The sequence below is a fragment of the Sinorhizobium glycinis genome (assembly GCF_001651865.1).
In the GTDB taxonomy this organism is placed as follows: domain Bacteria; phylum Pseudomonadota; class Alphaproteobacteria; order Rhizobiales; family Rhizobiaceae; genus Sinorhizobium; species Sinorhizobium glycinis.
In genome coordinates, this window is the sequence record NZ_LPUX01000064.1 from 56,084 (window position 1) to 111,473 (window position 55,390).

At 63.7% G+C, this 55,390-nt stretch carries 53 protein-coding genes and 1 pseudogene (2 of these 54 cut by a window edge); 34 read left to right on the forward strand and 20 right to left on the reverse strand.

The features are described 5' to 3' along the window. The 12 genes from AU381_RS20215 to paaZ form a co-directional block, all read left to right on the forward strand. Window positions 1-710 carry the 3' portion of a LacI family DNA-binding transcriptional regulator gene (locus AU381_RS20215; protein WP_064243528.1) on the forward strand. Its footprint begins 367 nt before the window's first position, so 710 of the gene's 1,077 nt are visible here — the last part of the coding sequence; the start codon falls outside the window, past its left edge; its stop codon occupies window positions 708-710. A 42-nt stretch (window positions 711-752) separates the two neighbouring features. Further along, entirely contained in the window at window positions 753-1,226 is a 474-nt protein-coding gene (locus AU381_RS20220; protein WP_064243529.1) for an Lrp/AsnC family transcriptional regulator, read from the forward strand. After that, a complete protein-coding gene (locus AU381_RS20225) occupies window positions 1,223-1,849 on the forward strand; it encodes a LysE family translocator (RefSeq protein ID WP_064243530.1) in 627 nt (208 codons plus the stop codon). Before AU381_RS20220 ends, AU381_RS20225 begins: the two co-directional genes overlap by 4 nt. Window positions 1,850-2,003: 154 nt before the next feature. Beyond that, window positions 2,004-2,456 (forward strand): helix-turn-helix domain-containing protein, encoded by a 453-nt coding sequence (locus AU381_RS20230; protein ID WP_064243531.1) that lies wholly within the window; start codon window positions 2,004-2,006, stop codon window positions 2,454-2,456. A 259-nt stretch (window positions 2,457-2,715) separates the two neighbouring features. Further along, on the forward strand, window positions 2,716-3,603 hold the full coding sequence (gene paaX, locus AU381_RS20235; RefSeq protein ID WP_064244153.1) for a phenylacetic acid degradation operon negative regulatory protein PaaX: 888 nt from the start codon (window positions 2,716-2,718) through the stop codon (window positions 3,601-3,603). Between the two features lie 198 nt (window positions 3,604-3,801). After that, window positions 3,802-4,803, forward strand: a complete 1,002-nt coding sequence (paaA, locus tag AU381_RS20240; RefSeq protein WP_064243532.1) for a 1,2-phenylacetyl-CoA epoxidase subunit PaaA — start codon at window positions 3,802-3,804, stop codon at window positions 4,801-4,803. 28 nt (window positions 4,804-4,831) lie between these two features. Then, complete coding sequence (paaB, locus tag AU381_RS20245; RefSeq protein ID WP_064243533.1) at window positions 4,832-5,116, forward strand: 1,2-phenylacetyl-CoA epoxidase subunit PaaB; 285 nt, start codon at window positions 4,832-4,834, stop codon at window positions 5,114-5,116. Next, window positions 5,116-5,895, forward strand: a complete 780-nt coding sequence (gene paaC, locus AU381_RS20250) for a 1,2-phenylacetyl-CoA epoxidase subunit PaaC (protein WP_064243534.1) — start codon at window positions 5,116-5,118, stop codon at window positions 5,893-5,895. The genes paaB and paaC overlap by 1 nt, the downstream gene beginning before the upstream one ends. 15 nt (window positions 5,896-5,910) lie before the next feature. Further along, the gene (gene paaD / locus AU381_RS20255; RefSeq protein ID WP_064243535.1) at window positions 5,911-6,435 is read left to right on the forward strand and encodes a 1,2-phenylacetyl-CoA epoxidase subunit PaaD; all 525 of its coding nucleotides are present in this window, start codon (window positions 5,911-5,913) and stop codon (window positions 6,433-6,435) included. Between the two features lie 25 nt (window positions 6,436-6,460). Continuing rightward, on the forward strand, window positions 6,461-7,537 hold the full coding sequence (gene paaE / locus AU381_RS20260) for a 1,2-phenylacetyl-CoA epoxidase subunit PaaE (protein ID WP_064243536.1): 1,077 nt from the start codon (window positions 6,461-6,463) through the stop codon (window positions 7,535-7,537). Window positions 7,538-7,563: 26 nt separating this feature from the next. Further along, on the forward strand, window positions 7,564-8,319 hold the full coding sequence (locus AU381_RS20265) for a Phenylacetic acid catabolic protein (protein ID WP_064244154.1): 756 nt from the start codon (window positions 7,564-7,566) through the stop codon (window positions 8,317-8,319). Between the two features lie 18 nt (window positions 8,320-8,337). Beyond that, the gene (paaZ, locus tag AU381_RS20270; protein ID WP_064244155.1) at window positions 8,338-10,395 is read left to right on the forward strand and encodes a phenylacetic acid degradation bifunctional protein PaaZ; all 2,058 of its coding nucleotides are present in this window, start codon (window positions 8,338-8,340) and stop codon (window positions 10,393-10,395) included. A 30-nt stretch (window positions 10,396-10,425) separates the two neighbouring features. Here paaZ and AU381_RS20275 read toward each other — a convergent pair whose 3' ends face one another. From AU381_RS20275 to paaG, 4 genes are all read right to left on the reverse strand, one after another. Next, window positions 10,426-11,022 (reverse strand): TetR/AcrR family transcriptional regulator, encoded by a 597-nt coding sequence (locus AU381_RS20275; RefSeq protein WP_064243537.1) that lies wholly within the window; start codon window positions 11,020-11,022, stop codon window positions 10,426-10,428. A gap of 70 nt (window positions 11,023-11,092) precedes the next feature. Beyond that, complete coding sequence (gene paaK / locus AU381_RS20280) at window positions 11,093-12,403, reverse strand: phenylacetate--CoA ligase PaaK (protein WP_064243538.1); 1,311 nt, start codon at window positions 12,401-12,403, stop codon at window positions 11,093-11,095. 32 nt (window positions 12,404-12,435) lie between these two features. Then, a complete protein-coding gene (paaI, locus tag AU381_RS20285; RefSeq protein ID WP_425288627.1) occupies window positions 12,436-12,867 on the reverse strand; it encodes a hydroxyphenylacetyl-CoA thioesterase PaaI in 432 nt (143 codons plus the stop codon). 14 nt (window positions 12,868-12,881) lie between these two features. After that, the gene (paaG, locus tag AU381_RS20290) at window positions 12,882-13,676 is read right to left on the reverse strand and encodes a 2-(1,2-epoxy-1,2-dihydrophenyl)acetyl-CoA isomerase PaaG (RefSeq protein WP_064243540.1); all 795 of its coding nucleotides are present in this window, start codon (window positions 13,674-13,676) and stop codon (window positions 12,882-12,884) included. 112 nt (window positions 13,677-13,788) lie between these two features. Between paaG and AU381_RS20295 the strand changes: the two genes are divergently transcribed. Next, a complete protein-coding gene (locus tag AU381_RS20295) occupies window positions 13,789-15,834 on the forward strand; it encodes a 3-hydroxyacyl-CoA dehydrogenase NAD-binding domain-containing protein (RefSeq protein ID WP_064243541.1) in 2,046 nt (681 codons plus the stop codon). A gap of 113 nt (window positions 15,835-15,947) precedes the next feature. On the opposite strand, the gene AU381_RS20300 is transcribed toward AU381_RS20295, so the two are convergent. After that, on the reverse strand, window positions 15,948-16,415 hold the full coding sequence (locus AU381_RS20300; protein WP_064243542.1) for an Lrp/AsnC family transcriptional regulator: 468 nt from the start codon (window positions 16,413-16,415) through the stop codon (window positions 15,948-15,950). 123 nt (window positions 16,416-16,538) lie between these two features. Between AU381_RS20300 and AU381_RS20305 the strand changes: the two genes are divergently transcribed. The 9 genes and pseudogenes from AU381_RS20305 to AU381_RS20345 all read left to right on the forward strand — a co-directional run bounded on the left by AU381_RS20305 (window position 16,539) and on the right by AU381_RS20345 (window position 29,502). Continuing rightward, window positions 16,539-18,617, forward strand: coding sequence for an alpha-ketoacid dehydrogenase subunit alpha/beta (locus tag AU381_RS20305; protein WP_064243543.1), 2,079 nt, complete (start codon window positions 16,539-16,541; stop codon window positions 18,615-18,617). Between the two features lie 2 nt (window positions 18,618-18,619). Then, window positions 18,620-19,819 (forward strand): dihydrolipoamide acetyltransferase family protein, encoded by a 1,200-nt coding sequence (locus AU381_RS20310; RefSeq protein WP_064243544.1) that lies wholly within the window; start codon window positions 18,620-18,622, stop codon window positions 19,817-19,819. A gap of 608 nt (window positions 19,820-20,427) precedes the next feature. After that, the gene (locus AU381_RS20315) at window positions 20,428-21,018 is read left to right on the forward strand and encodes an ANTAR domain-containing response regulator (protein ID WP_064243545.1); all 591 of its coding nucleotides are present in this window, start codon (window positions 20,428-20,430) and stop codon (window positions 21,016-21,018) included. 46 nt (window positions 21,019-21,064) lie between these two features. Further along, the gene (locus AU381_RS20320) at window positions 21,065-22,369 is read left to right on the forward strand and encodes a CmpA/NrtA family ABC transporter substrate-binding protein (RefSeq protein ID WP_064244156.1); all 1,305 of its coding nucleotides are present in this window, start codon (window positions 21,065-21,067) and stop codon (window positions 22,367-22,369) included. A gap of 348 nt (window positions 22,370-22,717) precedes the next feature. Next, a pseudogene (locus tag AU381_RS20325) lies at window positions 22,718-22,885 on the forward strand (ABC transporter ATP-binding protein); the annotation flags it as partial. 7 nt (window positions 22,886-22,892) lie between these two features. Beyond that, complete coding sequence (nirB, locus tag AU381_RS20330) at window positions 22,893-25,355, forward strand: nitrite reductase large subunit NirB (protein ID WP_064243547.1); 2,463 nt, start codon at window positions 22,893-22,895, stop codon at window positions 25,353-25,355. 4 nt (window positions 25,356-25,359) lie between these two features. Beyond that, complete coding sequence (nirD, locus tag AU381_RS20335) at window positions 25,360-25,698, forward strand: nitrite reductase small subunit NirD (RefSeq protein ID WP_156528641.1); 339 nt, start codon at window positions 25,360-25,362, stop codon at window positions 25,696-25,698. Window positions 25,699-25,700: 2 nt separating this feature from the next. Then, window positions 25,701-28,358: a nitrate reductase gene (locus tag AU381_RS20340; RefSeq protein WP_064243549.1), complete on the forward strand. Its 2,658-nt coding sequence runs from the start codon at window positions 25,701-25,703 to the stop codon at window positions 28,356-28,358. Beyond that, on the forward strand, window positions 28,330-29,502 hold the full coding sequence (locus AU381_RS20345) for a siroheme synthase family protein (protein ID WP_064243550.1): 1,173 nt from the start codon (window positions 28,330-28,332) through the stop codon (window positions 29,500-29,502). Before AU381_RS20340 ends, AU381_RS20345 begins: the two co-directional genes overlap by 29 nt. A gap of 81 nt (window positions 29,503-29,583) precedes the next feature. On the opposite strand, the gene AU381_RS20350 is transcribed toward AU381_RS20345, so the two are convergent. After that, entirely contained in the window at window positions 29,584-30,048 is a 465-nt protein-coding gene (locus AU381_RS20350; protein WP_064243551.1) for an NUDIX hydrolase, read from the reverse strand. 123 nt (window positions 30,049-30,171) lie between these two features. Between AU381_RS20350 and AU381_RS20355 the strand changes: the two genes are divergently transcribed. Together AU381_RS20355 and AU381_RS20360 are read left to right on the forward strand one after the other, a co-directional pair. Further along, window positions 30,172-31,155: a zinc-dependent alcohol dehydrogenase family protein gene (locus AU381_RS20355; RefSeq protein WP_064243552.1), complete on the forward strand. Its 984-nt coding sequence runs from the start codon at window positions 30,172-30,174 to the stop codon at window positions 31,153-31,155. Window positions 31,156-31,484: 329 nt separating this feature from the next. Continuing rightward, on the forward strand, window positions 31,485-31,874 hold the full coding sequence (locus AU381_RS20360) for a hypothetical protein (RefSeq protein ID WP_064243553.1): 390 nt from the start codon (window positions 31,485-31,487) through the stop codon (window positions 31,872-31,874). Between the two features lie 33 nt (window positions 31,875-31,907). Here AU381_RS20360 and AU381_RS20365 read toward each other — a convergent pair whose 3' ends face one another. Both AU381_RS20365 and AU381_RS20370 read right to left on the reverse strand, forming a co-directional pair. Further along, entirely contained in the window at window positions 31,908-32,687 is a 780-nt protein-coding gene (locus AU381_RS20365) for a slipin family protein (protein WP_064244157.1), read from the reverse strand. A 14-nt stretch (window positions 32,688-32,701) separates the two neighbouring features. Next, window positions 32,702-34,069, reverse strand: a complete 1,368-nt coding sequence (locus AU381_RS20370) for an NfeD family protein (RefSeq protein WP_064243554.1) — start codon at window positions 34,067-34,069, stop codon at window positions 32,702-32,704. 306 nt (window positions 34,070-34,375) lie between these two features. Here AU381_RS20370 and AU381_RS20375 point away from each other — a divergent pair, with 306 nt between their 5' ends. The 6 genes from AU381_RS20375 to AU381_RS20400 all read left to right on the forward strand — a co-directional run bounded on the left by AU381_RS20375 (window position 34,376) and on the right by AU381_RS20400 (window position 41,412). Further along, complete coding sequence (locus tag AU381_RS20375; protein ID WP_064243555.1) at window positions 34,376-35,380, forward strand: LacI family DNA-binding transcriptional regulator; 1,005 nt, start codon at window positions 34,376-34,378, stop codon at window positions 35,378-35,380. A 41-nt stretch (window positions 35,381-35,421) separates the two neighbouring features. Further along, on the forward strand, window positions 35,422-36,705 hold the full coding sequence (locus AU381_RS20380; protein WP_064243556.1) for an ABC transporter substrate-binding protein: 1,284 nt from the start codon (window positions 35,422-35,424) through the stop codon (window positions 36,703-36,705). Between the two features lie 83 nt (window positions 36,706-36,788). Further along, a complete protein-coding gene (locus AU381_RS20385) occupies window positions 36,789-37,730 on the forward strand; it encodes a carbohydrate ABC transporter permease (protein ID WP_064243557.1) in 942 nt (313 codons plus the stop codon). Further along, window positions 37,723-38,616, forward strand: coding sequence for a carbohydrate ABC transporter permease (locus AU381_RS20390; RefSeq protein WP_064243558.1), 894 nt, complete (start codon window positions 37,723-37,725; stop codon window positions 38,614-38,616). The genes AU381_RS20385 and AU381_RS20390 overlap by 8 nt, the downstream gene beginning before the upstream one ends. Window positions 38,617-38,619: 3 nt before the next feature. Further along, window positions 38,620-40,341: a beta-fructofuranosidase gene (locus tag AU381_RS20395; protein ID WP_064243559.1), complete on the forward strand. Its 1,722-nt coding sequence runs from the start codon at window positions 38,620-38,622 to the stop codon at window positions 40,339-40,341. A gap of 24 nt (window positions 40,342-40,365) precedes the next feature. Then, complete coding sequence (locus AU381_RS20400) at window positions 40,366-41,412, forward strand: ABC transporter ATP-binding protein (RefSeq protein WP_064243560.1); 1,047 nt, start codon at window positions 40,366-40,368, stop codon at window positions 41,410-41,412. Window positions 41,413-41,451: 39 nt separating this feature from the next. Here AU381_RS20400 and AU381_RS20405 read toward each other — a convergent pair whose 3' ends face one another. Genes AU381_RS20405 through AU381_RS20420 form a run of 4 tightly spaced genes read right to left on the reverse strand, consistent with a single transcriptional unit; the run spans window position 41,452 to window position 45,595 of the window. Continuing rightward, window positions 41,452-42,213, reverse strand: a complete 762-nt coding sequence (locus AU381_RS20405; protein WP_064243561.1) for an ABC transporter ATP-binding protein — start codon at window positions 42,211-42,213, stop codon at window positions 41,452-41,454. Further along, complete coding sequence (locus tag AU381_RS20410; protein WP_064243562.1) at window positions 42,207-43,277, reverse strand: FecCD family ABC transporter permease; 1,071 nt, start codon at window positions 43,275-43,277, stop codon at window positions 42,207-42,209. Before AU381_RS20410 ends, AU381_RS20405 begins: the two co-directional genes overlap by 7 nt. After that, on the reverse strand, window positions 43,274-44,410 hold the full coding sequence (locus AU381_RS20415) for an ABC transporter substrate-binding protein (protein ID WP_064243563.1): 1,137 nt from the start codon (window positions 44,408-44,410) through the stop codon (window positions 43,274-43,276). The genes AU381_RS20410 and AU381_RS20415 overlap by 4 nt, the downstream gene beginning before the upstream one ends. A gap of 51 nt (window positions 44,411-44,461) precedes the next feature. After that, complete coding sequence (locus AU381_RS20420) at window positions 44,462-45,595, reverse strand: ABC transporter substrate-binding protein (RefSeq protein ID WP_064243564.1); 1,134 nt, start codon at window positions 45,593-45,595, stop codon at window positions 44,462-44,464. 103 nt (window positions 45,596-45,698) lie between these two features. Between AU381_RS20420 and AU381_RS20425 the strand changes: the two genes are divergently transcribed. Both AU381_RS20425 and AU381_RS20430 read left to right on the forward strand, forming a co-directional pair. Then, the gene (locus AU381_RS20425) at window positions 45,699-46,508 is read left to right on the forward strand and encodes a class I SAM-dependent methyltransferase (protein ID WP_064243565.1); all 810 of its coding nucleotides are present in this window, start codon (window positions 45,699-45,701) and stop codon (window positions 46,506-46,508) included. 231 nt (window positions 46,509-46,739) lie between these two features. Then, entirely contained in the window at window positions 46,740-47,183 is a 444-nt protein-coding gene (locus tag AU381_RS20430) for a DUF4168 domain-containing protein (protein WP_064244158.1), read from the forward strand. A 66-nt stretch (window positions 47,184-47,249) separates the two neighbouring features. Here the strand turns inward: AU381_RS20430 and AU381_RS20435 are convergent, their stop codons facing one another. The 6 genes from AU381_RS20435 to glgX form a co-directional block, all read right to left on the reverse strand. Then, complete coding sequence (locus AU381_RS20435; protein WP_064243566.1) at window positions 47,250-47,912, reverse strand: DUF6766 family protein; 663 nt, start codon at window positions 47,910-47,912, stop codon at window positions 47,250-47,252. A gap of 44 nt (window positions 47,913-47,956) precedes the next feature. Then, entirely contained in the window at window positions 47,957-48,445 is a 489-nt protein-coding gene (locus AU381_RS20440; protein ID WP_244520100.1) for a hypothetical protein, read from the reverse strand. Between the two features lie 33 nt (window positions 48,446-48,478). After that, on the reverse strand, window positions 48,479-48,916 hold the full coding sequence (locus tag AU381_RS20445) for a CBS domain-containing protein (protein ID WP_064243567.1): 438 nt from the start codon (window positions 48,914-48,916) through the stop codon (window positions 48,479-48,481). A gap of 87 nt (window positions 48,917-49,003) precedes the next feature. Further along, window positions 49,004-49,249 carry a DUF2934 domain-containing protein gene (locus AU381_RS31100; protein ID WP_064244160.1) on the reverse strand — a complete coding sequence of 82 codons (246 nt, stop codon included), beginning with the start codon at window positions 49,247-49,249 and terminating at the stop codon, window positions 49,004-49,006. Window positions 49,250-49,320: 71 nt separating this feature from the next. Further along, window positions 49,321-49,506, reverse strand: coding sequence for a hypothetical protein (locus AU381_RS31105; protein WP_064244161.1), 186 nt, complete (start codon window positions 49,504-49,506; stop codon window positions 49,321-49,323). Window positions 49,507-49,599: 93 nt separating this feature from the next. Beyond that, complete coding sequence (gene glgX, locus AU381_RS20460; protein WP_064243568.1) at window positions 49,600-51,690, reverse strand: glycogen debranching protein GlgX; 2,091 nt, start codon at window positions 51,688-51,690, stop codon at window positions 49,600-49,602. 163 nt (window positions 51,691-51,853) lie between these two features. Here glgX and treZ point away from each other — a divergent pair, with 163 nt between their 5' ends. Beyond that, window positions 51,854-53,632 (forward strand): malto-oligosyltrehalose trehalohydrolase, encoded by a 1,779-nt coding sequence (treZ, locus tag AU381_RS20465; protein WP_064243569.1) that lies wholly within the window; start codon window positions 51,854-51,856, stop codon window positions 53,630-53,632. Between the two features lie 82 nt (window positions 53,633-53,714). Continuing rightward, window positions 53,715-54,356, forward strand: coding sequence for a UdgX family uracil-DNA binding protein (locus tag AU381_RS20470; protein WP_064243570.1), 642 nt, complete (start codon window positions 53,715-53,717; stop codon window positions 54,354-54,356). 2 nt (window positions 54,357-54,358) lie between these two features. On the opposite strand, the gene AU381_RS20475 is transcribed toward AU381_RS20470, so the two are convergent. Together AU381_RS20475 and AU381_RS20480 are read right to left on the reverse strand one after the other, a co-directional pair. Next, the gene (locus AU381_RS20475) at window positions 54,359-55,081 is read right to left on the reverse strand and encodes a glutathione S-transferase (protein ID WP_064243571.1); all 723 of its coding nucleotides are present in this window, start codon (window positions 55,079-55,081) and stop codon (window positions 54,359-54,361) included. Window positions 55,082-55,100: 19 nt separating this feature from the next. Continuing rightward, window positions 55,101-55,390, reverse strand: partial view of a DUF3175 domain-containing protein gene (locus AU381_RS20480; protein ID WP_064243572.1) — the 3' portion only. Its footprint extends 10 nt past the window's final position; 290 of the gene's 300 nt are visible here — the last part of the coding sequence; the start codon falls outside the window, past its right edge — the gene reads right to left on this strand; the stop codon is at window positions 55,101-55,103.

A 55,390-nucleotide genomic window follows, 5' to 3' on the forward strand; every position in this document is an offset into this window, starting at 1 on the left:
CCTATTCCATCGACGAGTTGTTCATCTGCGGCGCAACGGACCCGGACGGGGTGCATGAAGTTTGCGAAGCGGCCGGGCTGAAGCACATCAATATCGACCTGCCCGGCACCAAGGTTCCGTCCGTCATCAGCGACAATTTCGAGGGCGGGCGGATCCTGACCGAGGCGATCATCCGCCATTTTCCAACCGACCGCCCGCTCGGGCCGAACGATCTCTATCTGTTCGGCGGCCGCAACGATCATGCGAGCCACGAGCGCATCCGCGGCTTCCGGGCCGTCAAAAAGGAATTGCTCGGGGGTGATCCGGACGAATGCATTCAGCCGACCGGCTACGCCGCGAACAACGCGCGAAAAGCATTCGAGGCCTTTTACGCCCGTTGCGGCAAGCTCCCCCGCGGGCTCTTCGTGAACTCGTCGATCAACTTCGAGGGCCTGTTGCGCTTCATGGCCGAGCATCCGCACGACAACTTCACAGACCTCGTCGTCGGCTGTTACGACTACGATCCCTTCGCCTCCTTCCTCCCCTTCCCCGTCATCATGATCCGGCAGGATGTCGAAGGGATGATCGCCAAGGCCTTCGAAGTGATCGAGCAACCTCGGGCGGCACCGCGAATACATCTCGTCGAGCCGGAACTCGTGCCACCGAGGACGGCACTGACGGGGCCGCTCGACGCCCTGAAGGACATCGATCTGCCGCGGGGAAAGCCTTAATTATCCCTGTACATCGCCATTGATACGCTGTATTTTTCTGTGATGGACATCACAGACAGAAAAATCGTTGGAATACTCGCCGACGACGCCCGCGCTTCGCTGACCGATATTGGCGCGGCGGTGGACCTCTCACCGTCGGCGGTCAACGAACGCATCCGCCGTCTGACGGCGAGCGGCGTCATCCGCCGCTTCACGCTTGACGTCGACCACCGGATCCTCGGCTTCGACGTGCTCGCCTTCGTCTGGATCGCCCTGGCAAACGATGCCGACGAGGGCGAGTTCCGCAGCTTCATCGCCTCCCACCCTGCGGTTGCGGAATGCCATCACGTGACCGGCGCCTGGTCCTATTGCGCCAAGGTGCGCATGCCGACGCTCGGCGATATCGAGCCCTTTCTGTCGGAACTGAAGGCGCGCCGCTATCTCGCCCGGAGCGAGACCGTCATCGCGCTTTCCACCGCCGCGGAGCGCTCCGTCACCTTGCCCGCGCCGGACGGAGGAAAGCGAGACAGAGGATGACCGCGTTGCTCTTCGCAAAAGGACTGCTCCTCGGGCTTGCCATTGCGGCACCGCTCGGTCCGATCGGCGCGCTTTGCATCAGCCGTACGCTGGAACGCGGTTTCTGGGCCGGCGTCGCAGGCGGTCTCGGGACGGCGCTTGCCGATGCAACCTACGCGATGATGGCGGCGGCCGGCTTTGCGGCGTTTGCGACGTTTCTGTCGACGCTTTCGATTCCGCTCGGCCTCGTCGGCGGTGCCTTCATGCTTTGGCTCGGCTGGCGCGGATTGAGCCCCCAGCCGGTCGCGGCGCCAGCCGAGATCGGCGCGCGTGACCTGCTGCACACGACGACCGCGACCTTCCTGCTGACGATGGCGAACCCTACGACCATCCTGACTTTCGCCGCGATCTTCGCGGGCCTCGGCCTTGCGGCCGTCGGCGATGGGGCGAGCGCGGCGATCGTCGTCGCCGGCGTCTTCCTCGGGTCGCTCGGCTGGTGGTTTCTCCTGAGCGGCGGCGTCACGCTCGCGAAGACCAGGCTGCCTGACGGTTTCGCCGCCTGGACGTCGCGGCTTTCCGGCCTGCTGCTGATCGCTTTCGGCCTCGCCGCCCTTGCCTCGGCGGCTGCCGGTCTGGCCGAGTAGTTGCCTCATTTGTCAGCTTGCTGACGCTGCCCCCGAACCCTGCCGCAAAAGCGCCATTTCAACCAGAGAATTTAGCGCGCAGTGATTGCATCCGCTCGCCTATTCGAGCAAACTTATATATAACTGAGGCGAAAGATCGCGAGGAGAATCGCAGATGAAGAAGAATCCCAATCCGATCGATACCTTCGTCGGTTCACGCGTCCGCATGCGCAGGTTAATGGTCGGAATGAGCCAGGAAAAACTTGCAGACGGCCTCGGCATCACGTTCCAGCAAGTGCAGAAATACGAGAAGGGCACGAACCGGATCGGCGCAAGCCGGTTGCAGGCGATCGCCGATATTCTCGGCGTGCATCCAAGCTTTTTCTTCCAGCAGGACGAGAATCCCCAGGCGCGCGAAACTGCGGCCGACGTTAGTGAGTCGCACGAAATCTCTTCCTTCGTCGCTTCGAAGGAAGGTATCGCCCTCAACAGGGCCTTCCTGAAGATCGCCGATCCGGTGTTGCGGAAGAAGATCATCGCTCTCGTCGCCGCCATGGCGCATTCGGGCGAAACGGAACAGGCGGCCGTGCCGTCGGCAGCCCGCCAGGCGGAACCTCTGCATGGTTGAGGCGTAGGAAGATCCCGGTCGTCGTATGAGCATGGGGCCGATCGGTCCCTTTCGCCTCACGCGGCCCCCACAAGCCTCTGGGCGACAATGCCGAGCCAGTTGCCGCTCTCCACGAATGAGCGGACGTCTGAAGCAGAGGGCAAAATGGCTCATCATCCAGAACCCCGCGATCGCCAGCGCCAATCTTGATTGTGTTCTGCCGCTGCCCGTGAAAAGTGATGAAGGCGGCAGGCGGCGTGGAGGCGAGGCGAGTCGAGCGATGGCAGCAGGCAAAGGGGCAGACGATCGCATCGCTGAACTCGTCGAAAGCATCCTCGTTCAGACGCCCCTGAAGGCGGCCGGTTTCATCGTGACGATCTATGGAGACGTTGTGGAGCCTCGGGGCGGCGTCGTGTGGATCGGCAACCTGATCGAGACCTGCGCCGCCGTCGGCATCAGCGAAACGCTGGTGCGGACGGCCGTTTCGCGGCTCGTTGCCGCCGGTCAGTTGCTGGGCGAGAGGGCGGGCCGACGCAGCTACTATCGGCTTTCGAAGGCCGCCGGCAGCGAGTTCGCTGCCGCTGCACGGATCATTTTCAGCGGCGCCCAGGAGGAGAACTGGCAGCTTGTGCATCTGGCCGGCGCTGAAGCGGAGGAAACGATGCAGGCTCTGGAGCGTGCCGGCTATGCGCGTCTGGACCCACGCTTGGCAATTGGGCCGGCAAGGCAGGCACCCCCATTGGCCGGCGGGCTCATCCTTCGTGCCGACTCGCCCGATCCAAAGGCACTTGCCGCTTTCGTAAGGGCATACTGGGACCTCGCGCCCCACGCCGCCGCCTATCGCACGTTCCTCCAACAATTCGCTCCCGTGGCCCGTCTGGCGGAGAAGCGCTCCCTTGCTCCGGCCACGGCGCTCACGATGCGGCTCCTTCTGATCCACCGCTTCCGCAGCGTGCTGCTCAATGACCCTCGCTTGCCCGCCGCTGCCTTGCCGGAGGATTGGCCCGGCCGCGAGGCACGCCGTCTCTTTGCCACGCTTTACCGGCACTTGTCTCCCGCCGCCGACGACCACATCGCGCGCACATTCATCAGCGGTTCCGGTGCGCTCAGTGCCGTAACCGAGGACACGAGGAAGCGTCTGTCGCTGCTCGAAACGCAGGCCCTCTAAGCTCGGAACCAAGCTCGCAGGGCCGTTTTTCGGGCCGTTCAGGTGCATTTGTGCTAAGCTTTCTTGCGCGAATGACGAAACATCACAAAAATATGCAAAATGCGCATTGATCTGTGACGTCTACTGCGCTAGATAAGTGACCGATCGGTCGGTCAGTAATTCGCATCATGGCCGCGAAGGCGAAGCAGGAGGCGAATGATGTACGCACAGATGGTCAAAACCGATGGCGCCTGCGTCAAGTCGCTCGAGGACATGGAACCCCAGGAGCGTGCCTTTCAGGAACGGATCGACGCGGGACAGAAGATCGAGCCCAAGGAATGGATGCCGGAGGGCTACCGCAAGACATTGGTCCGGCAGATCAGCCAGCACGCCCATTCGGAGATCGTCGGGCAACTGCCGGAAGGCAACTGGATCACCCGCGCGCCGACGCTGGAGCGCAAGGCGATCCTGCTCGCCAAGGTCCAGGACGAAGCCGGCCATGGCCTCTACCTCTATTGCGCCGCCGAGACGCTCGGGATCAGCCGCGACGAGATGTATGAACAACTGCACTGCGGCAAGGCCAAGTATTCCTCGATCTTCAATTATCCGACACTCTCCTGGGCGGACATCGGTGCCATCGGCTGGCTCGTCGACGGCGCCGCGATCATGAACCAGGTGCCGCTGCAGCGCTGTTCCTACGGGCCCTACGCGCGCGCCATGGTCAGAATCTGCAAGGAGGAAAGCTTCCATCAGCGACAGGGCTTCGACGTCCTCGCAAAGATGGTGAAGGGCACGCCGGCGCAGAAGGCGATGGTCCAGGATGCTCTTGATCGCTGGTGGTGGCCGTCACTCATGATGTTCGGCCCTTCGGATGATGCCTCGGTTCATTCGGCACAATCGATGGCCTGGAAGATCAAGCAGAACTCGAATGATGAACTCCGTCAGAAGTTCGTCGACCAGACCGTGCCGCAGGCCGACTATCTCGGCCTGACGGTCCCCGATCCGGAGCTGAAGTGGAACGAGGCGAAGGGGGGCTACGATTTCGGCCAGCCGGACTGGAAGGAGTTCTTCGAGGTGATCGCCGGCAACGGCCCCTGCAACGCCGAGCGGCTCGGGGCGCGCCGGAAAGCCTGGGACGACGGAGCCTGGTTCCGCGAGGGACTGGCCGCTCACGCCACCAAAGCCGAACAACGCCGGACCGCGGGACAGGCCGCAGGCTAGAACGAGGCGTCCAGCAGGAGGAATGCCGATGTCAAGCGAGTGGCCCCTTTGGGAGGTCTTCATTCGAGGCCAGCACGGCCTGAATCACCGCCACGTCGGAAGCCTGCACGCGCCCGATGCGGAAATGGCGATCCACAATGCCCGCGACGTCTATACCCGCCGCAACGAGGGCGTCAGCATCTGGGTCGTGCGATCGACCGACATCACCGCCAGCGTACCCTCCGAGAAAGGGCCGCTGTTCGATCCGTCGAACTCCAAGGTCTATCGCCATCCGACGTTCTTCGACGTTCCCGAGGAAGTGGGGCACATGTGATGAGCAGCGCCCCCTTCCCGACTGTCGATCAGGCCGCGCTTTTCGAATTCCTGCTGCGCATGGGTGACAACGCCCTGATCCTCGGCCATCGCCTGTCGGAGTGGTGCGGCCACGCCCCGGCGCTGGAGGAGGACATCGCCCTTGCCAACACCGCCCTCGACCTGATCGGCCAGACCCAGCTGTGGCTCGGCCTCGCAGGCGAGATGGAGGGCAAGGGCCGCACAGCCGATAACCTCGCCTATCTGCGCGACGCGACGGAGTTCCGCAACGTGCTTCTCGTCGAGCGCCCGAACGGCGACTTCGGCAAGACGCTGATGCGCCAGTTCCTGTTCGACGCCTGGCATTTGTCGATGCTGCAAGCGCTGCGCTCCTCCGCCGACAAGCGGATCGCCGATATCGCCGAAAAGGCCGCCAAGGAGGTCGCCTATCACCTCGACCGCAGCCGCGATCTTGTCATCCGACTCGGCGACGGGACGGCAGAAAGCCACCGCCGCATGCGGGAGGCGCTCGACGATCTCTGGCCCTATACCGGAGAGCTTTTCATCGGCGACGCGGCCGATGAAGAACTCGCCGCGGCGGGTCTTGGCCCCGCTCCGGAAAGCCTGAAAGCGGAATGGGACGGCGTGGTCGGCGAGACCCTCACCGAGGCAACGTTGAAGAAGCCGGCCGACGGCTACATGCAGAGGGGCGGCAAGCGTGGGGTCCATACCGAGCATATGGGCTTTATCCTTGCCGAAATGCAGTTCCTCCAGCGCGCCTATCCGGGCGCCACGTGGTAGGGGAGGAAGTTGGCCATGGCGACCGCGACGCTGCCCTCAACCGCGGAAATCTGGCGGTGGCTGGGCGAGGTGCCGGATCCCGAAATCCCGGTGATCTCGGTCGTCGACCTCGGCATCATCCGCGCCGTCAGGTGGGAGGGCGATAGATTGGTCGTCACCGTGACGCCCACCTATTCGGGCTGTCCGGCGACGGCGGTGATAAACCTCGAGATCGAGCGGGCGCTTCGGGAGAAAGGCATCGTAAAGCTCAAGTTGGAGCGGCAGCTTTCTCCCGCCTGGACGACCGACTGGATCAGTGCCGAGGGGCGGGAGAAACTCCGGCGCTACGGCATCGCGCCACCCGCCGACGGCACCGCCATCGATGGCGTACTGCGCCAGCGTAGCGAGCGGCTCTCGGGCCGCGCCGATCCGATCGTCGCCTGCCCGCAATGCGGATCGACGAAGACCGAGAAGATCAGCCAGTTCGGTTCGACGCCGTGCAAGGCAAGCTACCGCTGCACCGACTGTCTCGAACCGTTCGATTATTTCAAGTGCATCTGAATCCTTGCTCAGCGAGATCCGCCAGATGGCCCGTTTCCATTCCCTGCAGGTGACCGAAATCCGTCGCGACACACGCGATGCCGTGGTCGTGACGTTGACGCCGCAGGACACCGACCACGACCTCTTCGATTTCACGCAGGGGCAATACCTGACGTTCCGCCGCAGCTTCGATGGCGAGGAACTGCGTCGCTCCTACTCGATCTGCTCCGGACGGCACGAAGGTGTCTTGCGCGTCGGCATCAAGCGGGTCGACGGGGGCTGCTTCTCGACCTGGGCGAACGAGGCGTTGCGCGTCGGCGACACATTGGAGGCGATGCCGCCGATGGGTGCCTTCTTCACGCCGATCGAGCCGGATGCAGCGAAGAACTATCTGGCCTTTGCCGGCGGCAGCGGCATCACACCCATTCTTTCCATCATCAAGACGACGCTCGCCAGCGAGCCGCGCTCGCACTTCACGCTCGTCTATGCCAATCGCCAGATCGGCTCGATCATGTTCCGCGAGGAACTGGACGACCTGAAGAACATCTATCTCGGCCGGCTCGCCATCCTCCACGTGCTCGAGAGCGAGTCCCAGGATATCGATCTCTTCGCGGGGCGCGTCGACGCGGAAAAATGCGCCGCACTGTTCAAGCACTGGATCGATATCGAGGCGGCCAATACGGCTTTCATCTGCGGCCCCGAGCCGATGATGCTGGCGGTCGCCGCGACGCTCCGCGGGCACGGGATGCGTGACGAGCAAATCAAGTTCGAGCTCTTCGCCTCCTCGCAACCGGGCCGCGCTCGTCTCAAGGTGGAGAGCATTGCGGCGGCGGAGCGCGGCACCGCCTGCGAGGCAACCGTCACGCTCGACGGCGCCACCCGCATTTTCAACATGCCGAAACAGGGGCAGACGCTTCTCGAGGCGGCGCTCGAGAACAGGATGGATGCGCCCTTCGCATGCAGGGCCGGTGTCTGCTCCACCTGTCGTGCCAAGGTGCTCGAGGGCGAAACGGAAATGGAAGTCAACCACGCGCTCGAGGACTACGAGGTCCGCCAGGGCTATGTCCTCACCTGCCAATGCTATCCGCTGAGCGACCGGATCGTCGTCAGCTACGATCAATGAGGCTCGACGGCGGAGGGAGGATGCCGATGTCCGAAACGATGCCCATCGAGGAATACCTCCAGCAAGGAGGCGTGCTGACTTCGCCCGCCAACGCGCCGCCGCGCTATCGCGGCGAGTTGCTGCGTCTGATGGCAAGCTTCGTCGATAGCGAGCTCGCCGGTGCCGCCGGTTTCGCCGACACCATCAACGATGCGCCGGGCATCAAGGAGCGCATCGCTGCCGCCCGAATCGTGCTCGAGAAGACCGACCATGCGGGCCGTGTCCTCGACGTCATGGGTACGTTCGGCGCGGATGTCGAGCGCTATGCCGTCCACCACGCCTGGGACGCGCGGCTTTCCCGGGGCGCCGATATCGGCGCGGCGCGCCAGGGCGGCGACATGCGCCTTTCCGTCTTCCATTACCCGCTCGAGGGTTGGGTGGATGCGGTCGTCCTGAACGTGCTGATGGGCATGGCGACCGCGATCCAGCTGCGCGAATCGACCCGCGTCTCCTACCAGCCGCTCGCCGAGGTCTTTCGCGACATCCTGCCGCGCGAAGCTCACCACACGGCGCTCGGTGTCGAGGCGCTCCAGCGCATCGTCGAGTCCGAAGACACGCGCCGCACCGCCTTGGAATCGATCGGCTACTGGCGTCCTCGCGTTGCGGCGAGTTTCGGTCTCGCAGGCTCGGCCCGCTACGAGATGCTCGCGCGGCTGGGCCTTCGCCATACGCCGAATGAAGCCTTGCTTGCCGAATGGCAGACCGCGCTTGTCGAGCAGCTCGCTGCATTGAACCTGAACTGACCGGAAAGGGAGATGAAAATGAACGCTCCGGCAAACCGGCCTCGCCGGCTCGAAAGCCACGTCTACGGATCCTGGGTTCCCGGCACGGGAGAAGGTGCAATGCTGCTCGACGCTTCGACCGGAGTCCCTGTGGCGCTGATCGACTCGACCGGCGTCGACTATTCCGCGGCCCTTGCCTATGGCCGCGACAAGGCCGGGCCGGCGTTGCGGCGCATGTCCTTCCACGAACGGGCCGCCATGCTGAAATCCCTCGGTCAGGCGCTGATGGACGGGAAGGAAGAGTTCTATGCGCTCTCCTCGGCGACCGGCGCGACGAGGACCGACAGCTGGATCGACATCGAAGGCGGCATCGGCACGCTGTTTGCCTACTCGTCCAAAGGCCGCCGCGAACTGCCTAACACCCGGGTGCTCGTCGACGGCGACGTCGAGACCCTGTCGCGGGACGGCACGTTTTCGGCCCGCCACATCCTGTCGCCGCTCCAGGGCGTCGCGGTTCACATCAACGCCTTCAACTTTCCCGTCTGGGGCATGCTCGAAAAACTCGCGCCGACTTTGCTCGCCGGCATGCCGGCCATCGTCAAGCCGGCCAGCCAGACGGCCTATCTCGCCGAACTCGTTGCCCGTCGAATGGCCGAAACCGGGCTACTGCCCGAAGGTGCCGTACAGCTCATCTGCGGATCGACCGGCGATCTCCTCGATCACCTCGATGGACAGGACGTGGTGACGTTCACCGGCTCGGCCTCGACCGGCCGCAAACTGAAGACCCATCCGGCGATCATCGAAAACGCGGTGCGTTTCACCATGGAGGCGGACAGTCTCAACGCCTCGATGCTCGGTCTCGATGCCGCCCCCGGCACTGACGAGTTCGATCTTTTCGTCAAGGAGGTGGTTCGGGAAATGACGGTCAAGGCGGGGCAGAAGTGCACGGCCATCCGTCGCGTGCTGGTGCCGCGCGCCTATGGCGATGCCGTCGTGGCCGCGCTTGGCGAGAGGCTCGCCAGGACCGCTCTCGGAACCGCCGGTGACGAGAATGTCCGCATGGGACCTCTCGCGAGCCTCGGGCAACGCGAAGAGGTCCGCGCCCGCATTCGCGATCTTGCGGCGGACGCCGAAATCGTCGCCGGCGACCCCGACAATCCGCACGTCGTCTCAGGCGATGTCCGCATCGGCGCCTTCCTCAATCCTGTGCTGCTCTACTGCGACGCGCCGTTCCGGGCGAAAGCCGTTCACGACGTCGAAGCCTTCGGCCCTGTCAGCACCGTCATGCCCTATGAGACCGTCGAAGAGGCGGTCGAACTTGCCCGGCGCGGCAAGGGCAGCCTTGTCTCCTCGGTGTTCACCAACGACGCGTCCTTCGCCGAGGAGGTCGTTCTCGGCATGGCGCCGTTCCATGGACGCGTGCTGATCGGCAATCGCACGACTGCGAAGACCTCGACAGGCCACGGCTCACCGCTGCCCGGGCTGGTGCATGGCGGCCCCGGGCGGGCCGGCGGCGGCGAGGAACTCGGCGGCCTCCGCGGCGTGAAGCATTACATGCAACGCACCGCCGTGCAGGGATCGCCGACGATGCTCTCGGCGGTGACGGGGCGCTGGGTACCGGACGCCGAGGTCCGCAGCGACGGCGAGCATCCGTTCCGCAAGTCGCTTGGCGAACTGCGCATCGGCGACCAGCTCGTAACCGGCACGCGCACCGTGACGCTCGAGGATATCGAACATTTCGCCCATTTCACCGGCGACACCTTCTACGCGCATATGGACGAGGAAGCGGCGCGGGCCAACCCGTTCTTCGAGGGGCGCGTCGCTCACGGTTATCTGATCGTCTCGTTCGCGGCCGGGCTCTTCGTCGATCCGGCGCCCGGTCCGGTGCTGGCGAATTACGGCGTCGACAACCTCCGTTTCCTGACGCCCGTCAATCCGGGCGACACCCTGCAGGTGCGGCTGACCTGCAAGGAGATCAACCCACGCATCGGCGCCGACCATGGCGAAGTCCGCTGGGATTGCCGGGTGTCCAACCAGAACGGCGCGGTCGTTGCGCAATATGACGTGCTGACCATGGTGGCCAAGACACGGAGTTGAGGCGATCGCCTCTCGGGCCTGCACGAAAGGCTAACGAACTGCCTTCACGCCTTCCAGGAGCAAGGTGGTGGCGAGGTCGGCATACTCGTCGCGGCTGATCGGGCCGCCCGGCCGGAACCACATATAGACCCAGTTCATCATCCCGAACAGCGACATGGTGACGGGCATCAACAGGGGCTTTTCGTCGTTGAGGCTCGGATTGATTTCGCCGATCGTGTTGGCAAAGCGTTTGACGATGCGCCGTTCGATGCTTCTCAGATGGTCCATCTGTTCCGCGCTCAGGGCGCTCGTGCCATTGAGCTGCACCTTGTGCTCGTTGTCGGCGCCGCGGTAATTGTCGAGCACCTGCCGCACCAGGGCTCGCAGGCGTTCCTCCGGGCCCAGGTCCTGGCGGTCGACGCTCGCTATGCCCGCGTCCAGCTCTTCGAGATGGGTGCGGATGATATCGAAGATCAGCGCATCCTTGCCCGGATAGTAGTGATAGAGCAGCGCCTTCGACACATTGCTGCGCGAGGCGATCTGCGCCATCGAGGCTTTTTCCATGCCGAGTTCGGCGAAGACTGCAGCCGCATTGCTCAATATGCTGCGTTGCTTTTCCTCAAAGTCGACCGCGCGCGTTCGTGCCATGTTGATCCTGCGTTCTCGTTCGTGCCCCCCGTGATCACGGAAGCCGCCAAGCTTCCCGCATCACGCGGGTTCATTCCTTCGGCCGATGATCCACGACCCGCTTGGCCTTCCCCTCCGAGCGGGGGACGGCACCCGGGTCGCGAATCTCGATCGTCGTCGTAACACCTACGACACTCTTGATGTAATCGGCGAGTATCCTGGCGCAGGCGGCGCGCGCATTTTCGTCCGCCGCTTCCGCCGTGCATTCGACATGCACCGTCATGGTGTCCATTCGTCCGCTGCGGCTGAGTTCGATCTGGAAATGCGGGGCGAGCCCCCGGCATCTCAAAATCTGCTCTTCGATCTGCGTCGGGAAGACGTTGACCCCGCGCAGGATGATCATGTCGTCGGAGCGGCCGGTTATCTTTTCCATCCGTCGCATGGAGCGCGCCGTGCCGGGCAGCAGCCGGGTGAGATCGCGGGTCCGATAACGGACGAGCGGCAGGCCCTCTTTGGTGAGAGTGGTGAAGACCAACTCCCCCATTTTCCCGTCGGGCAGAACGTCGCCCGTCGCCGGATCGATGATCTCCGGAAAGAAGTGATCCTCCCATACATGCAGGCCGTCCTTTGTCTCGACGCATTCGTTCGCAACTCCGGGACCCATGACTTCCGACAGCCCGTAAATGTCGACGGCATGCATGTCGAAGGATTGCTCGATTTCCTGGCGCATCGCGTTGGTCCACGGTTCAGCTCCGAATATGCCGACCGCCAACGAGCTTTGGCGCGGATCGAAACCCTGGCGGCGGAACTCGTCCAGGATCGACAGCATGTAGGACGGGGTCACCATGATGACGCGGGGCTTGAAGTCCTCGATCAATGTCACCTGGCGTTCCGTCATGCCACCTGACACCGGCACCACGGTGCATCCGAGTCGCTCCGCTCCGTAATGGGCGCCGAGTCCGCCAGTGAACAGGCCATAGCCATAGGCGACATGCACGAGGTCGCCGCGGCGCCCGCCCGCGGCGCGGATCGAACGCGCGACGAGATCGGCCCAGATGTCGACGTCCCTCTGCGTATAGCCGACGACAGTCGGCTTGCCAGTCGTGCCGGAAGACGCATGTATGCGCGCCAGCCTCTCGCGCGGCACGGCGAACATGCCGAAGGGGTAGGTATCCCTCAGGTCCTGCTTGGTCGTGAATGGAAATCTCGCGATATCGGCAAGCGACTTCACATCCGATGGGTGAACGCCGGCCGCCTCGAAGCGGGCGCGGTAAAAGAGCGAATGTTCATAGGCGTGGTTCAGCGACCATTTCATTCGGTCGAGCTGGAGCGCCGCGATTTCATCGCGCGAGGCCGTTTCGATCGCCTCGAGCTCGCCGGGACGCGGTGAAAGCTCTTCCATGGGATGTCTCCTGCGAACTCCGTGTGGTCGGCTCAGGGCTTCTCCGTGAGATGGGTCCCCTTGACGGTGCGGGAATGGCCGCGGAATTCGGCCAGATGCTCTCCCTTCTGATTGCTGATGCTGACGTCGTAGATGCCGCCGCGGCCGCGCCGGGATACTTCTCGCGCCGTCGCCGTCAACCGGTCGCCGGCGAAGGCCGGCGCGATATAGGTGATGGAGCAATGCTGGGCGACGGCGCGCTGATCGTAGCTGTTGCAGGCAAAGGCAAAGGCCGAATCCGCCAGGGCGAAGACATAGCCGCCGTGGCAGATGCCGTGACCATTGGTCATTTCTCCCTGGACTGCCATGGAAAGAACGGCCGCTCCGGGCGCCACCTGCTCGATGACCATGCCAAGACGGCGGGACGCATTGTCCTCGCGCCACATCGCATCGGCTGCGGCTTCGGCAAGCTCCTGTGCCGTCATTGGGCGCATCTCCGTCATCGGCCCGTGAAACCCGGCTTGCGCTTTTCCAGAAAGGCCGCGACGCCCTCGGCGTAATCCGCGCTGCGTCCGGCCTCACGCTGCAGGTCGCGCTCCAACTCCAACTGCTCTTCGAGAGAATTGGTCGCCGCCATCTGGATGGCTCGCTTGGTCAGGCCCAGCCCCTTGGTCGGCCCCGCGGCGAGCCGGGCGGCGAGCGCCGCTGTCTCGTCGAGAAGCACCGCGTCGTCGACAGCTTTCCAGATCAGCCCCCAATTCGCCGCGGTTTCGGCATCGAGCGGCTCGGCGGTCAGTGCCAGCGCCTTGGCGCGCGCTTCGCCCAGCAGCCTCGGAAGGCTCCATGTACCGCCGGAATCCGGCACGAGGCCGATCCTGGCAAAGGCCTGTATGAAGCGTGCCGAGCGGGCGGCAAGCGTGATGTCGCAGGCGAACGCAATATTTGCACCGGCGCCCGCAGCCGCTCCATTGACCGCACAGACCACCGGTTTCTCAAGGCCGCGGATCAACCGGATCAACGGATTGTAGAAGAGCTCGATCGTTCGCCCGAGATCGGGCGGACCATCGCTCTGGCGCGGATCGCGGTCGCCGAGATCCTGCCCGGCGCAAAAGCCGCGGCCCGCCCCGGTCAGGAGCACGGCACGGACCGAAGGATCCTGATGCGCCCGCTCCAGCTCGGCCCGCAGAGCCAGATGCATTTCTTCGTTGAACGCATTGAGCTTGTCGGGACGGTTGAGCGTCAAGCGAAGGACTCCATCGGCGAAGGCCGACAGGACGGTTTCGGTGTCGGGCATGGTTCCTCCAGCGCAGCCACGCCTGCTTGGCGGCTGACAAAAGAGTTGCATAAACCGGCCGGTCAGTCAATTATAAACACCGGGCGCACTCAGCTCGCAAAGGCGCGATTGCATGACCCTCGAGATCGAACGAGACGGCGAGATCGCCGTCGTCACCGTCGACAATCCACCCGTGAACGCCCTGTCGCAGGCGCTTCGGCAAGACCTTTGCGATGCGGCGGAAGCCTTGGACGCCGACCCGGCCATTCGGGCCGTCATTCTTCTTTGCGCAGGGCGCACCTTTATCGCCGGGGCGGATGTGGCCGAATTCGGCAAGCCGCCCGTGCCCCCTCACCTGCCCGACGTCGTCGCGCGGATCGAGGCCGCCCGCAAACCTTGGCTGGCGGCCATCCACGGCAGTGCGCTCGGGGGCGGACTGGAGGTCGCTCTCGGCTGCCGTTTCCGTCTGGCCTCGCCTTCCGCCAAGCTGGGCCTTCCGGAGGTTCGTCTCGGCATCGTTCCCGGTGCCGGCGGCACCGTCCGCCTGCCGCGTCTGGTCGGTCCTGCCATCGCAGCGGAAATGATCACCTCCGGCGCCCCAATCGACGCGCAAACCGCGTCGTCGCGGGGACTGATCGATATGGTGATCGACGGAGACCTCGAAAAGGGCGCCATAGACTTCGCCCGTACGGCCCTCGGCAGGCCGCTGCCGCCGCCGCTGCGTGACCGCACGGTGCCAACGCTGGAGCAGACCGCCTGGGACAGGATCACCAAGACGGTCGCCGCCCGTGCCAAAGGCGAGGACGCCCCGCTTCGTGCGCTTGCCTGCGTCCGGCGTGCCGTCGACGCCGACTTCGAGACGGCCATGACCTTCGAGCGGGAGACCTTTCTCGCGCTGCGCGGTTCGGCTCAGGCCACCGCACTCCGGCACGTGTTCTTCGCCGAGCGGGCAGCGCGACGTCCGCCGGAGCTCGCGGGCGTAACGCCGAAGCGAATAGGCTCGGCAGCCGTCGTGGGCGGCGGAACCATGGGGGCCGGCATTGCCGCAGCACTGCGCGACGCGGACTTCCCCGTGACGCTCGTCGAGCGCGACGAAGCGGCTCTTGCCCGCGGGCTTGCCAATCTGCGGGCGATTTTCGATAGCGCCGTGCAACGCGGCCGAATAAGCCCGGAGACCGCCGCCGAGCGAATTACAGGCGTGATCGGCACGACCGACTACGGCATGCTCGCCAATGCCGAACTCGTCATTGAAGCCGTGTTCGAGGACATGGAGGTGAAGCGCGAGGTCTTTGCGCGCCTGGCTCGCTCCTGCCGCCCTGACGCGATCCTCGCCACCAACACGTCATATCTCGATCCCGAACGGATCGCGGCCGGCATCGCGCAACCGGAACGTTTTCTCGGACTGCACTTCTTCAGCCCTGCGCATGTGATGAAGCTCGTGGAGATCGTGCCGACCGCGGCAACGGCGCCCGAGGTGCTGGCAAGCGCGTTCGAACTTGCCCGCACCCTGAACAAGGTCCCGGTGCGCGCCGGCATATGCGATGGATTCATCGGCAACCGGCTTCTCAAGGTGACGCGCGCCCAGGCGGAGCGCTTGCTGCTGACCGGCGCGACCCCGCAGGCCGTCGATGCGGCGATGCGGCGCTTCGGCCTGCCGATGGGGCCTTTCGAAGCGCAGGATCTCGCCGGTCTCGATATCGCCGCCTTCCAGCGGCGCGCGGCGCGCGCCCGCGGCGAGATGCCTTTCGCGCCGATCGCGGAACGACTCTGCGCCATTGAGCGCCTCGGGCAAAAGACCGGCGGCGGCTGGTACGATTATGCGAGCGGCGACCGCACGCCGCGACCCTCTGAAATCGTCTCGGCGATCATCGTCGAGACTGCGGCCGGAGGGACGCGGCGTCAGTGGGACGAGGCGGGCATCGTCGACTGCATCGTCCTGCCGATGATCAATGAAGCGGCCCGCATCCTGGAAGAAGGCGTCGCGATCAGGGCCGCGGACATCGATCTCGTCGAGATTCACGGCTATGGCTTCCCGCGGTGGCGCGGCGGCCTCATGCATTATGCCGAGGCGCGCGGGCTTCAAAACATCGTCGGCGGACTCAACACACTCGCCGACCAGGGACTTGCCGATCCGCCGGCCCGAACGCTTCGACAAGGCAGGCACGAGCCGCGCGGCTAGAGCATTTTGCAGTCAGGTGGAATCACCTGACGTCGCACAAATGCGGCAAAAACAAAGGGCTTAGAGCGGCGGCGCGAACGTATGTGAGCGCATCCCGCTCTAGTCTCGACCAATCACACCGGAACGGCGGTCGAGTATTTCACGCTCTTCAGGGCGAAATGCGAGGACGAATTCGCGACCGCGTCATGCGTCAGGATGCCGTGCATCAGCAATCGTTCGTAGTCGCCAACGTCGGCCACGACGACACGCAGGAGATAATCCCACTCGCCCGACATCGAATAGCATTCCAGCACTTCCTCGTGGCTCTCCACAAAGCGCTCGAAGCTGCGGCGGGCAAGCGGGTCGTGCGATTTCATGCGCACATGGCAGAAGACGTTCAGCCCGCGTCCGACCATCTCCGGATTGACAAGCCGGACGGTCTTCCCGAGCACGCCGGCCGTATCCAAAGCCTTGATCCGCCGCCAGCAGGAGGCCGGCGAGGCGCCCACCGCCTCGGCCAAGGCGGCATGGCTGATATCGGCCTCCTCCTGAAGGACTCGCAGGATCTTTCGGTCAACCAGGTCGAGATTGAACGCGTTCATCAGGATTCTTCCAGAACTGAAACATTCTGATCAATTGATACCTGAAATGCCTCAAGATTGAAACCGATTTGCGCCCGAGACGAGCTATTCTTCCAGATGAGGCATTTGGGAGGACGGCAGACGATGGGAGAGGCTGCACTCAAACAAGACCGGCGGAACGCACCGGACGAGAGCATCGACTGGAAGAGGGTCGTGCAGCTCATGCTTCTGTCCCGTGAGCTTGACGAGATGGAAGAAAAGCGCCTCGTCCCGGAGAAAAAGGTCCTATACCAATTCTCGGCGCGCGGCCATGACATGGCCCAGATCCTCCTTGGGCTGAACCTCACCGGAAGACATGACGCCGCCTGCGGCTACTATCGTTCGCGGCCGCTGCTCCTGTCGCTGGGTGTCGACCCGGCGGATGCGCTCGGCTCGGCCATGGCGCGAACCGGGGGCTATTCCGACGGCCGCGATATCGGCGTCGTCTTCAACTATCCCAATCCGAACGGGGCTTCGGCGCTGCCGATGTGCGGCGGCGTCGGGTCCCAGTACACGCCGACGGCCGGATGGGCGCAGGCGATCACCTATTTCAGCAAGCAGCTCAAGAACAAGGATTATGACCGGGACATCGCGGTCGTCCTCGGCGGCGATGGTTCGGTCGCCTCGAACGGTTTCTGGTCCGCGCTGACGGTCGCCACGACGCAAGGCCTGCCGATGCTCTTCTATATCGAAGACAACGGCTTCGGCATCTCGGTTCCCTCCACCCTCCAGACCCCAGAGGGAAACATTGCCGCCAATCTTGCGGCCTGGAGAAACCTGACGGTCCTCGACGGTGACGGCTGCGATCCGGAAGAGGCCGCCCGATTGACGAAGGGCGCCGTCGACCTGGTGCGAGAGGAGCGCATGCCGGTCCTGCTCCGGATGAAGGTGCCACGCCTCGAAGGTCACAGCTTTCAGGACACCCAGGCCTACAAGAGCGAAGAGCTCGTCAGAAGCGAATGGGCGCGCGATCCACTGCCGCGGCTCAAGGATTATCTGGTTCCTGCCGTCTTGGGCAAAGAGGAATGGGATCAGCTTGCTGGCGCCGCCAAGGCGGCAGCCGAACAGGCGCGCGTCGAGGCCGAGTCCCGGCCGGTCGCAGATCCCGAAACCGTCACCCGCAATGTCTTCTTCGAAGGCGAAATGCAGGCGATGGGCGGGCAGCACCGTGCCGGATACCGGCCGCCGGAGACGACCGAGACACCCCAAGGCGACGCCCAGCGGATCAACATGGTGACGGCGATCCGGCGAACGCTCGACCACGAAATGTCGATCAACGAAAGGGTGATCCTGTTCGGCGAGGATATCGGCCCGAAAGGCGGCGTCCATGCCGTCACGCTCGGGCTCCAGGAAAAATACGGCACGACCCGTGTGTTCGACACCTCGCTCTCGGAGGAAGGCATTGTCGGGCGTGCGGTCGGCATGGCGCTGGCCGGCCTCGTGCCCGTGCCTGAGATCCAGTTCCGCAAATATGCGGAACCGGCGAGCGAGCAGATCAACGACTGCGGGACCGTTCGGTGGCGGACCAACAACCGCTTCGCCGCGCCGATCGTGCTGCGCATGCCGGGCGGCTTCTTCAAGTGCGGCGACCCCTGGCACAGCCAGACGAACGAAGTGGCCTTCGTCCACCAGCCCGGCTGGAAGGTCGCCGTTCCGTCCAACGCCGAGGACGCCGTCGGGCTGTTGCGCACGTCGCTGCGCGGCAACGACCCGGTGATCTTCTTCGAACATCGCGCCATGCTGGACCACCCCTGGGCGCGGCGCCCCTATCCCGGCGATGCCTTCGCGCTGCCCTTCGGCAAGGCGAAGTTCACGCGCGAAGGCAGCGACATCACCGTGGTCACCTGGGGCGCCATGGTGCATCGTTGCGAAGACGCGGCAGAGGGAGTTTCCGCTGATGTGATCGACCTCAGGACATTGATGCCGTGGGATCGTAACGCCGTGCTTTCCTCGGTCCGTCGCACCCGCCGCTGCCTCATCGTCCACGAGGATCTCGGCACCGGGGGCTTCGGAGCGGAGATCGCCGCCGCCGTCGCCGACGAGGCCTTCATCGATCTCGATGCGCCGGTTTCGCGGCTGACCATGCCAGATATTCCGAGTCCCCATAGTCCTGCCCTGCTCGACTGGGCGGTCCCCTCGACAGAGCGTATCCGCCGGAAAATCACCGATCTCCTGGAGTATTGAGCATGGGCGACCTCATCGACATCAACGCCCCCGTCGAGCAGGAGGGGACGAAGGCGATCGTCCGCAACTGGCTCAAGAAGATCGGCGACAGCGTGAAATCGGGCGACCCGCTGGTCGAGCTCGAAACCGACAAGGTGACACAGGAAGTTCCCGCCCCGGCCGATGGCGTGCTCACGGAGATATTGATGGAGAACGGCGACGATGCCGTGCCCGGCGCCGTTCTCGGCCGGATCGGCAGCGAGACACCCGGTCGTGAGCAGCCTGCCACCCCGGCGCAGACGTCGGATTTGAAGGCGTTCGGCTCTTCGCAGCCGCCGCATTTCTCTCCTGCCGTGCGCCGCGCGGCCGAGGAATACGGCATCGACCCGAGGACCGTGGCCGGCACCGGCCGGGACGGCCGCGTCAGCCGCGCAGACATGGACAGGGCTTTCGCGGAAAAGTCGGAACGCCCCGCACCGGCGCCCGGGGCCAAGCCATCAAAACCCGCCGACACGGGCGCAGCGCTGCCTTCGCGGAAGATACCGCACAGCGGCATGCGCAGTTCGATCGCCACGCATATGCTGCGGTCGATGACGACTGCGCCCCATGTGACCGCCGTTTTCGAAGCCGACTTTTCGGCGATCATGCGCCACCGGGATGCCCATAAGGAGAAACTGGCGGCGGAGGGCATCAGCCTTTCCTATACCGCCTATATCGTATCCGCCTGCGTCACGGCGATGCGCGCCGTCCCGGAGGTCAACAGCCGCTGGCACGACGATGCCCTCGAAGTGTTCGACGACGTCAATATCGGTGTCGGAATCGCTCTCGGCGACAGGGGCTTGATCGTGCCGGTGATCCACCAGGCCCAGCACCTCTCTCTCGCGGCCATTGCGGAGAAGCTGCAGGACCTGACGGCACGGGCGCGATCGAACGTGCTCAGCGCCGACGATGTGAGAGGCGGCACCTTCACCATTTCCAATCATGGCGTATCGGGATCATTGCTCGCGGCGCCGATCATCATCAATCAGCCGCAATCGGCGATTCTCGGGGTCGGAAAGCTCGAAAAGCGGGTCGTCGTCCGTGAGGTCGATGGCGTGGACACGATCCAGATCCGACCGATGGCCTACGTGTCTCTGACCATCGACCACAGGGCGCTCGACGGCCATCAAACGAATACATGGCTGACGCATTTCGTCCGGACCCTCGAGAGCTGGCCCCAATGAGCACATCCCACGACGGCGACAGGCGTGTCATCGGCGGGTCTGGCCGCGGAGGAAAAACGTGCTTCGCGCCAGCGGCACGAGGAGGAGCATCAACGGCGGCAGTTCGCCAGTGGCGGAACCAGGCACCGTGAAGGACTTGTCTCTTCCAGCTTGGGCACCGTCCAGTAACGCCCGGAATTCCGCTCCGCGGCCCAGAGCGGCCCGAGCCAGATGAGCAATAGGCCTGCCGCAAGCGGTGATGCCAAGACGGAAACAAACACAACGGCTTGCATAGCTTTCGATTCCCAGTGGTCTTCAGCCGCCAGCTTTACTGACTTGTGCAACTTACAACCGGGCGAGCCGGCGAAAGTTCCATTTTGGGCGCTCCCTTCGGTCGGAGACCGATAGGGCCGGGACCTGGCGCCTCCCTTTAAAAGGAGAGAGAGACCTCGACGAGGCCGCGGCGCGACCTGCTTCGCAAGCCATCGGATCGAGGCTTCAGCCCATTTTTTACGCAGGCCAGTGTGCTTCGCCCGGCATTTCGCCCCTAATTTGTGCATACAACAAGATCGCAAATTAATTAGGCAGAAACATATTGCGAAACTTGTTGCACTGCATCATGATGCAGCATGTCCCATCGAGACCTGACCATTCTAGTCATTGACGAGAACGCCATTCGCGCCTCGATCATCGAGGAAGGCCTGCGTGAAGCGGGCCACGGCAATGTCACGGTCATTCACGAGGTGCACGGCGTCGCCCGCATCATCGAGACGCTGCAGCCGGATGTGATCGTCATCGATATAGAGAACCCCAACCGGGACATGATGGAGCACCTCTTCCAGCTGACACGCACCGTCGGCCGCCCGATCGCCATGTTCGTCGACCGCTCCGATACCGCGTCGATCGAGGCAGCGGTCGAGGCCGGCGTCTCGGCCTACGTGATCGACGGGCTGAAAAAGGAACGCGTCAAGCCGATCCTCGACATGGCCGTCAGCCGCTTCAATGCCTTCAGCCGGCTGCAGCGCGAGCTTGCGGACGCAAAATCGGCGCTTGAGGAACGAAAGCTCGTCGAACGAGCCAAGGGCATTCTCATGAAAATGCGAGGGCTCTCCGAGGAGGAGGCCTTCACGCTGCTTCGCCAGACCGCGATGAACGAGAAGAAGAAGATCTCGGAAATCGCCCAGAGCGTGGTGACCGCCGCCGGATTGCTGATCCGATGAATGGCCGCCGCCACCCCCGGGAAGCAGCATGTCGGGAGAGACCGGAGTGAACGCATTGACGGATATCGACGAGTCCAAAGCCAGGAAACTTTCCGCCGGCGAGGCCCTGCCCGCCCCGGCAATCGTGGCCGGCGAGGGCTCACGCACCGTTCGCGCCGGCTTCATCCCGCTCGTTGACGCGGCCGTGCTGATCGCCGCTGCCGAATTCGGCTTCGCGCAAAAGGAAGGCATCACTCTCGATCTGGTGAAGGATACCTCCTGGGCGAATGTGCGGGACCGGCTCGCCTTCCGGCAATTCGATGTCGCACACATGCTCTCGCCCATGCCCGTCGCCGCCATGCTCGGCCTCGGCTCCAATCCGTCGCCGACGATCACGCCCTTCTCGCTCGGGCGCGGCGGCAATGCGATCACGCTGTCGACGCGGCTCTATGCCGAGATGCAGGAGGAGGGCGACCTCGCCGCGAGCGACAACGCCCTGGCGAATGCGAAAGCCCTGGCGGCCGTTATCCGTCGCGCGCGGGTTGCCGGCAGCCCTCCGCTGAAACTCGGCGTCACCTACCCCTTTTCCTCTCACAATTACGAGTTCCGCTATTGGCTGGCCGCCGGAGGGATCGACCCCGACCGCGACGTCAGGCTGGTCGTCGTGCCGCCGCCGATGACCTCCGACGCGCTGGCGGCCGGGGCGATCGACGGCTTTTGCGTCGGCGCCCCGTGGAACATGGTCGCCTCGGAACGCGGCGTCGGCCGTATTGTTGCGACCAAGCAGGACATCTGGCCCTCGGCGCCGGAAAAGGTGATCGGCATGCGACCCGACTGGGCCGATGCAAACCCCGAGACCGTTTCGCGGCTGCTTGTCGCGCTCGATGCGGCTGCCCGCTGGTGCGACGCAGCGGAGAACCGCTCCGCACTCGCAGAGGTTCTTGCGGAACAACGCTACGTGGCGGCGCCCGCCGATATCCTGCGCCGGGTGCTGGCGGGCGAATTCACCATCGACCCTGAAGGCAACCGGCGCATCGTCGACGACTATTTCGTCTTTCACGCCGGCTTTGCCAATTACCCCCGTCCGAACCACGCGCTTTGGATCTACAGCCAGATGGTGCGCTGGGGCCAGGTCGCCTTGTCCGCCAAGGGGCTGGAGGCGAGCGTTTCCGCCTACCGCCCCGATCTCTACCGCCGGGCGCTCGGAAGAAGCGCCCCGTCGGCGGAGATCGATATTGCCCTTGAAGGCGCAGTGCCCGGTGACCGCTTCATGGACGGACACGTCTTCCACCCGGAGCGCATCCGGGAATATATCGATGCCTTTCCGGTGAAGGCGACCGGACGACCACATACATCGCTCGACGATATGTGAGCGCATCCACCGCTCGTTTAAGCGGCAGAGAAATCCGCCCAATGCCGCATCGCACAAAATTTCATCACGGAACGCGATGTTCGTTTTTTTAGGCAATATGGAGGAATTCCGTTTCTCGTTTAAAATCAATACGATATGACAAACATTCTAAAACTGGCACGGCATTTGCTTTTCTAGAATTGCTTCGATCAAAGGCGATTGAAGCGAGCTCAGGCTCCGATACTGCCTGTCAAAGACACCGACGTCGCAAGGTCTTTGCCTCCAAGGGTTTCCTGCTGGTCCCGGAGCGCAATGTCCGAGCGGCGTTTTTTTACGCCGGCTTTCTACCGGCTACCAGTTTGAGGGAACGTGCGCATGACCAACCGCATCGTGATGATGGCCGACGGACCGTCTGCACGAATTGGCGAAATTCTCGATGTGCCGCTCGCCCGGGCGCGCCGGCGCGCCGGACCCGCCTCCAACCGAAACTACCTGAACTGTCGCGAAGCCGTGCGCTTCGTCGAAGCTGCGGAGTGACTACCCAATGGCTGAACGCACCCCTGAAAAACTCGTCATCATCGGCAACGGCATGGCGCCGGGCCGCATGCTGGAAGAGCTCTTCGAGAAGGCGCCCGGGCGCTATCAAGTGACGATCTTCAACGCCGAGCCGCGCGTCAATTACGACCGCATCATGCTCTCGCCCGTGCTCTCCGGCGAAAAGGAGTACGAGGAGATCATCATCCATGGCGACGGGTGGTACATCAAGCACGGCATCACCCTCTACAAGGGCCACAAGATCGTCGCCATAGACCGTAACGCCAAGACAGTCACCTCCGATCACGGCGTCACGGAAAGCTACGACAAGCTGGTGATCGCCACGGGTTCGGTGCCCTTCATCATTCCGGTGCCCGGCAAGGACCTGCGCGGCGTCATCACCTATCGCGATCTCGACGACGTGCAGGCGATGCTGCTCGCGGCCCAGTCCCGTGAAAAGGCCGTCGTCATCGGTGGCGGCCTGCTCGGACTGGAAGCGGCGGCCGGCCTCGCCCAGCGCGGCATGGACGTCACCGTGCTGCATGTGATGCCGACGTTGATGGAACGCCAGCTCGACCCGGCCGCCGGCTACCTGCTTCAGAAGGCGGTTGAAGGTCGCGGCATCAAGGTCATTACCAAGGCAAATACCAAACGAATCGTCGGAGAAGAAAAGGTCGAGGGCATCGAGCTCGACGACGGCCGGATCATCCCGGCGACGCTTGTCGTCATGGCGGTCGGCATCAGGCCGAGTGCCGGCCTTGCCAAGGATGCAGGGCTCGCCGTCAACCGCGGCATCGTCGTCGACGCCGGCATGCAGACCTCCGACGGGGACATCATGGCGCTCGGCGAATGCGCCGAAGTCGGCGGCATGGTTTACGGCCTGGTCGCGCCGCTCTACGAAATGGCCCGGGTTGCCGCCTCCCACCTCGCCGGGGACCGCAAGGCCGCCTTCGTCCACTCGGACACGCCGACCAAGCTGAAAGTGACCGGAATCAACCTCTATTCGGTCGGCGACTTTGCCGATGGCGACGGGCGCGAGGAGATCGTGCTGCGCGACGCCACCGCCGGCATTTACAAGCGGCTGGTGCTCAAGGAGAACCGCATCATCGGTACGGTGCTCTACGGCGAAACTACGGACGGAGCCTGGTTCAACGACCTGTTGAAGCGCGGCACCGACATCACCGAAATGCGCGACACGTTGATCTTCGGCCAGGCCTACCAGGGAGGAGCCCCTCTGGACCCTACGGCGGCCGTTGCAGCCTTGCCGGATGATGCGGAAATCTGCGGCTGCAACGGCGTGTGCAAGGGCAAGATCGTCTCGACGATCACCGGCAAGGGCCTGACCTCGCTCGACGAGGTTCGCGCCCACACGAAGGCATCCGCCTCCTGCGGCTCCTGCACCGGCCTCGTCGAGCAGCTGATGTCGCTCACCCTCGGCGAAGGCTACAACCCGGCCGCCGTCCAGCCGATGTGCAACTGCACCGAGCTCGGCCATGACGACGTGCGCCGTCTCATCAAGGCGAAGGGGCTGAAGACCATTCCCGCCGTTATGCAGGAGCTGGAGTGGAAGACCTCCTGCGGCTGCGCCAAATGTCGTCCGGCCCTCAACTACTATCTCGTCTGCGACTGGCCGGACGAATATGCCGACGACTACCAGTCGCGCTTCATCAACGAGCGCGTCCACGCCAATATCCAGAAGGACGGCACCTACTCGGTGGTGCCGCGCATGTGGGGCGGCGTCACCAACTCGCAGGAACTGCGTGCCATCGCCGATGTGGTCGACAAGTTCAATGTTCCGCTGGTCAAGGTGACCGGCGGCCAGCGCATCGACCTGCTCGGCATCGAGAAGGAGGACCTGCCCTCCGTCTGGGCCGATCTCGGCAAGGCAGGCTTCGTCTCGGGCCAGGCCTATGCCAAAGGATTGCGCACGGTGAAAACCTGCGTCGGCTCGCAATGGTGTCGCTTCGGCACCCAGGATTCGACCGGTCTCGGCATTCGCATCGAGAAGTTCATGTGGGGTTCGTGGACGCCGGCCAAGTTGAAGATGGCCGTCTCCGGCTGCCCGCGCAACTGCGCCGAGGCGACCTGCAAGGACATCGGCGTCATCTGCGTCGATTCCGGTTTCGAGATCCACTTCGCCGGCGCCGCCGGTCTCGACATCAAGGGCACCGAGGTGCTCGGACTGGTCAAGACCGAGGACGAGGCGCTCGAGCACATCGTCGCACTGACGCAGATGTATCGCGAACAGGCCCGCTATCTGGAGCGCATCTACAAGTGGGCGAAGCGCATCGGCCTCGACGAGATCCGCCGGCAGATCATGGACGATGCCGAGAAGCGCAAGGCCTATTACGACCGCTTCGTCTTCAGCCAGAAATTCGCCCAGGTCGATCCCTGGTCGGAGCGGGTCTCCGGCAAGGACAAGCACGAATTCCGGCCGATGGCGACGGTCGGCTTCAACCAGGCAGCGGAATGAGGTGATGACAATGAACTGGATTGCTATTGGCCAGATCAGCGACATTCCGCTCCGCGGCGCCCGTTGCGTCAAGACGCCGATCGGCAAGATCGCCGTCTTCCGGACTGCCGAGAACGAGGTCTTCGCGATCGAGGACCACTGCCCGCACAAGGGCGGGCCGCTCAGCCAGGGCATCGTCCATGGCACGGCGGTCACCTGCCCGCTGCACAACTGGGTGATCTCGCTCGAGACCGGCAAGGCGCTTGGCGCCGACGAGGGCGCGGTGCGCACGATCCCGGTCAAGAACGACAATGGGGCGCTCTTCATCGCGCTCGAGAACCTGGCACTGGCAGCGGCGGAGTAGAGATGGCGTGCGAGGTCAAGACCACCTGTCCCTATTGCGGCGTCGGCTGCGGCGTCATCGCCCGCGTGGGTGATGACGGTGCGGTCAGCGTCAAGGGCGACCCCGAGCATCCGGCCAATTTCGGCCGGCTCTGTTCCAAGGGTTCGGCGCTAGCCGAAACTCTCGATCTCGACGGCCGTCTCCTCCATCCGGAAATCGGTGGCCGCCGCGCAGGCTGGGACGAAGCGCTTGAGCTCGTGGCCGAACGGTTTTCGCAAGCCATTGCCGAACACGGGCCGGATTCGGTTGCCTTCTATGTGTCGGGGCAATTGCTGACCGAGGACTACTACCTCGCCAACAAGCTGATGAAGGGCTTCATCGGTTCGGCCAATATCGACACCAATTCGCGCCTCTGCATGTCCTCCTCCGTCGCCGGCCACCGGCGCGCCTTCGGCTCCGATACGGTGCCGGGGACCTACGAGGACCTGGAGCTTGCCGATCTCGTCATCCTGACCGGGTCCAACCTCGCCTGGTGCCATCCGGTGCTCTATCAGCGCCTTGCCGCGGCGAAGGCCAGCCGCCCGGAGATGAAGGTCGTCGTCATCGATCCCCGGCGGACCATGACGGCCGACATCGCCGACATGCATCTGGCTATCGCTCCTGACGGCGACGTGGCGCTTTTCAACGGTCTGCTTGCGCATCTGGCATCGAGCGGCGCTGTCGACCAGGACTATGTCTCGGCCAACACCAACGGCTTCACAGAGGCCGTTCAGGCCGCCGCGGCGCTCGATCTCCCAAGCCTGTCGGACGTGACAGGGCTCACGCAAAAGCAGTTGCGCGATTTCTTCCGGCTGTTCGAGACGACGGAAAAGGTCGTGACCTGCTACAGCCAGGGGGTCAATCAATCCTCCGCCGGCACCGACAAGGTCAACGCCATCCTCAACTGCCATCTCGCGACCGGCCGTATCGGCCGGCCCGGCATGGGCCCCTTCTCGCTGACCGGCCAGCCGAATGCGATGGGCGGCCGCGAAGTCGGCGGGCTGGCAAATATGCTTGCCGCCCACCTGGACATCGAGAAGGAAATCGACCGCGATCTGGTGCGGCGCTTCTGGGGAGCTACCGCAGTCGCCTCCAAGCCGGGGCTCAAGGCGGTGGACATGTTCCGCGCCGTCGCCGACGGCCGCATAAAGGCGCTCTGGATCATGGCGACGAACCCGGTCGTCTCCATGCCCGACGCCGATGCCGTCGAAGCGGCGATCAAGGCCTGTCCCTTCGTCGTCGTCTCCGACATGCAGCGTCACACCGATACGGCCCGCCACGCCCATGTGGCTCTGCCCTCGCTCGGCTGGGGCGAAAAGGACGGCACGGTGACCAATTCCGAGCGGCGCATCTCGCGCCAGCGCGCCTTTCTTCCGGCGCCCGGAGAAGCACGCGCCGACTGGTGGCAGCTCGCCGAGGTCGCGCGGCGCATGGGCTTTGACGAGGCCTTCAGCCATGCGTCGCAGTCCGCGATCTTTGCCGAGCACGCCGCGCTTTCCGGCTTCGAAAACGACGGCCGCCGCGATTTCGATATCGGCGCCCATGCGGCGATCGAGCCGGCGGCCTATAACGATCTCGCGCCTTTCCAATGGCCGCAGCCGAAAGGCACCGCGCCTCAAGGTACGCGCTTCTTCGCGAAGGGCGAGTTCTATCATGCGGACGGGCGCGCCCGCTTCATCGCGGTTCAGGCGCCGCAGGCGCGCCGCGCCAATGAGGCCTTCCCCTATACGCTTAACACCGGCCGCGTTCGCGACCATTGGCACACCATGACCCGAACCGGCAAGAGCGCGCGGCTTTCCAGCCACCTCGCCGAGCCCTTCGTTGAGATCCATCCGCGCGATGCGCAGAATATCGGTGTCTCCGATGCCGACCTCGTGGTGATCGAGAGCCCCCACGGCTCGGCGGTCGTCCGGGCGCTCGTCACCGATCGCCAGGCCGAAGGCAATCTCTTCGTGCCGATGCACTGGAACGATCAGTTCGCCTCGAAGGCGCGAATCGACGCTCTCGTCGCGCCTCTGACCGACCCGTTCTCCGGCCAGCCGGCGTCGAAGAACGTCGCAGTCCGGGCCAAACGCTTCTCGGCCAAGACATACGGCTTCGCCGTTTCGGCAACGAAGCCCGAGGGGCTCGATGCCGCCTATTGGGCGATCGCCAAGGCCGAGGGCGGATGGCGGATGGAGCTTGCCCTGACCGATATGGACGGCGATTGGATCGACTGGTGCCGGCATGCCTTCTCCGTTCCCGCCGATATCGACCCGATCGGCTATACGGACCGGACCTCCGGCGAGTTTCGCCTCGCCTTCTTCGACGGCGACAGGCTGCTCGCCGCGCTCTTCCTGTCGCCGCGGCCGGTCGCCGTGGCGCGGAGTTGGGCGGTTTCGCAGCTTCGGGCTTCGCATGCCAATCTCAGCAAGCGCTTCGCAGTCGCCGCCGGCCGCCCCGGTGCCGACAAGCCTGACCCGGGTGCGACGGTCTGTTCCTGCTTCAGCGTCGGCGTCAACCAGATCACCGCCGCCATCCGAGAAGGCTGTCACAGCGTCGAGGCAGTCGGCGAGAAGACCAGCGCCGGCACCAATTGCGGCTCCTGCCGCTCCGAAATCAGGGGGATCATCAATGCATGCCTTGCCGCCGCTGCCGAATGATCGAGCCTCGAAACCACAGCGTGTCGCGGCGCTTGCGACGCTGCCGCTCTTCTGGACGCTGAAGGGCAAGCGCGTCGTCGTCGCCGGCGGCAGCGACGGTGCCGCCTGGAAAGCCGAACTCCTGGCGGCCTGTGGCGCAGAGGTCCATGTCTATGCACCACAGCCGGACCTCGGCGACGGCTTTCTCGACGTCTTCGCCCGCGGCGCCGCCGACAAAGGCGGTTCGTTCGTGCATCATGACGAATCCTGGCACGAGGGTATCTTCGATGATGCGGCGCTGGCGATCGCCGACTGTGACGATGACCAAGAGGCCGAAGCCTTCTTCAAGGCGGCACGTTCGGCCGGCGTGCCCGTCAACGTCATCGACAAGCCCGAGTTCTGCGAGTTCCAGTTCGGATCGATCGTCAACCGCTCGCCCGTGGTCGTGGCGATTTCCACCGACGGGGCCGCGCCGATCCTGGCGCAGGCGATCCGCCGCCGGATCGAGACCCTGCTGCCGCCGGCGATCAAGACCTGGGCGGGAATCGCGCAGGCGATCCGCGAACGGGTGAACGGGCGCCTGCAACCCGGTGCTCAGCGCCGGGCTTTTTGGGAGCGCTTTGTCGATCGGGCTTTTGCAGACACACCGGAGGAGGGTGTGGTGACGCGGCTGATGGCGGAGTTGGATCGTCTGGCGACGCCCCGCCCCACCATCGGCCGCGTCACCATCGTCGGCGCTGGCCCGGGCGATGCGGAACTGCTGACGCTGAAGGCGATCCGCGCCTTACAGGCGGCCGACGTCATCCTCTATGACGAGCGCATCTCCAACGACGTGCTGGAACTGGCGCGGCGCGAAGCCAAGCGCATCCTTGTCAGCCAGCCAGATCGAAATGCTGGTGATCAAGAGGCAAGTCCGTCGATGGCCTCTCTCGCGAGGGCCGGAAGACGCGTGGTGCGCCTCCAGGCGGGCGATCCGACAGCCGGTTCCGCGACGCAGGAGGAAGCTGTCTGGCTGACCAAGCTCGGCATTCCCGTGGAGCTCGTACCGGGTGTCGCCGATCGCCGCGACCGGCGCGCCTGGGAGAACGGCGACGCAGAGACGGTCATTGCCGCGGGCAGGGCCGAGCACGCCACCGAGCAGCGTCTGCGTGCCGCCGGCCATTGAGGCTGTTTCCGTTCCGCGGCCGGCGGCGTCCATAGGCCGCCTTCGCTTTGGTGCTCCAGTCAGTCGCCTGCCCCGGCCTCCTCATCGCTCCTCGCGCCGGGCGTCCAGGCGCTCGATGAATGCCCTCTGGGCGGCATTGATCTTTTCGCGCGCATCGCAGAGCGTGAACCATTCGGCTCGATCCACCTCCGGGAAGGATTGCATACGCCCGCTTTTCGGCGGCCACTCCATCTCGAACAGGTTGCTGCGAATGCTGGCAATGTCGAACTCGCTTTCGCCCGCAAAGCCGGCGATCAGCTTGCCGCTCTTCAGCCGAACTTCGCCAAGGGGCTCCAACGGCCCCGTCACCGCGATGCCGGTCTCCTCGAAGAATTCGCGGCGCGCCGCCGCTTCGGGCTCCTCGCCGGCGTCATATTCGCCTTTCGGGATCGACCAGGCTCCGAGGTCCCTGTTGCTCCAGAACGGACCGCCGGGATGGACGAGCAGGACGACGAGTGTACCGGCTTCGTACTTGTAAAGCAGGATGCCCGCGCTTTTCTTCGGCATGTGCAACCCCTCTGGCGATAGCACCGACGCAATCTCGACCTCGGCGGCCAGGGCAGGATATCATTGATGCGACCGCTTCGGACGAATGTCCGTAGCGTGGCAGGTTTCAACCAGGCGACATCCATGCGCGCGATGGCTCTCGAAGCAATCGGCAAGCCGCTGGTGGCGGTCGAGCGGCCTCTGCCGCAGCCGCTGGCCGGCCAGCTACGGCTCAGGGTCGAGGCCTGCGCCGTGTGCCGCACGGATCTGCACGTGGTCGACGGGGATCTGCCGCAGCCGCAGCTGCCGCTCGTTCCCGGCCACGAGATCGTCGGCATCGTCGAGGCAGTCGGCACGGAAGTGGATCCCGCAAGGATCGGCCGCCGCGCCGGCGTGCCGTGGCTCGGCCATACCTGCGGGACATGCTTCTATTGCCGCTCGAGCATGGAGAACCTCTGCGATGACCCCTTGTTCACTGGCTATACCTGCGACGGCGGCTTCGCCACGTATGTCGTCGCTGATGCGGACTATGCCTTCGATCTCGACCCTGCAGGCGACCCCGTGTCTCTCGCGCCTCTGCTTTGCGCCGGTCTTGTCGGCTGGCGCTCTCTGAAGCGGGCCGGCGACGGCCGGAGGATCGGCATTTACGGGTTCGGCGCCGCCGCGCACATCATCACGCAGGTCTGCCTATGGCAGGGCAGGCAGGTCTACGCCTTCACGCGGCCCGCAGACACGGCCGCACGGCACTTTGCCCTCGATCTCGGCGCGGCCTGGGCGGGTGCCTCGGACGAAGCGCCGCCAGCGCCACTGGATGCGGCGATCATCTTCGCCCCGGTTGGAGAACTGGTTCCGGCAGCGCTGAAGGCGGTGCGCAAGGGCGGGCGTGTCGTGTGCGGCGGCATCCATATGAGCGACCTTCCCTCCATGCCCTATGCGGTGCTCTGGGGCGAGCGCGAGCTCCTGTCCGTTGCAAACCTGACGCGTCAGGACGCCCGCGAGTTCCTGGCGATTGCCGCCGGCGCCGGCGTGCGCACCCGAACGACCGTCTATCCGCTCAACAAGGCAAATGCCGCGCTCGACGACCTTCGCGCCGGCCGGTTGAGCGGCGCTGCCGTGCTTGTGCCGTGAGGGATCGCCGCTGCGCGATCTCGTGGCCGCCGGTCTTTTCCTTGACGAACATGATTCAATCTCTTCATCAGCCAGTTCTTTTGATCTAGTCTATGGGGCGGGGCCGGCCCGGTCTTGACTAGGTCAAGCGGGGGGCGCCCGACGACGGCGGCTGCCGCACGATGGATGCGGGCGAATGATTGTGCGGACCGGCCGTCCTATCTAAGCATCGAAGGAGAACCGCCGCGCGCCGACCAGCTGCGCCGACAGACTCTCCCGTACGACGTGATCCACCCGCATTTGAGAATTTCTGTTCGGACACGAGATGCTGCAGAAAAGGAGGTTCTGCGATGCCGAAGAAGATATCCGACACTCTCGCACCCGCGACATGGCCCCGCTGGCCGGTGGGACCGGAAGGACGATCGCTGATGCTCTCGATGGCGCGTTTCCAGGCGGACATGCTGGAAACGGCCTTGCGGGGTCAGATCGAGGTGCTCACCTTCATGCAGAACCGCAGCGAGCAGCATCTGCAACTTTGGGAAGACCTGCTCAAGTCGGACTATGCGCGCGATGGCTTCGACCTTTATTGCAGCTTCTGGCGCAACGCCTTCCAGGACTATTCCGACGAGGCGGAGCGTTTCACCCGGATGGGGGCGCAGCTTGCCACCCAGACGGCGAAGCGCGTCAGCGAGGAACAGGAAGATCTGACGGAGAAGGTTGCGCGGCAGATGGTCATGTGACGCCGTGGCGGCCTTCGCCGCCACTCGTCCACTTCATTCCTGCCCCGAGGCGCGTCCGGGCTTGGCTGCGAGCAGCTCGGCGATCTCCATCGGGAAGGGGAAGATGATTGTCGAGTTCTTCTCGCCGGCGATGACGTTGAGGGTGCTCAGGTAGCGCAGTTGCATGGCTTGCGGCTGGCGGGCAAGGATTTGCGCCGCCTCGAGCAGTTTTGCCGCCGCCTGCTGCTCGCCCTCGGCATTGATGACCTTGGCGCGCCGCTCGCGCTCGGCTTCCGCCTGGCGGGCAATCGCCCGGATCATCGATTCATTGATGTCGACATGCTTGATCTCGACGGTCGCGACCTTGATGCCCCAGGCGTCGGTCTGCACGTCGAGGATCTTCTGGATATCGTCATTCAGCCTGTCGCGTTCCGCCAGCATCTCGTCGAGGTCGTGCTTGCCGAGCACCGACCTCAAGGTCGTCTGGGCGAGTTGGCTTGTCGCCGCCATGAAGTCCTCGACCTGGATCGTCGATTTCTCCGCATCGATCACCCGGAAATAGATGACCGCGCTGACGCGGACCGAAACGTTGTCGTGGGAGATGACATCCTGGCTCGGCACGTCGAGCACGCGGGTCCTAAGATCGACGCGCACCATCTGCTGCACATAGGGAAGGAGCAGGATGAGACCCGGTCCCTTGACGCCGGTGAAGCGGCCGAGGGTGAAGACGACGCCGCGCTCGTATTCCCGGAGTATCCGGATCGCATAGGCGATGACGATCAGCAGGACAAACAGCGCCGCGGCGAACGGGACGAGACTTCCAATCAAGGGCATCAATTCCTCCACTTCTAGCTTCGTTTTGCCCGGCGCTCGACTTCAAGCGTCAACCCGTCCCGGCCGACAACCATGATGTCGTCGCCCGGGCCGAGCGGCTCGCTGCTTACCGCGCTCCAGCGCTCCCCATGCGCGATGACGTAACCTGCGGCTCCCGCCCAGGTATCGACCTTGCCGAATATACCGATCATCTGCTCGGCTCCCGTGGCGACCTTGTGCCGGCGGGAAACGAATGCGAGACGGGCGACAATCAGGCTGAAGGCGAAGCTTGCGATCGCCACGCCGCCGAGAACCGGCCAGGACACCTGAAGCCCCGGCACGTCGGTATCGAACAGGATGGCGGCACCGAGCACGATGGCGACCCCGCCGCCGAGCCCAAGGACGCCGAAGGACGGTGCGTGCGCCTCGGCAACCAGCAGCGCCACGCCCAGCATGATCAGGCCGATACCGGCATAGCTTACCGGCAGCACCGCGAGCGCGTAAAGGCCGAGCAGAAGGCTGATCCCGCCGATCGTGCCAGGCACCACGGTGCCGGGCGTCAGGAACTCGAAGATCAGCCCGTAGATGCCGACGATCATCAGCAGCAGCGCGACGTTGGGGTCGGTGATCACCGAAAGCAGGCGCGTGCGCCAGTCGGGCAGCACGTCTTCGACGGAGAGCCCCATCGTATCGAGCCGGCTGTCGGCCTGGCCGATGCGAACCGTCCGGCCATGGGCCTGCTTCAGAAGGTCTTCGACGCTGACAGCGGTGAAATCGACGGCCTTCTCCCGTACCGCCGCCGCCGAAGAGAGGCTGGCGGCCTCGCGTACGGCTTTCTCGGCCCAATCGGCATTGCGATTGCGCAGTTCGGCAAGCCCGCGGATATAGGCGACTGCATCGTTGATCAGCTTCGCCTCACCGGCATTCGACGGCCGTTTGGGAGCGTCGGCCTTTCCTTTTTCGGCGGGCTCCTCCTTATTGCCTTCGTCGTCGCCGCCGAACAGCCCTCCGCCAATGGCGATCGGTGTCGCGGCACCGAGGTTGGTGCCCGGCGCCATCGCCGCCACATGGCTTGCATAAAGGATATAGGTCCCGGCGCTCGCCGCCCTCGCGCCGCTCGGCGCGACAAAGCTGGCGACGGGTATGGAGGAATCGAGGATGGCGCGGATGATGTCCCGCATCGACGTATCGAGGCCGCCGGGCGTATCCATCTGCAGGATCACCAGCGCCACGCCTCGATTGCTGGCGCGCTGCAATCCCCGGATCACATATTCCGCCGTCGCCGGACTGATCGCACCGTTGACGTGCAGGACCAGGGCGACACGCTCGGCCGCGGACGCAGGTGGAACTGGAACCGCGAAGGCTGACAGGAGGAACAGCACCAAGGCGAGGAATCGGGACATTTGCCGTCAAGCCCTCTGGTTTCGCTACCGGGCAGACCGACCCTGGAACCGCTGCAGGGCAATTTCCGCCGCTCTACCTGTCGTCGAAATCCGTGCCTCCTAATATAGGGTAGAAAGCGGAAAAGCGTAAGGGATATAGCCTTGTCGATCGTCCGCGTAAGTTGCATCGACATCGGCCACACTGGCATCCCCGGTCGCCGGGACCGCGGTGGAGAAATCGCCCGATCGCCGCCAATGTCTTCCCAATTGACTCCACCCTTCGGCGGTGGTATTTGGATTGAGTAATCGTTAACCCAGGACGACCTCGTGACTGTCTCCTTGAATGACATAGCCGAGCGCGCGGGCGTCTCCGTGAAGACGGTTTCGGGTGCGCTGCATGGCGGTTCGGCACGCATGTCGGAGCAGACCCGGCTACGCGTCAAGGAGATCGCCGAGGAACTCGGCTACGTCACCAATCTCGCCGCGCGCAGCATGCGGCAGGGCTGGATGCCGCTGATTGGCGTCGTTGCCGACGAGTTGATCACCTCGCCCTTCGCGACGGAAATCATCCGCGGGCTCGACGGCGCGGCGCGAGCCTCTGACATGGCGGTTTTTGCGATGACGCTGAACGGCAGCCGCGACGTAGGGGCGGTGATCGAGGAAGTGCGCCGCTTTCGGCCGCGGGCGATCGCCTACGCCGCCATGTACCACAAGACGGTCGCGCTGCCGCAGGAGTTTGCCGAGACAGTCGGCGTGATGATCAATTGCCGCGAAGCGAACGACCGGGTGACCTCACTGGTGCCGGATGAGTTTGGCGCCGCCCGTGACATCACAAGTTACCTGGTCGAGTCGGGACGAAAGAACATCGCCTTCATCAACCTGCCCGGCCTGCTCGCCGGCGAATTGCGCGAGGCCGGTTTCCGACAGGCGATCACTGAGGCGGGCCTCGATGGCGCCGGCGCCCGCGTGTTGCCGGCTGTTCGAAGAGCGATTTACAGCGACAGAGCACATAGCCTCGTTCTTTCCCACATTACCGAAATGATGAGTGGACCGGACCGCCCGGATGCGATCCTGTGCGGCAACGACCGTGTGGCAATGGAGGCCTATGCGGCGCTGCGGCGTGTTGGCGCGCAGATCCCCGACGACGTCGCCGTCGCCAGCTTCGACAACCAGGTCGATATCGCCTCGCGCCTCGATCCGCCCTTGACGACCATGGCCCTGCCGCATCGGGCGATGGGTCGGCTGGCCGCCGACATCCTGCTTGGCGGCGATATGATGCCGGGCGAGTTGCACAAGCTTCCGTTCCAGTTGGTGGAGCGGTCATCCGTATAAATCAGTAGCGACGTAAAACCCGTTGAGGAGGAGAAACAGAAATGGGTAATCGTTTACTTTCGTTCCTTATGGCGTCTGTAGCGCTCGGAGGTCTGGCCGAAGCGAAAACCGTCATTCACGTGATGCACCAGGGAGACCCTGGCTGGGTTTCGACCTATGGCGAAGTCGCCAAGCGCTTCGAGGCCGTCAATCCGGACGTCGACATCGAGCTGATCTACGCGCCGCACGACGCCTATAACGAGAAGTTCAGCGCCGCCGTCATGTCAAAGCAGTTGCCTGACGTCATGGAACTCGACGCGCCCTTCCTCGCCAACTATGTCTGGTCGGGCTACCTGCAGCCGATCAAGCCGCTGATCGACAAGGACATCCTCGACGACATGACCGCGTCCAACGTCGCTCAGGGCACCTATCCCGTCGACAAGGAACTCTACGCCGTCGGGCTCACGGACTCCTCGGTCGTCCTCTACGGCAACAGGAAATATCTGGAAGCGATCGGCGCCCGCATCCCGAAGGGCGTCGACGACGCCTGGACGCGGGAAGAGTTCGAAGGCTACCTCGAAAAGCTCTCGAAGCTCGAGGGCGTCAAATGGCCGATCGACACGTTCCGTGGCTACGGCATCAAGACCGAATGGATCACCTATGCCTACGGTCCCATCCTGCAATCGGCGGGCTGCGACCTCATCGATCGCAAGACCTGGAAATCCGCGGGAACGCTCGACAGCGATGCTTGTGTCGATGCGCTGACGATGATGCAGAAATGGGTGAAGAACGGCTGGGTCGTGCCGCAATCCTCCGGCACCAACCAGTTCTTCGCCGAAGGGCAGCCGGCCGCGCTCGCGCTCGGCGGCCACTGGATCTATGCGGAGGCTGCCGCCACGATGAAGGACGACATCGTCGTCATGCCGCTGCCGAAGTTCGGGCCGAAAGGCGCGAGCCCCAACGGCACCTGGATCTGGGGCATCACCACGGCGTCCGAGCATCCGGAGATCGCCGGCAAGTTCGTCAGCTTCATGCTCAAGGACAAGGCACTCCGCGACTATGCGAAGGAGGATTCCGCCTATCCCGGATTGAAGAGCTTCGCCACCGATTCGCCCCTTTACGCTAACGGCGGTCCGATGGCCGTCGCCTTCGAGCAGGCATCGAAGACGGCGATCGCGCGGCCGCCGCATCCGGCCTATCCGATCATCACCTCAGCCTTCATGGGAGCAGTCGACGAGATCTTCAATGGCGGCGACGTCAAAGCGGCGCTGACCGCCGCGGCCGAGAAGATCGACGAGGACATCGAAGAAAACGACGGCTACCCGCCCTTCGACGAGCAGCAATAGCGCCCGCATGCGGCCGTGTGGCGGCAATGCCGCGCGGCCGCAGTCGATCGACAAGCGACGCATCTTGAAATGAGGAGGAGATCATGACCCTGCAGCAACCGGCGCTGCCGGCGACGGCTGTCGCGACGCGCCCCGCCCGGCGAAGGGACAGGGCCCGCCTCTTTCAGGAGATCGGCATGCTTGCGCCAGCCGTGGCGCTGCTGACGATATTCCTGGCCGTGCCGTTCCTCCTGTCATTCTGGACCGCGATGACCAACCAGCCACTGGTGCCGCGACCGACGCCGGTCCGCTTTATCGGGCTCACCAATTTCCTGCGCATCTTCAAGGACGATCTGTTCTGGACCTCGCTCTGGAACGTTTCGCGCTTCACCTTCTGGATCCTGCCGGTGCAATGCGGCCTTGCCTTCGCTACCGCACTGCTGCTCCACCAGAAGCTGCCGCTCCGCAATTTCTTCCGCGGCCTGTTCTTCCTGCCGGCAATCACCTCGATGGTCGTCGTCTGCGTCATTTGGGGAACGTTGTTCCAATATCCGACGGGACCATTCAACCAGGTGATTGGCTTTCTTTCCGGCGGTCGCATCCAGCCGATCGACTGGCTCGGCGATCCGAACTGGGCGATGTTCTCGATCGTGCTGCTCTCGGCCTGGCAGGCCTATGGCTTTCAGATGATCGTCTATCTCGCCGGCCTGCAGGGCATTCCCGACGAGCTCTATGACGCGGCCAGGATTGATGGCGCCAATGCCTTCCAGCGCTTCTGGCACGTGACCATGCCGGGTCTCAGGCCGACGCATGTCTTCGTGCTGGTGATCACCACCATCCAGGCCTTCAAGCTCTACACCCAGGTTGCGATCCTGACTCAAGGCGGCCCGAGGAGCAGCACCGAGACCGTCGTGCACTACATGGTGCGCGCCGGCTTCGAAGAGCAGAAGCTTGGATATGCCTCGGCCGTCTCGGTCATTCTCTTCCTCATCGTGCTCGTCATCGCGCTCGTTCAGCGCCAACTCCTGAGGCGTTTCGATGTCTGATCTCGCCATCCCGACACTGCAGGCAGAGGCACAGCGCGAGCGCTCCGCGATCGGTTCGCTGCGCCTTATCCAGACCGCCTGCATCCTCGTCATCGCGTTGGTGATCGTATCGCCGCTGTTCATGCTGCTGATCGCGAGCCTGAAGGACGACCGCTTCCAGATCCTCGCCGACATGGGCAGTTTCCGCGCCTTCTGGGTCTCCAACCCGACACTCTCGAACTTCGCCGAGGTGAGCAATCTCTCCGGCGAGCTCGCCTTTGGCCGCTACCTGCTGAACTCGCTGTTCATTCTTGGCTGCACGGTCGGCGCCGGTCTGATCGTCAACTCGATGGCCGGCTTCGTGCTCGCCTGGGGCACGTTGCGCGGCCGCGCCCTGGTCCTGTCGCTGGTCATCGCCCTCTATGTGATCCCCCAGGAGAGCATCATCATGCCGCTCGTCATCATGGTTTCGCGCGCCGGGATGACCGACACTTTCGCGGTGCAGATCGTGCCATGGGTCGCCAGCCCACTTTATATCTTCCTGTTCTACCAGTTCTTCGCCCAGCTTCCGAAGGAGCTCTTCGAAGCGGCCGAGATGGACGGCGCCTCGGTATTCCGCATCTACCGTTCGATCTTCCTGCCGTTGAGCTTGCCAGCGCTCGCCACCGTGTCGATTCTAATGGGGATCGAGAGTTGGAACCAGTATCTCTGGCCGATCCTGGTGACGCAGACCGACTATGCCCGGCCGATCGCCGTCGCCATCGCCACCTTCTTCGGCCAGGACAGCATCTATTGGGACCGCGCCATGGCGGCCTCCGTCCTGATGATGATCCCGATCCTCGCCCTCTATCTCGCCTTCCAGCGCTGGTTCGTAAGTTCCTTTGTTGGCTCCGCCGTGAAAGGTTGATCAATGACAAGCCATGCAATCCTCTCATCGCCTTTCGGCGGCAGCCTGAAGACAGTCAGCGCCACCTTGCCGGCCGGAACGACGCTCCATGTGTGGCTGAGGTCAGTCGATCCGGTTACGCCGGCCGAACTCACAGCGAGCCAGGACGGGCGGGAGATCGGCCGCCTCACGGCGGGAAACACCGACGAGTTCGAGTTCCGGGCGCTGATGATCGAAACAGCCGGTGAAACTTTGTTTAGTTACGACTCCGCGATCACCAGCCTCTCCGTCGTCTATGCTTTTTCGGAGGCGGACGTTTTGGAAAAGGGCATCGTTGTTCTTTACAGCGGCGAGGCCAATTCCACCCCGGCCGTGCCTAGCAGCTATCATTTCCGTCCACCGTTCGGATGGATGAACGACCCGAACGGTTTCGGCCGTTTCGGCGACAAGGTTCATCTCTTCTATCAGCACTACCCCCACAGCCTGCGCTGGAACACGATGCATTGGGGTCATGCGGTCTCCGACGACTATCTCCACTGGAAGCACCTGCCGATTTTCCTGTTACCGTCGGCGGAACTCTCCGCTCGCGCCGACGGCCGCGGCGGCGCCTTCTCCGGCTCGGCAATTCCGCTTGCTGGAGAGGAGGCCGGGATCCGTGTCTTCTTCACCGAACAGGTCAAGGACCGCGAACCGGAAGAGCAGATCCAGTTGACCTCCGTCAGCCGTGACCAGATCCGCGCCGGCCCGGCGGAGATCATCCTGCCGGAACGGCCGGCCGGCCTCGACCTGACGCTCGATTTTCGTGACCCCTATGTGATCAAGGGCCCCGACGGCCGCTGGAAGATGCTCGTCGGCAGCCGCGATCACGCGGGAGGAGTGATCCTGCTCTACGATACCGCCGATCCGGACGCCGCCACGGGCTGGAACTTCGTCAGCCTTCTCCACCGCGAAAACCGGTTCGGCATGACGGCGGCCGAATGCCCCTGCATCGTGCCGCTCGGTGGTCCTGCCGACGACCCGCAAACCCGTTGGGCGCTGATCTTCGGACTGCTCACCAGCCGCGACCCGGCAACCGCGCGACGCAATATCACCCTTGCAACCGTCGGCAGCTTCGATGGCAGCACCTTCGTCAAGGAATTCGAGCAGGAACTCGACTTCGCAACCGACGCCTATGCTTTCCAGGCCTTCGTCGATCACTCCGGCCCCGTGGGCATTGCGTGGCTGGCGAACTGGACGGAGATTTCGAAGAAGACCGACTTTCCAACCGCCATGACGCTCCCGCGCCGGGTCCTGCTCGATGACGGTGTGCTGCTGACGCCGCCTGTCGAGGCAGCCGAGGGTTTGCGCCAGGATTTGGTAGACGAGCGCCGGCTGCTCGCCGGAGACAAGGTCGAGCTCACCAACGGAGCCGTCGAGTTCGTCATCGATCTCGCAGCGCCCGGCGCCACCTTCGATCTTGAATTCGACCATCCCGGCATCGAGCTCGGCGTTCGGCTCGATGCAGAGGGCCTGAGCATCCTCTACGACGTTCCGGACGGCAAATTGCTGCCCCGCTACATCGCGGCCGGGGCGAGGCCCTCGACCCTCCGCATATTCCTCGACATCGGCTCGATCGAGGTTTTTGCCGACAACGGCCGATGGACCGGAACCAAGCGCTTGCCCGGATTTGCGAGTGTGCGTTCCGCCCGCCTCACGGCACCCAAAGACAATGTGGCCGCGGCCAGCATCTGGCAGCTCAAGCTCTGACAGGCAATCAAAGGGAGGAATTTGATGGCATCCGTCACGATCGATCAGGTTCGCAAACAATACGGCGCCGTTCCGGTGATTCATGACATCTCCATGAACATCGAAGATGGCGAGTTCGTCACCCTCGTCGGCCCTTCCGGCTGCGGCAAGTCGACCCTGTTGCGCATGCTGGCCGGGCTCGAGGACATCAGCGGCGGCGAGATCCGCATTGGTGGTCGCGTTGTCAACGACGTCGCGCCGAAGGAGCGCGATATCGCCATGGTCTTCCAAAGCTATGCCCTCTATCCGCATATGACCGTCGCGGAAAACATGGGCTTCGCGCTGAAGCTGAAAGGCGAGGATAGAGCGACGATTGAAAAGAGCGTGCGCGAAGCGGCCGACATCCTGGCGCTCGCGCCGCTGCTCGATCGGCTGCCGAAACAGCTTTCCGGCGGCCAGCGCCAGCGCGTGGCGATGGGACGGGCGATCGTCCGTCAGCCGCAGGTCTACCTGTTTGACGAGCCGCTGTCGAACCTCGACGCCAAGCTACGCGTCACTATGCGCGCCGAAATCAAGGACCTGCACCAGCGCCTGAAGACGACGACCGTCTATGTCACCCACGACCAGATCGAGGCGATGACCATGGCGGACCGAATCGTCGTCATGCGCGGCGGCAAGGTCGAGCAGATCGGCAAGCCGCTCGAACTTTACGACCGCCCGGCCAATACCTTCGTCGCGACCTTCATCGGCTCGCCGGCGATGAACCTTTTCGAGGGCTCAATCATGGACAGCCTATTCGTCACGCGCGATGGCGTAGGGCTGCCGATGCCAGCCGACTATCGAGGCGCAATGGCGGAGGTCTACGGCATCCGTCCGGAGCACCTCACCATCTCCGAAACCGGCGTGCCTGCGACCGTGGTGGTCGTCGAGCCAACCGGCTCCGAAACCCATGTCCTCGTGAAGCTCGGATCGGCGGATGCCAACCTCGTCCTCAAGGACCGGGTCGATTTGCAACCTGGCCAGCCAGTGCAGGTGGCCCCGGACCGCGCAAAGCTGCATCTCTTCTCGGCGCAGGGAATACGTGTCAATTGACCGGTTGGTTCATGGTCTCGGTGGTCGCGCCACCGAGCCTTACCGGACGAGAATGGAATCGTCGACGATGATCACCGGCCGGCCGAGCGAACAGGCCTCGACGCGCGCTTCGACACGGTAAACGGATTTCAGCATGTCGGCGGTGATCACCGCCTCGGTCGGGCCGCTCGCGGCCACCGAACCGTTACTGATCACGATCGTGTCGTCGCAATAGCGCAGCGCGTGGTTCAGGTCGTGCAGCGCGATCAGCACCGCCATGCCGGACTGGGCCGACAAGCGCTTCATGAAGCCGAGCACTTCGATCTGGCGAAAGAGGTCGAGCGCCGAGGTGGGCTCGTCCATCAGCAGGACTTCCGGCCTGCGCACCAGCGCCTGGGCGATCGATACGAGCTGCCGCTGCCCGCCGGACAGTTCGCCGAGCCCGCGAAATGCCAGGTCGTCGATCCTCAAGGCCGCCAGCACCCGGTCGATTTCGGCAAGCTCGTCGTCCTTCACCTTCCAGCCGGAACCCTGCTTGGCCGAGAGCAGGACGGATTCGTAGACCGTCAGCACCGCATTCGCACCGGTGTCCTGCGGCATGTAGCAGATCGTTTCCGGACCCTTGGCGGTGTCGGAAAGATGAACGAGGCCCGGACCAGCTGCCAGCCCGGCGATGCGCTTGAAGAGCGTCGACTTGCCGGCCGCATTCGGGCCGATGACGGCGGTCAGACGCCCGCCTCTGAGCTCTCCCGTCGTAATGCCTGTCAGCACGGTGCGCCGCCCATAGGTGGCGCCGACCTCATCGAGCCTCAGGGCTACCATGCACGCCTCCTGTTGGTGAAGATCAGGACGAAGAAGAAGGGAACGCCCACGAGCGCCGTGATGATGCCGATCGGCAGCACCGCCCCCGGAATGATCATCTTGCTGACGACTGAGGTCGTCGATAGCAGCAGCGCGCCGCAGAGCACCGAGGCTGGCAGGAAGAAGCGCTGGTCCTCGCCGACCAGCATGCGGGCGATGTGTGGGCCGACGAGACCGACGAAGCCGATCGTCCCGACGAAGGAGACCGGGATCGCCGCAAGCAGGCTGACGGTCAGCATCGTCTCGAGCCTGAGCCGCCGGACATTGATGCCGAAGCTCGCCGCCTTGTCGTCGCCGAGCCTCAGCGCCGTCAGCGCCCAGGCATGACGGGCAAAGAGCGGCACGGCGAAAACCAATACGGCCGCGGTGATCCAGACCTTCGGCCAGGTTGCCTTGGTCAGGCTGCCCATCGTCCAGAACACGACGGCGGCGAGCGCCTGTTCGGAGGCGAGATATTCGAGCAGCGACAGCGCCGCATTGAAGGTGAAGACAAGGGCGATACCGAGAAGCACGATCGCCTCGACGGTGACGCCCCGCATGGTGGAAGCAAAATGGATGAAGAGCGCCGCCAGCATCGCCATCAGGAAAGCGTTGAGCGGCACCATGTACTGCACGGCGACGGGAAATATCGCGACACCGGCGACGAGCCCGAGTGCCGCGCCGAAGCCGGCCGCCGCAGAGATGCCGAGCGTGAAGGGGCTTGCCAGCGGATTGGCGAGGATCGTCTGCATCTGGGCACCGGCGACCGAAAGCGACGCGCCGACGGTCACTGCCATGAGCGCGATCGGCATGCGGATATCCCAGATCACCACACGCAGCTGGTCGCTGACCGTTTCGGAGCTGAACAGCGCCGTCAGCACGTCAGCGAGCGGATAGTTCGCCGGTCCGAGCGCCATGTCGATCGCAACCGAGAGGAACAGAGCGGCAATAAGCCCGGAGAGCATGAGCAGCCGGCGCGCGACAAGGGCGCGGTAGCGAACGCCCCCTTCGACACCGGAAATTTGATCGGCGATGGCGACCATCATTCACCCCCCTCCGAAAGCGAGACGAAATAGCCGGGCCTATAGGCGATCGGCAGGAATTCCTGGTGGAATTCGCGGAAGGTCCGATCCGGGTCGATATCGGCAAAAAGCTCGGGGTGGAACCATTTGGCGAATTGCTGGATCGGCACGAATTCGTAGGGCGCGCCGTAGAATTGATGCCAGACGGCATGCACCCTGCCCGCTTTCACCGCGTCGAGCGTGGCAAAGGCCGGCCTCTGCATCAGCCTCGTCAGCCGCTCCCGCGCCGCTTGCGGATCGGCGCCCCGGCCGACGCTGACGAACTGGTTGATGTCGGATTCGGCCGACCAGTTGCTGCCGGTGACGATCACATGATCCGGCTTGGCAACGACGATCTGCTCGGGATTGAGATCGCCGAAGGTTGCCGTGATCACGTCGGAGCCGATGTTGTGGCCGCCGGACTTCTCTACCATCTCGCCGAAATTCGCCGGCCCGAAAGTCCGGCAGCAGGCGGTCTCGCCGGTGATGCCGGGCGATCGCTCGATGAACACTTTCGGGCGCTCGATCGCACCGGCCTTGGCCAGGCGGTCGGTGACGACCGCGATCTGTGCGCGCCTGTAGTCGATGAACTCTTTCGCCCTCGCCTCGGCGCCGAAAATCTGGCCGAGGATTTCGAGGGACTTTTCGCTGTTTTTGGCCGGATCGACGCGGAAATCGAGGAAAACGACGATGATGCCGGCGGCGGCAGCCTTGTCCATAAAGCCCGATTCCTCAACGGCTTGCTGGGCCTCCAGGTTCAGGGTTAGCACGTCCGGCTTGAGCGCAATTGCCGCCTCGAGGCTGAAATCGCCGCTCGGGATATAGCCGAAGCGCGGCAGCTTCTCGATCGCCGGAAAGCGCTCGCGATAGCCATCATATGAATCCGGATCCTTCTTGATCAGATCGTCGCGCCAGCCGACGATCGTGTCGAAGACAAGCTCGCCCTTGAGCGCCGCCGCAATGTGGATCTGGCGCGCCTCGCCGAGCAGGATCCGCTTGGCCGGAAGCTCGATCTCGATCTTGCGGCCGGTGACATCGGTGATTTCCGCTGCAACGGCCGGCGCCGCGGCGATGACCGCAGCGACAAGTGCCAGGACGATATTATTCAGGACCCGCATGACAATCCTCGCGAAAAGCGATCGGAGGGCTTCAGCCCTCCGATCCGGACTTTACTGGCCGACATTCAGGGAGACGAAGTAGCCGCTCTTGTAGGGCAGCGGCAGGAAGCGTTCGTGCAATTCCTTGAACGTCGCCTCCGGGTCGAGACCCTTGAAGAGGTCCGGATGCAGCCACTTGGCGATCTGCTGGATGGCGACGAACTGGTAGGGATTGTTGTAGAACTGGTGCCAGATAGCGTGGACGTTGCCTGCTTTCACCGCCTTCACATCGGTGAAGGCCGGGCGCTTGGTGAGGTTCTCGAGCTTGCGGAACGCCTCCTTTTCGTCGGCGCCATAGCCGACGCCGACCCAGTTGCCGCCCGGTACGTAGCCTTCCCAATTGCCGCCGGTGATGATGACCTGGTCCGGGTTCGAAGCGATGATCTGCTCCGGATTGACGGTGCCGAAGGTCCCGGGGATGATGTCCTTCGCCATGTTGATGCCGCCGGCGAACTCGACCATCTTGCCGAAATTCTCGTCGCCGAAGGACATGCAGCAATCGTCCGAGTAGCCGCCGGCGCGCTCCATGAAGACGAGCGGCTTCTTCGGATTGGCCTTGGCCAGGACGTCCGTCACCTTGGCGATGCTGTCGGCGCGGAACCTGATGAATTCCTCCGCCTTCTCTTCCTTTCCGAACAGCTTGCCGATCAGGCGCATGCTCGGTTCGGTGTTTTCCATCGGCTTTTCACGGAAATCGACATAGACGAGCGGAATGCCGACCTTCTCGAGCTTCTCGATATAGCCCGCCTCTTCCGTCGCCGTCTTCGCGTCGATATTCATCAGCATGACGTCGGGCTTGAGCGCGACAGCCTGTTCGATGTCGAAGGTGCCGTCCTTCATGCCGCCGAAGGCCGGGAGCTTGGCAATATCAGGATACTTGGCGAGATAGGCGGCGTAGGTTTCCGGATCGGCCTTCGTCAGGTCGTCGCGCCAGCCGATGACCCGCTTGAAGGGCTCGTCCTTGTCCAGCGCGCCGACGAAATAGATCTGCCGTCCTTCGCCGAGGATCACGTGCTGGACCGGCACATTCACCTCGACCTCACGGCCGGTGATGTCTTTCACCTTGATCGTTTCGGCGAGTGCAGCGCTCGAAAAAAGCACGCAAAGGCCCGCGGCGGCCGCAGCCACCCTGTTGAAAACCTTCATTGATCCCTGCTCCTTTGGAAAACGCTGCCTTCTAATATTTCATGACTTTACCAGTCAACATATATCTTTTAGAACCCTTCCAAACAGGCGAGGCTGAGCATAGATGAGCGACGTGACAGCGGGTCAGAACTACGATCTTCGTGACGAGATCAAGGCCTATTGGTCGGAACGTGCCGCCACCTTCGACCTTTCTCCGGGGCATGAGATCTTCTCCGAAGAAGAGCGTGCCGCCTGGCACCGGCTTTTCCTCCGTCATCTCGGTCGCGGGGACGGACGCGCCGCACTCGACCTCGCGAGCGGCACCGGCGTCATCTCTCACCTGCTCGACGATCTCGGCTTCAAGGTGACCGGCCTCGACTGGGCCGAGCCGATGCTCGAGCGGGCGCGGCAGAAGGCGAGAGAGCGCAAGCGCAGCATCTCCTTCCGCGTCGGCGACGCGGAAAGCACGATGGAGCCGGACGACCACTACGACGTCATCGTCAACCGGCATCTGGTCTGGACGCTCGTCCATCCGGCCGCGGCGTTCGCCGAGTGGCTGCGCGTGCTGAAGCCCGGCGGCCGGCTTCTGATCGTCGACGGCGATTTCGTCAATACCAGCGCGCTGGAGCGGGTGTTCTCGAAGTTCAGCGCCTGGGGGCAGCGGGCGGGAATTTTCAAGCCGGATGCGCCCATGCACTCACGGGAGATGATGGAAACGCATCGAAGCATCCTCTCCCGCGTCTACTTCTCCAACGGTGCGCGCGCCGAGGCCGTCGTCGAGCTTCTCCAGGCCGCGGGCTTTACGGACGTCGTCGTCGATACCGAACTCGGCGAAATTCACCGGACGCAGGCGAAGCACTGGAATCTCTTCAAGGGGATGGCGCGAAAGAGCCAGCACCGCTACGCGATCCGTGCCAGCAAGCGCGTGATCTAGCCAGGCCCCGCCCTGACGGCGACCACCTCTGGCTGTACGATTTTTCACAGTTGGCTTGCCTCAAGGGCCACAATGCTGCCGCGCAATGGTCAGCAAATTGCCCCGGCATCGCCCCACCGAGCACTTCTGAGGACTCCATGGTCGATCGCCGCTCCGTCGTTTTCGACACGGAGCGGTTGAGAAAGGCGGTATTGCTGCCGATCACGACATGCACGTCGAAGAGGAATGAACATGATCACCCGTTATACATCCGTTGCATCGCTGACCGCTGCAGTCTTCAGCTTCATGCTTCTCAGCCCGGCATCGGCGCTGGAACTCGCCCAGGCACAGGAAACACAGCCGACGCAACAGGCACCGGCACAGACGGGCACCAAGAGCGCCCCCATCAGCGAACAGAAGATCGAGGCTTTCGCGGTCGCCTACCTTCAGGTCGACAAGGTCCGGCAGGAATACTCCGCCAAGATCGGAGCGACGTCGGATACGGCGTCAAAGGAAAAGCTGCAATCCGAAGCCAGCCAGCAGATGGTCAAGGCCGTCGAGGCTTCGCCGAACATATCGGTCGAGGAGTATACGACTATCCTGACGGCCGCTCAGAACGATCCCGCCCTCGCCAAGAAGGTCCAGGAAAAACTTCAGAGCACCGCGCCTGCTGGGCAGGCCCCAGCGCAACAATAAGTCGCGAGCCATACTGCAGAGTCTTCGGCGTTCCGGCATCGGAACGCCGAATCGATTCGAGGGAGCCTATTTTCCGGTTGCGCTGTATGGAGCTGCGACCGGCTTGGACTCCGGCGATCCACGGAAACGCAGGAAAATCGATAACAGGACCAGCAGCAGCGTGGAGAGGAACTCCGATTGCCAGTTCTGAAAGCACTCGAACCAGAACTCGGCATCTGCCAATCGTGTCCATAGGTCGATAGGCGGCTCGCCATGGCGCATGGCATCCACGTTTGCAGCCGCGGCGCTGGCGCGCAGGTGGAAAACAAAGCTCAGAACGAACAATCCGGCAAGCGCGATGCCCAACGAATAGGAATAGAACGTCCTGACCAGTTGCCCTTGCCGAACAGCCCACGGGGCCTTCGGATCGTTCCTTTTGTTGCGAGGATCTTCGTCCACATCCGTCGAGGTGGCGTCCGGGTCCTTGGATTCAGCCGAACCGCGCTGGTAGAGGAACGCCGTAAGGCAGACATAGGCTGCCATCTGCAGAAACTCGCTTTCCCAGTTCTCGAACAGAGCGGACAGGAAGTGGCCGGTGGCGAGATAACTTGCGACGGACACAGTCGGTTCGCCATGAATCACCGCCTCTTCATTGAAGGCTTGAGTGCCGGCGAATATCATGCCCGCTATGGTTGCGGCGGTAAGAACGGTCAGGGTAATGCTCAGTCCGTTGTCACGCAGGAACGACATTCAATTTCTCCGCCATTGCGGTGCGACGGCCGATCCGGCAATCATCAAGTGACGAGCCAGAAGAAGGCCCCCGACACGAGAATGAAAAGGCCTATTGCAGCGAGCAGGCGAAGCATCCCGGCATTGGTATTGTTGCCGAGGAGCCGGTTCCAGGTATCTCCGCCCGTCCCTTCGTCACTGCTTTCCTGATGTTCCTGAGTTGAGGTTTCCTTGCCGACCCGGCCGACATCGGGGTTCGGCCTGATCGGTTTGCCGCCGCCACTGTAATCCCGTGGCGACGGTTGTGGCGGGTCAACCGACATCTCCGCGCGCAAGTCCTGACCAACGCTGCCGGCGTCCGACGCGTCGGCCACGTGATTTTCGCCGGAAACGTTCTCTGCTGTCCTTTGCGGCTGTGGACCGAGGCGACGCGCCGGCCACGACACGTCGGGCGACTGTGATGCCCGGTGTGGTCGCCGCTCGGCGCGGCCGGCCTTTCCGAGATCTCCGTTATCCTGGTTCTGCGGCATGCTGCCTCCATGGCCGGCGCCCATGAAGGGCGCCAGCCCTATCTTTCCAAGCGTGCGTCAGTGCCGCCCGCTCTGATTGTGATCGCCACCGGGCATTGTCACACCCTTCAGGCCCGTACCTGCTGCTGAGGGCTGTTCGCGAGCGGCGTCAGCCAGCGACACGATGCCGACGAGGCGCTTGTTGCGATTGACCACAGGCAGGCGCCGCACCTGGATGTCGCCCATGTTCCGCGCCACATCGTCCACTTCCTCGTCCTCGAAGCAGTATTTGACGTCCGTCGTCATAACGTCTCGCACTTTCGCCTGCGGATCGAGGCCGTCCGCCACGCCCCGCACGACGATGTCGCGATCCGTCACCATGCCGACCAGGCGGTCATGGTCCTCGACCGGCATGAAGCCGATATCGTTTTCAGCCATCTGCCGCGCTACATCTCTGATCGTATCATTGGGGGTAACCAGATGAACGTCTCGGCTCATGATCTCCGATACATGCATTTTTCGTACTCCTTTTTCCTTGGACGCGATGTCTGCTCCGGACGAGCCGTTTGGGACGAACCGAAGCAGACATTTGGGAAAGCTGTCCTAGTGCGCTCGCGCTCCGTTCCTGGCGGGCCTTCCGCGCGGCGCAGGCGCTTTCGGGGTTGAGACGGCGTTGGTCGTTCCCTCTGTTTCGAGGCTCTCGCCTCCATCGAGGCCCGATCCACCCCGTACCTGCATTTCCCGGGCTGCCTGCTCCCAGTGGCGCAGATCCTGGCCGTCCGGACGGCCTTCCTGCTCCCATATGGCGTAGGCCCTGCGCTTGATCAGCTCTTCCTTGTCGTTCTCCATGTCCCTTACCTCGCTGTTGAAAGCCTTGTCGGCAAAATTCAAACGGAACGACCGCCCATTTGTTCCATGGCTCAAATCCTATTCCAGTATCCGTCGCCGGAGCCGCCGCCATATTGGGGCGGCTCCGGATTTTCGTCGGGATTCGGGACCGGCGCCTCGTCCGGAAGGCGGTCCGGCTCGGGTTCACCGATGGGGGGTTCCGGCTCGAAGGGCGGCGGCGGGGGCGGAGCTTGCCCCGGCTGGCGCGGATTTTGCATTTCTGCCTCCATTCCTCGTGAAATCCTGGATGGTTCCAGACTTCCCTGGACAATCCCGCGCGCTCGGGAATGTTCCGCCCCGCAGTGGCCCCCTCAGCCGTTAGGGCGCTGCGGGACGAAAGCAGCTACGCTCTGCGCGGGGACCGTTTCGCGATTCTCGGCGGCGTGCGTCACGAAGGCCCCATCCGCGGCGGTATTGAGGGCCCACCGCCAACTCTCGGCGCCGTGCGATCGAGGAAGAGCAACTTCGCAGTCGCCACCGGCGTTGAGGACAAGGAATATCTCACCCTCCGGTGCCTCGGCGGGTGAGAGGCGGCAGAGATAGACGCCAAGAGTGCGCAATTCGCCATCGCCCCATGCCGCCTCGTCCATCTGGCTGCCGTCGGGCTTGTACCATGCGATCTCGACGCGGCCGTGCTCGTCGGTGGCGCCTTCCAGAAAGTTCTCCTGGCGCAGCACCGGATGCTCACGCCGGAAAGCGACCATCCCGCGGCAGAAGGCCAGGAAGGCATCGTCCGGCCGGCTCCAGTCGATCCAGCCGATCTCGTTGTCCTGGCAATAGGCGTTGTTGTTGCCGCCCTGGCCGTTGCCGAGCTCGTCGCCGCCAAGGACCATCGGAACGCCCTGGCTCAGCATCAGGGTGGCAACCATGGCGGAACGCCGGCGGCGGCGCGCATTTTCGATCTCGGGGTCGTCGGTCGGGCCCTCGACGCCCATATTATCGGAGTGGTTGTCCGAGTGGCCGTCGCGGTTCTCTTCGCCATTCGCCTCGTTGTGCTTCTCGGCGTAGGAAACTGTATCCATCAGCGTGAAGCCGTCATGCGCACTCAACAGGTTGATCGACGTGGTTGCGGCCCGTCCGGAATGGTTGAACTGAACCGGCGAGCCGGCGAGCCGTTCGGCAAGCACCGGCACAACGCCGCCATCTCCCTTCCAGAAGCGGCGGATATCGTCGCGGAAGCGGTCGTTCCACTCGCGGAAGGGCGGCGGAAAGCCGCCGAGCTGATAGCCGCCGTCGCCGATATCCCACGGTTCAGCGATGAGCTTGACCCCGGCCAGGATCGGATCCTGCCTGATCGCATCGAAGAAGCCGCCCTCGCGGTCGAACTCCATGTATTCGCGCCCAAGCGCACTCGCCAAATCGAAGCGGAAGCCGTCGATATGCATGACGCCGACCCAGTAACGGAGGCTGTCAAGCACCATGCGCAGCACCATGGGATGCGCGACGTTCAGCGTGTTGCCGGTGCCGGTCATGTCATAGGTATGCCGAGGCTGCTCCGGCGACTGGCGGTAATAGCTGAGATTGTCGAGGCCGCGGAAGCTGAGCGTCGGCCCATGCTCCGTACCCTCGGCGGTGTGGTTGTAGACGACGTCCATCAGGACCTCGATGCCGGCGGCGTGGAAGCGCTTCACCATCGCCTTGAACTCGGTGATCCTGGTGCCCTTCAGGTAGCGGGCGTGCGGTGCGAAATAGCCGAGCGGCTGATAGCCCCAGTAGTTCCTGAGGCCTCGTTCGACCAGGTAGCGGTCGTCGAGGAAATACTGCACCGGCAGAAGCTCGACTGCGGAGACGCCGAGCTTCACCAGATGCTCGATGACCGCGTCGCTGGCCATGCCGAGGAAGGTGCCGCGCAATTCGTCCGGTACGCCCGGATGCGTCATGGTCATGCCGCGTAGGTGGGTTTCGTAAATGATCGTCTCGGTCCAGGGGCGGCGGATCGCCTCTTCGCCGTCCCAGTCGAAGTTCGGATCCTGAACGACGCCCTTGACCATGAATGGGGCGCTGTCGCGCTCGTCGAAGGAAAGATCGCCCTCCGGGCTGCCGATCGTGTAGCCGAACAGCGTGTCGTCCCAGACGAATTGGCCGGCCATCTGCTTTGCATAGGGATCGAGGAGCAGCTTGTTCGGGTTGAAACGATGCCCGTTGTGCGGGTCATAGGGCCCGTAGGCGCGATAGCCGTAAAGCGTGCCCGGACCCAGCCCTTCGATATATCCGGACCAGATATCGCCTTCCCGCTTCGGCAGCGGCAGGCGGGCGGTTTCCTTGCTGCCATCGTCGGAAAAGAGACAAAGCTCGATCTTTTCGGCATGCGCGGAAAACACCGCGAAATGGGTGCCCTGGCCGGTGTACTCGGCACCGAGCTCCGGCTTCAGGAAATCGAGTTCGGAGAAAGCCACATTCATTCGTGTCGTCGCGCCCCCTGCAGCGTCATGGAAGTGAAGGGGGCAACGCCGATGGCGGCAACTTTGTTCCTGCCGACCCGCGGCAAGGCGGGTTGCGGCGGAACTTTCGGCGCGTCCCGGCAGTTCTCGTCTCTTGCCGATCTCGCTAGAGCAAGGAAGACGAATGCCTGACCGTATCCGGAAAACCTGGGGCGCCGACCTGACCTCAGGCGATGTGGCGCATTTTCGCTTGTGGGCGCCCGACGAGCATGCCGTTCGCCTCGTTCTCGATGGCACCTCGCACGCGATGCACGCGCTCGACGGCGGCTGGTTCGAAGTCTCAGCCCAGGCACGGGCGGGAGACAGCTACTGCTTCGAGCTTTCCGATGGGACGCGCGTCGCCGATCCCGCCTCCCGCGCCCAGGCGGAGGGAGCGAGCGGCCCGTCGGTGCTCGTCGATCATTCGGCCTATGAGTGGAAAGCCGCCTCCTGGCGCGGCCGGCCCTGGGAAGAAGCGATCGTCTTGGAGCTGCATGTCGGCTGCTTTACGCCCGAGGGCACCTTTCGCGCCGCCGCCAAGCGGCTGCCGCATCTCGCCGAGGCGGGAATTACCGCCATCGAGATTATGCCGGTCGCCGAATTTCAAGGCGAGCGCGGCTGGGGCTACGACGGCGTGCTGCCCTATGCGCCGCACCACGCCTATGGGGCGCCCGACGATCTCAAGGCGCTGGTTGATGCGGCGCACGGGCTCGGCATGATGGTCCTGCTCGACGTCGTCTACAATCACTTCGGACCGGAGGGCAACGATCTGACCCGCTACGCCGGCCGCTTCTTCAACAGGAATAGACCGACCCCATGGGGGGCTTCCATCGCCTTCGAGGAGCCCGCGGTGCGGCGCTTCTTCATCGAGAATGCACTTTATTGGCTGAGCGACTTCCGCTTCGACGGGCTGCGCCTCGACGCGACGGACCAGATACGAGACACGAGCGAGCCGCATTTTCTTGCCGCCCTGGCGCGGGAGGTAAAAGAGAGTTTCGCCGACCGCCGCGTCCACCTGGTCATCGAGGATGCCGACCGTCGGCGCAATCTCGTGCGGCGCAACGACGACGGGACGGTCGCGCTCTTCACCGCCGGGTGGAACGACGATTTTCATCACGGCCTCCATGTCGTCGCAACAGGCGAAAAAAGGGGCTTCTATCGAGCTTTCGCCAAGCGCCCCTGGCAGGCGACGCGCGAGGCCATGACGGACGGCTTCGCCTCGATTGGAACGACCAAGAGAATTTCCGCTGATCAGCCGGAGGGTCGGGTGCCACCGCAGGCGCGGGTGAGCTTTCTCCAGAACCATGATCAGGTCGGAAACCGGGCCTTCGGCGATCGCCTCGTTACGCTTGCCAAGAATGATGAGCTGCGCGTGATGGCTGCGTTGCTGATGCTCTCGCCGCAGATTCCGCTGCTCTTCATGGGCGAGGAATATGGAGAATGCCAGCCTTTCCTGTTCTTCGCCGACTATCAGGGCGATCTCGGCGAGGCCGTGCGTCGGGGGCGGCAGGAGGAAGCCGAAAATTTTGGCGGCATGCCGAGCGGCAAGACGGCCGACGACCTTCCCGATCCGCTTGATCCTCGCACCTTCGCCGCTTCGAAGCTTCGCTGGGAACGCGCGGAGAGCGCGGCCGGCAGGGAGCATCTCGCCTTCACGCGCCGACTTGCGGATATCCGGCAGCGGCACATTGCGCCTTTGATGACGAACTGCAATCTTCCGAGCTTCGAGGTCTATCCCACCCGCGACGGCATTGTCGCCATTGATTGGTCGTTCGGCGGCCCGATGCTCGAGTTGCGTGCCAATTTCTCGGCAGGGAGACTGTCCGTTCCGACGGTCCACGGCGAGCCTGTATTCGGCATCGAGGTCCTGGACGGCTCCGAATTGTCAGGGCCGGGCATCGTTGCTGCCGTGAGGCATAATTAGCCGGTGAACGGAACATGGCTCCAACCCGTCGGTTTAGCCCTTTGCATAGGTGGTATCGAACCGAGCTAGTGCCTTGAAACACATGCCAACTGAACCAGTCAAAATGGGCCCGGCCCTCTCCGGCGAGCATGCCGAAGCACCCTCCATCGCCGCGCTGCGCAAGGAGGCCGAGGGCTGCGAACGCTGCGACCTCTACAAGAATGCGACGCAGCTCGTGTTTGGCGAAGGACCCGGCAAAGCCCGCGTCGTCCTTGTTGGCGAGCAGCCCGGCGATCGGGAAGATCTGGCGGGCCGGCCGTTCGTCGGTCCTGCCGGGCGAATCCTCGACGAGTGCCTGCATGAGGCTGGCATCGATCGCTCAAGCTGCTATCTCACCAATGCGGTCAAGCATTTCAAGTTCGAGCAACGCGGCAAGCGCCGTCTGCATTCACGGCCCAATGCGGGCGAGATTCAGCGCTGTTCCTGGTGGCTCGGCGCAGAACTGGAGAAGCTTCAGCCCGAGGTCGTCGTCGCGCTCGGTGCGACGGCGCTTTCATCGCTGCTCGGACGCCGCGCCGGTGTGATGAAAAACCGCGGCGACCTGATCGCCACGCCGGCCGGCTACCCGGTTCTCGTCACAATCCACCCGTCCTATCTCTTAAGGATCCAGAACAGGGAGGACGCCGCGGCGGAACGCGCCCGTTTCGTCAAGGACCTCGCCAAGATCGCCGCCCACGTCGACTGAGCTCAGAACTGTCGGTCGAGTTCGGGATAGTGGCGGAAAACGCAGGATTCATTGAAGGGCAGTCGCCGATCGGAGGCCAGATAGCTCAAAATCCGCGGTCGCGCCGCAACCGCATCATGCAGCGCAATCAGCGCCGGCACGTGCTCCTCGTTGGCACCCATGGCTTTCGGAAACGCATAGCGCAAGCCCTCGATCAATTGGAACAGCGAAAGATCGACATAGCTCAATTGCCCGCCGACACTATGCGCCTGGCCCGTGGGGTTTCGGGTGAGAACACCTTCGTAATAGCCAAGATATTTCGGCAGCCGCTCCGTCAGAAAGTTCGCGGCCCGTTTCGATGCTTCGGATTTCTGCTCCTCGTAGTAGAGCGACACGCCAATCGGATGGTGCGTGTCGTGAACCTCCGCAACGCAATCGGTGATCGTCAGCTGCAGGCCGTTGGCGACGTGGCGGAGCCCCTCTTCCTCGGGCGCCAGCCCAAGCCGCGGCCCGAGGTAGAAGAGGATATTTGCGACATGGGAGACGATCAGTTCGCCGTCTATCAGAAAGGGCGGTGCGAAGGGCGAGGTTGCGCCCCCGCCATCCTTCATCAGCTTCAGCATCGCGTCCGTGCCGCCGGGCTGGCGCGCTACGTCGACGTAGTCGGCGCCCGCCTCCTCCAGTGCGAGACGCACAAATTCGCCGCGGCCGGGAATTCCGTCCCAGTAATAGAGCTTGAATACCATGGAGCCCCCTCCTCGCTTTTCAGCCTTTGGGCTCTCGCCCGAAATCCTTTCTGAGTTCGTCCTTCGCCTTTTCCAAGACGTTCTTCTGCTCGCTGCTCAAACCGGATCCGGCCCTGTTGATATAGAAGGTCAGCATGGACATGGCGGAGCGGAAAGCGCTGGACTTACGCCGTTTGCTCGCCTCAGCCGAGCGTTTCAGTGAATGCGCAATCTTCCGCGGATCATCCGAAGCAAAAACCCCGGGCTCGATGTCCAGCGCGTTGCTATGCGCCGTCACCTCCTGCGACCATTCAACCTTCTTTTCACTGC

What these genes read in the sequence shown, in the direction of transcription:
- AU381_RS20220 (WP_064243529.1), top strand. Translation starts at nt 753, where the DNA reads ATGGACATCACAGACAGAAAAATCGTTGGAATACTCGCCGACGACGCC.
- AU381_RS20225 (WP_064243530.1), top strand. Translation starts at nt 1,223, where the DNA reads ATGACCGCGTTGCTCTTCGCAAAAGGACTGCTCCTCGGGCTTGCCATT.
- AU381_RS20230 (WP_064243531.1), top strand. Translation starts at nt 2,004, where the DNA reads ATGAAGAAGAATCCCAATCCGATCGATACCTTCGTCGGTTCACGCGTC.
- paaX (WP_064244153.1), top strand. Translation starts at nt 2,716, where the DNA reads ATGGCAGCAGGCAAAGGGGCAGACGATCGCATCGCTGAACTCGTCGAA.
- paaA (WP_064243532.1), top strand. Translation starts at nt 3,802, where the DNA reads ATGTACGCACAGATGGTCAAAACCGATGGCGCCTGCGTCAAGTCGCTC.
- paaB (WP_064243533.1), top strand. Translation starts at nt 4,832, where the DNA reads ATGTCAAGCGAGTGGCCCCTTTGGGAGGTCTTCATTCGAGGCCAGCAC.
- paaC (WP_064243534.1), top strand. Translation starts at nt 5,116, where the DNA reads ATGAGCAGCGCCCCCTTCCCGACTGTCGATCAGGCCGCGCTTTTCGAA.
- paaD (WP_064243535.1), top strand. Translation starts at nt 5,911, where the DNA reads ATGGCGACCGCGACGCTGCCCTCAACCGCGGAAATCTGGCGGTGGCTG.
- paaE (WP_064243536.1), top strand. Translation starts at nt 6,461, where the DNA reads ATGGCCCGTTTCCATTCCCTGCAGGTGACCGAAATCCGTCGCGACACA.
- AU381_RS20265 (WP_064244154.1), top strand. Translation starts at nt 7,564, where the DNA reads ATGTCCGAAACGATGCCCATCGAGGAATACCTCCAGCAAGGAGGCGTG.
- paaZ (WP_064244155.1), top strand. Translation starts at nt 8,338, where the DNA reads ATGAACGCTCCGGCAAACCGGCCTCGCCGGCTCGAAAGCCACGTCTAC.
- AU381_RS20275 (WP_064243537.1), bottom strand. Translation starts at nt 11,022, where the DNA reads ATGGCACGAACGCGCGCGGTCGACTTTGAGGAAAAGCAACGCAGCATA.
- paaK (WP_064243538.1), bottom strand. Translation starts at nt 12,403, where the DNA reads ATGGAAGAGCTTTCACCGCGTCCCGGCGAGCTCGAGGCGATCGAAACG.
- paaI (WP_425288627.1), bottom strand. Translation starts at nt 12,867, where the DNA reads ATGACGGCACAGGAGCTTGCCGAAGCCGCAGCCGATGCGATGTGGCGC.
- paaG (WP_064243540.1), bottom strand. Translation starts at nt 13,676, where the DNA reads ATGCCCGACACCGAAACCGTCCTGTCGGCCTTCGCCGATGGAGTCCTT.
- AU381_RS20295 (WP_064243541.1), top strand. Translation starts at nt 13,789, where the DNA reads ATGACCCTCGAGATCGAACGAGACGGCGAGATCGCCGTCGTCACCGTC.
- AU381_RS20300 (WP_064243542.1), bottom strand. Translation starts at nt 16,415, where the DNA reads ATGAACGCGTTCAATCTCGACCTGGTTGACCGAAAGATCCTGCGAGTC.
- AU381_RS20305 (WP_064243543.1), top strand. Translation starts at nt 16,539, where the DNA reads ATGGGAGAGGCTGCACTCAAACAAGACCGGCGGAACGCACCGGACGAG.
- AU381_RS20310 (WP_064243544.1), top strand. Translation starts at nt 18,620, where the DNA reads ATGGGCGACCTCATCGACATCAACGCCCCCGTCGAGCAGGAGGGGACG.
- AU381_RS20315 (WP_064243545.1), top strand. Translation starts at nt 20,428, where the DNA reads ATGTCCCATCGAGACCTGACCATTCTAGTCATTGACGAGAACGCCATT.
- nirB (WP_064243547.1), top strand. Translation starts at nt 22,893, where the DNA reads ATGGCTGAACGCACCCCTGAAAAACTCGTCATCATCGGCAACGGCATG.
- nirD (WP_156528641.1), top strand. Translation starts at nt 25,360, where the DNA reads ATGACAATGAACTGGATTGCTATTGGCCAGATCAGCGACATTCCGCTC.
- AU381_RS20340 (WP_064243549.1), top strand. Translation starts at nt 25,701, where the DNA reads ATGGCGTGCGAGGTCAAGACCACCTGTCCCTATTGCGGCGTCGGCTGC.
- AU381_RS20345 (WP_064243550.1), top strand. Translation starts at nt 28,330, where the DNA reads ATGCATGCCTTGCCGCCGCTGCCGAATGATCGAGCCTCGAAACCACAG.
- AU381_RS20350 (WP_064243551.1), bottom strand. Translation starts at nt 30,048, where the DNA reads ATGCCGAAGAAAAGCGCGGGCATCCTGCTTTACAAGTACGAAGCCGGT.
- AU381_RS20355 (WP_064243552.1), top strand. Translation starts at nt 30,172, where the DNA reads ATGCGCGCGATGGCTCTCGAAGCAATCGGCAAGCCGCTGGTGGCGGTC.
- AU381_RS20360 (WP_064243553.1), top strand. Translation starts at nt 31,485, where the DNA reads ATGCCGAAGAAGATATCCGACACTCTCGCACCCGCGACATGGCCCCGC.
- AU381_RS20365 (WP_064244157.1), bottom strand. Translation starts at nt 32,687, where the DNA reads ATGCCCTTGATTGGAAGTCTCGTCCCGTTCGCCGCGGCGCTGTTTGTC.
- AU381_RS20370 (WP_064243554.1), bottom strand. Translation starts at nt 34,069, where the DNA reads ATGTCCCGATTCCTCGCCTTGGTGCTGTTCCTCCTGTCAGCCTTCGCG.
- AU381_RS20380 (WP_064243556.1), top strand. Translation starts at nt 35,422, where the DNA reads ATGGGTAATCGTTTACTTTCGTTCCTTATGGCGTCTGTAGCGCTCGGA.
- AU381_RS20385 (WP_064243557.1), top strand. Translation starts at nt 36,789, where the DNA reads ATGACCCTGCAGCAACCGGCGCTGCCGGCGACGGCTGTCGCGACGCGC.
- AU381_RS20390 (WP_064243558.1), top strand. Translation starts at nt 37,723, where the DNA reads ATGTCTGATCTCGCCATCCCGACACTGCAGGCAGAGGCACAGCGCGAG.
- AU381_RS20395 (WP_064243559.1), top strand. Translation starts at nt 38,620, where the DNA reads ATGACAAGCCATGCAATCCTCTCATCGCCTTTCGGCGGCAGCCTGAAG.
- AU381_RS20400 (WP_064243560.1), top strand. Translation starts at nt 40,366, where the DNA reads ATGGCATCCGTCACGATCGATCAGGTTCGCAAACAATACGGCGCCGTT.
- AU381_RS20405 (WP_064243561.1), bottom strand. Translation starts at nt 42,213, where the DNA reads ATGGTAGCCCTGAGGCTCGATGAGGTCGGCGCCACCTATGGGCGGCGC.
- AU381_RS20410 (WP_064243562.1), bottom strand. Translation starts at nt 43,277, where the DNA reads ATGATGGTCGCCATCGCCGATCAAATTTCCGGTGTCGAAGGGGGCGTT.
- AU381_RS20415 (WP_064243563.1), bottom strand. Translation starts at nt 44,410, where the DNA reads ATGCGGGTCCTGAATAATATCGTCCTGGCACTTGTCGCTGCGGTCATC.
- AU381_RS20420 (WP_064243564.1), bottom strand. Translation starts at nt 45,595, where the DNA reads ATGAAGGTTTTCAACAGGGTGGCTGCGGCCGCCGCGGGCCTTTGCGTG.
- AU381_RS20425 (WP_064243565.1), top strand. Translation starts at nt 45,699, where the DNA reads ATGAGCGACGTGACAGCGGGTCAGAACTACGATCTTCGTGACGAGATC.
- AU381_RS20430 (WP_064244158.1), top strand. Translation starts at nt 46,740, where the DNA reads ATGATCACCCGTTATACATCCGTTGCATCGCTGACCGCTGCAGTCTTC.
- AU381_RS20435 (WP_064243566.1), bottom strand. Translation starts at nt 47,912, where the DNA reads ATGTCGTTCCTGCGTGACAACGGACTGAGCATTACCCTGACCGTTCTT.
- AU381_RS20440 (WP_244520100.1), bottom strand. Translation starts at nt 48,445, where the DNA reads ATGGGCGCCGGCCATGGAGGCAGCATGCCGCAGAACCAGGATAACGGA.
- AU381_RS20445 (WP_064243567.1), bottom strand. Translation starts at nt 48,916, where the DNA reads ATGCATGTATCGGAGATCATGAGCCGAGACGTTCATCTGGTTACCCCC.
- AU381_RS31100 (WP_064244160.1), bottom strand. Translation starts at nt 49,249, where the DNA reads ATGGAGAACGACAAGGAAGAGCTGATCAAGCGCAGGGCCTACGCCATA.
- AU381_RS31105 (WP_064244161.1), bottom strand. Translation starts at nt 49,506, where the DNA reads ATGCAAAATCCGCGCCAGCCGGGGCAAGCTCCGCCCCCGCCGCCGCCC.
- glgX (WP_064243568.1), bottom strand. Translation starts at nt 51,690, where the DNA reads ATGAATGTGGCTTTCTCCGAACTCGATTTCCTGAAGCCGGAGCTCGGT.
- treZ (WP_064243569.1), top strand. Translation starts at nt 51,854, where the DNA reads ATGCCTGACCGTATCCGGAAAACCTGGGGCGCCGACCTGACCTCAGGC.
- AU381_RS20470 (WP_064243570.1), top strand. Translation starts at nt 53,715, where the DNA reads ATGCCAACTGAACCAGTCAAAATGGGCCCGGCCCTCTCCGGCGAGCAT.
- AU381_RS20475 (WP_064243571.1), bottom strand. Translation starts at nt 55,081, where the DNA reads ATGGTATTCAAGCTCTATTACTGGGACGGAATTCCCGGCCGCGGCGAA.